The sequence below is a fragment of the Allobosea sp. 47.2.35 genome, from assembly GCF_024655635.1.
Taxonomy (GTDB): domain Bacteria; phylum Pseudomonadota; class Alphaproteobacteria; order Rhizobiales; family Beijerinckiaceae; genus Allobosea.
Genome location: NZ_JANLGI010000003.1, coordinates 221,045 through 276,173 on the forward strand (window position 1 = coordinate 221,045; position 55,129 = coordinate 276,173).

60 protein-coding genes (2 of these 60 cut by a window edge) are annotated in these 55,129 nt (G+C 66.5%); 29 read left to right on the forward strand and 31 right to left on the reverse strand.

What is annotated here, in order from left to right:
* The 4 genes from NUV79_RS06165 to NUV79_RS06180 form a co-directional block, all read right to left on the reverse strand.
* On the reverse strand, positions 1–302 hold the start of the coding sequence (locus tag NUV79_RS06165) for a methyl-accepting chemotaxis protein (RefSeq protein ID WP_257732185.1). The gene continues 1,498 nt to the left of window position 1, outside the view; the window shows 302 of its 1,800 coding nt (coding positions 1–302); its start codon is at positions 300–302; its stop codon lies off the left edge, out of view.
* 324 nt (positions 303–626) lie between these two features.
* Positions 627–1,391 (reverse strand): competence/damage-inducible protein A, encoded by a 765-nt coding sequence (locus tag NUV79_RS06170; protein ID WP_257732186.1) that lies wholly within the window; start codon positions 1,389–1,391, stop codon positions 627–629.
* Between the two features lie 95 nt (positions 1,392–1,486).
* Positions 1,487–2,338, reverse strand: coding sequence for an FkbM family methyltransferase (locus NUV79_RS06175; protein ID WP_257732187.1), 852 nt, complete (start codon positions 2,336–2,338; stop codon positions 1,487–1,489).
* A 53-nt stretch (positions 2,339–2,391) separates the two neighbouring features.
* On the reverse strand, positions 2,392–3,573 hold the full coding sequence (locus tag NUV79_RS06180; RefSeq protein ID WP_257732188.1) for an HD-GYP domain-containing protein: 1,182 nt from the start codon (positions 3,571–3,573) through the stop codon (positions 2,392–2,394).
* Positions 3,574–3,781: 208 nt separating this feature from the next.
* Here NUV79_RS06180 and map point away from each other — a divergent pair, with 208 nt between their 5' ends.
* The 8 genes from map (at position 3,782) to NUV79_RS06220 (ending at position 12,345) form a co-directional block, all read left to right on the forward strand.
* On the forward strand, positions 3,782–4,603 hold the full coding sequence (gene map, locus NUV79_RS06185) for a type I methionyl aminopeptidase (RefSeq protein WP_257732189.1): 822 nt from the start codon (positions 3,782–3,784) through the stop codon (positions 4,601–4,603).
* Positions 4,600–5,337 carry a RadC family protein gene (radC, locus tag NUV79_RS06190; protein ID WP_257732190.1) on the forward strand — a complete coding sequence of 246 codons (738 nt, stop codon included), beginning with the start codon at positions 4,600–4,602 and terminating at the stop codon, positions 5,335–5,337. Before map ends, radC begins: the two co-directional genes overlap by 4 nt.
* On the forward strand, positions 5,337–5,699 hold the full coding sequence (locus tag NUV79_RS06195) for a DUF488 domain-containing protein (RefSeq protein WP_257732191.1): 363 nt from the start codon (positions 5,337–5,339) through the stop codon (positions 5,697–5,699). Before radC ends, NUV79_RS06195 begins: the two co-directional genes overlap by 1 nt.
* Positions 5,700–5,918: 219 nt before the next feature.
* Entirely contained in the window at positions 5,919–7,334 is a 1,416-nt protein-coding gene (locus NUV79_RS06200) for a circularly permuted type 2 ATP-grasp protein (protein WP_257732192.1), read from the forward strand.
* A 73-nt stretch (positions 7,335–7,407) separates the two neighbouring features.
* On the forward strand, positions 7,408–8,349 hold the full coding sequence (locus NUV79_RS06205) for an alpha-E domain-containing protein (protein ID WP_257732193.1): 942 nt from the start codon (positions 7,408–7,410) through the stop codon (positions 8,347–8,349).
* A 54-nt stretch (positions 8,350–8,403) separates the two neighbouring features.
* Complete coding sequence (locus NUV79_RS06210; RefSeq protein WP_257732194.1) at positions 8,404–9,231, forward strand: transglutaminase family protein; 828 nt, start codon at positions 8,404–8,406, stop codon at positions 9,229–9,231.
* Positions 9,232–9,278: 47 nt separating this feature from the next.
* Positions 9,279–10,028, forward strand: coding sequence for a proteasome-type protease (locus NUV79_RS06215; RefSeq protein WP_257732195.1), 750 nt, complete (start codon positions 9,279–9,281; stop codon positions 10,026–10,028).
* A gap of 85 nt (positions 10,029–10,113) precedes the next feature.
* On the forward strand, positions 10,114–12,345 hold the full coding sequence (locus tag NUV79_RS06220) for a putative bifunctional diguanylate cyclase/phosphodiesterase (RefSeq protein ID WP_257732196.1): 2,232 nt from the start codon (positions 10,114–10,116) through the stop codon (positions 12,343–12,345).
* 28 nt (positions 12,346–12,373) lie between these two features.
* Here the strand turns inward: NUV79_RS06220 and NUV79_RS06225 are convergent, their stop codons facing one another.
* A complete protein-coding gene (locus tag NUV79_RS06225) occupies positions 12,374–12,961 on the reverse strand; it encodes an exopolysaccharide biosynthesis protein (RefSeq protein ID WP_374678902.1) in 588 nt (195 codons plus the stop codon).
* Between the two features lie 130 nt (positions 12,962–13,091).
* Complete coding sequence (locus NUV79_RS06230; protein ID WP_257732346.1) at positions 13,092–13,361, reverse strand: usg protein; 270 nt, start codon at positions 13,359–13,361, stop codon at positions 13,092–13,094.
* A 160-nt stretch (positions 13,362–13,521) separates the two neighbouring features.
* Between NUV79_RS06230 and bcsS the strand changes: the two genes are divergently transcribed.
* Complete coding sequence (gene bcsS / locus NUV79_RS06235; RefSeq protein WP_257732198.1) at positions 13,522–14,253, forward strand: cellulose biosynthesis protein BcsS; 732 nt, start codon at positions 13,522–13,524, stop codon at positions 14,251–14,253.
* A gap of 9 nt (positions 14,254–14,262) precedes the next feature.
* Here bcsS and NUV79_RS06240 read toward each other — a convergent pair whose 3' ends face one another.
* The 11 genes from NUV79_RS06240 to NUV79_RS06290 form a co-directional block, all read right to left on the reverse strand.
* Positions 14,263–15,864 carry an NTP transferase domain-containing protein gene (locus tag NUV79_RS06240; RefSeq protein ID WP_257732199.1) on the reverse strand — a complete coding sequence of 534 codons (1,602 nt, stop codon included), beginning with the start codon at positions 15,862–15,864 and terminating at the stop codon, positions 14,263–14,265.
* Between the two features lie 9 nt (positions 15,865–15,873).
* A complete protein-coding gene (locus tag NUV79_RS06245; protein WP_257732200.1) occupies positions 15,874–16,566 on the reverse strand; it encodes an XdhC family protein in 693 nt (230 codons plus the stop codon).
* A 3-nt stretch (positions 16,567–16,569) separates the two neighbouring features.
* On the reverse strand, positions 16,570–17,199 hold the full coding sequence (locus NUV79_RS06250; RefSeq protein ID WP_257732201.1) for a LysE family translocator: 630 nt from the start codon (positions 17,197–17,199) through the stop codon (positions 16,570–16,572).
* Position 17,200: 1 nt separating this feature from the next.
* Positions 17,201–17,524: an XdhC family protein gene (locus NUV79_RS06255; RefSeq protein ID WP_257732202.1), complete on the reverse strand. Its 324-nt coding sequence runs from the start codon at positions 17,522–17,524 to the stop codon at positions 17,201–17,203.
* Between the two features lie 41 nt (positions 17,525–17,565).
* A complete protein-coding gene (locus NUV79_RS06260) occupies positions 17,566–18,765 on the reverse strand; it encodes a vWA domain-containing protein (RefSeq protein ID WP_257732203.1) in 1,200 nt (399 codons plus the stop codon).
* Complete coding sequence (locus NUV79_RS06265; protein WP_257732204.1) at positions 18,762–19,142, reverse strand: nuclear transport factor 2 family protein; 381 nt, start codon at positions 19,140–19,142, stop codon at positions 18,762–18,764. The genes NUV79_RS06260 and NUV79_RS06265 overlap by 4 nt, the downstream gene beginning before the upstream one ends.
* 34 nt (positions 19,143–19,176) lie before the next feature.
* Complete coding sequence (locus NUV79_RS06270; protein WP_257732205.1) at positions 19,177–20,097, reverse strand: AAA family ATPase; 921 nt, start codon at positions 20,095–20,097, stop codon at positions 19,177–19,179.
* 83 nt (positions 20,098–20,180) lie between these two features.
* The gene (locus NUV79_RS06275; RefSeq protein WP_257732206.1) at positions 20,181–20,750 is read right to left on the reverse strand and encodes a LysE family translocator; all 570 of its coding nucleotides are present in this window, start codon (positions 20,748–20,750) and stop codon (positions 20,181–20,183) included.
* Positions 20,751–20,789: 39 nt separating this feature from the next.
* Positions 20,790–21,593, reverse strand: a complete 804-nt coding sequence (locus tag NUV79_RS06280; RefSeq protein WP_257732207.1) for an FAD binding domain-containing protein — start codon at positions 21,591–21,593, stop codon at positions 20,790–20,792.
* Positions 21,594–21,610: 17 nt separating this feature from the next.
* Entirely contained in the window at positions 21,611–23,974 is a 2,364-nt protein-coding gene (locus NUV79_RS06285; RefSeq protein ID WP_257732208.1) for a xanthine dehydrogenase family protein molybdopterin-binding subunit, read from the reverse strand.
* A gap of 95 nt (positions 23,975–24,069) precedes the next feature.
* Complete coding sequence (locus NUV79_RS06290; RefSeq protein ID WP_257732209.1) at positions 24,070–24,570, reverse strand: (2Fe-2S)-binding protein; 501 nt, start codon at positions 24,568–24,570, stop codon at positions 24,070–24,072.
* A gap of 288 nt (positions 24,571–24,858) precedes the next feature.
* Between NUV79_RS06290 and NUV79_RS06295 the strand changes: the two genes are divergently transcribed.
* A complete protein-coding gene (locus tag NUV79_RS06295; RefSeq protein ID WP_257732210.1) occupies positions 24,859–26,214 on the forward strand; it encodes a methyl-accepting chemotaxis protein in 1,356 nt (451 codons plus the stop codon).
* A 6-nt stretch (positions 26,215–26,220) separates the two neighbouring features.
* Here the strand turns inward: NUV79_RS06295 and NUV79_RS06300 are convergent, their stop codons facing one another.
* Positions 26,221–26,673, reverse strand: a complete 453-nt coding sequence (locus tag NUV79_RS06300) for an SRPBCC family protein (RefSeq protein WP_257732211.1) — start codon at positions 26,671–26,673, stop codon at positions 26,221–26,223.
* 147 nt (positions 26,674–26,820) lie between these two features.
* Here NUV79_RS06300 and NUV79_RS06305 point away from each other — a divergent pair, with 147 nt between their 5' ends.
* Both NUV79_RS06305 and NUV79_RS06310 read left to right on the forward strand, forming a co-directional pair.
* On the forward strand, positions 26,821–28,080 hold the full coding sequence (locus NUV79_RS06305) for an aconitase X (protein WP_257732212.1): 1,260 nt from the start codon (positions 26,821–26,823) through the stop codon (positions 28,078–28,080).
* Entirely contained in the window at positions 28,071–28,481 is a 411-nt protein-coding gene (locus NUV79_RS06310) for an aconitase X swivel domain-containing protein (RefSeq protein WP_257732213.1), read from the forward strand. The genes NUV79_RS06305 and NUV79_RS06310 overlap by 10 nt, the downstream gene beginning before the upstream one ends.
* Positions 28,482–28,496: 15 nt before the next feature.
* Here NUV79_RS06310 and NUV79_RS06315 read toward each other — a convergent pair whose 3' ends face one another.
* Positions 28,497–29,012, reverse strand: a complete 516-nt coding sequence (locus NUV79_RS06315; protein ID WP_257732214.1) for a flavin reductase family protein — start codon at positions 29,010–29,012, stop codon at positions 28,497–28,499.
* Between the two features lie 274 nt (positions 29,013–29,286).
* On the opposite strand from NUV79_RS06315, the gene NUV79_RS06320 reads away from it, so the two are divergent.
* From NUV79_RS06320 to NUV79_RS06350, 7 genes are all read left to right on the forward strand, one after another.
* Positions 29,287–29,613 (forward strand): cupin domain-containing protein, encoded by a 327-nt coding sequence (locus NUV79_RS06320; protein ID WP_257732215.1) that lies wholly within the window; start codon positions 29,287–29,289, stop codon positions 29,611–29,613.
* Between the two features lie 401 nt (positions 29,614–30,014).
* On the forward strand, positions 30,015–30,938 hold the full coding sequence (locus NUV79_RS06325; protein ID WP_257732216.1) for an ABC transporter permease subunit: 924 nt from the start codon (positions 30,015–30,017) through the stop codon (positions 30,936–30,938).
* 4 nt (positions 30,939–30,942) lie between these two features.
* Positions 30,943–32,328, forward strand: a complete 1,386-nt coding sequence (gene livM / locus NUV79_RS06330) for a high-affinity branched-chain amino acid ABC transporter permease LivM (RefSeq protein ID WP_257732217.1) — start codon at positions 30,943–30,945, stop codon at positions 32,326–32,328.
* 65 nt (positions 32,329–32,393) lie between these two features.
* Complete coding sequence (locus tag NUV79_RS06335) at positions 32,394–33,194, forward strand: ABC transporter ATP-binding protein (RefSeq protein ID WP_374678936.1); 801 nt, start codon at positions 32,394–32,396, stop codon at positions 33,192–33,194.
* On the forward strand, positions 33,191–33,922 hold the full coding sequence (locus NUV79_RS06340) for an ABC transporter ATP-binding protein (protein ID WP_257732219.1): 732 nt from the start codon (positions 33,191–33,193) through the stop codon (positions 33,920–33,922). Before NUV79_RS06335 ends, NUV79_RS06340 begins: the two co-directional genes overlap by 4 nt.
* Before the next feature lie 2 nt (positions 33,923–33,924).
* Positions 33,925–34,299 (forward strand): DUF6867 family protein, encoded by a 375-nt coding sequence (locus NUV79_RS06345; RefSeq protein ID WP_257732220.1) that lies wholly within the window; start codon positions 33,925–33,927, stop codon positions 34,297–34,299.
* 130 nt (positions 34,300–34,429) lie between these two features.
* Complete coding sequence (locus tag NUV79_RS06350) at positions 34,430–35,545, forward strand: branched-chain amino acid ABC transporter substrate-binding protein (RefSeq protein WP_257732221.1); 1,116 nt, start codon at positions 34,430–34,432, stop codon at positions 35,543–35,545.
* Between the two features lie 151 nt (positions 35,546–35,696).
* Here the strand turns inward: NUV79_RS06350 and NUV79_RS06355 are convergent, their stop codons facing one another.
* From NUV79_RS06355 to NUV79_RS06375, 5 genes are all read right to left on the reverse strand, one after another.
* Positions 35,697–36,275 (reverse strand): RBBP9/YdeN family alpha/beta hydrolase, encoded by a 579-nt coding sequence (locus NUV79_RS06355; RefSeq protein WP_257732222.1) that lies wholly within the window; start codon positions 36,273–36,275, stop codon positions 35,697–35,699.
* 189 nt (positions 36,276–36,464) lie between these two features.
* Positions 36,465–37,772: an adenylosuccinate lyase gene (purB, locus tag NUV79_RS06360; protein ID WP_257732223.1), complete on the reverse strand. Its 1,308-nt coding sequence runs from the start codon at positions 37,770–37,772 to the stop codon at positions 36,465–36,467.
* A gap of 132 nt (positions 37,773–37,904) precedes the next feature.
* A complete protein-coding gene (gene rpe, locus NUV79_RS06365; protein ID WP_257732224.1) occupies positions 37,905–38,588 on the reverse strand; it encodes a ribulose-phosphate 3-epimerase in 684 nt (227 codons plus the stop codon).
* Positions 38,589–38,624: 36 nt separating this feature from the next.
* A complete protein-coding gene (locus tag NUV79_RS06370) occupies positions 38,625–39,308 on the reverse strand; it encodes a glutathione S-transferase family protein (RefSeq protein WP_257732225.1) in 684 nt (227 codons plus the stop codon).
* A 44-nt stretch (positions 39,309–39,352) separates the two neighbouring features.
* A complete protein-coding gene (locus NUV79_RS06375) occupies positions 39,353–40,324 on the reverse strand; it encodes a hypothetical protein (protein WP_257732226.1) in 972 nt (323 codons plus the stop codon).
* 265 nt (positions 40,325–40,589) lie between these two features.
* Here NUV79_RS06375 and NUV79_RS06380 point away from each other — a divergent pair, with 265 nt between their 5' ends.
* Complete coding sequence (locus NUV79_RS06380; RefSeq protein WP_257732227.1) at positions 40,590–41,840, forward strand: NAD(P)/FAD-dependent oxidoreductase; 1,251 nt, start codon at positions 40,590–40,592, stop codon at positions 41,838–41,840.
* Between the two features lie 305 nt (positions 41,841–42,145).
* Complete coding sequence (locus NUV79_RS06385) at positions 42,146–43,285, forward strand: dipeptidase (protein WP_257732228.1); 1,140 nt, start codon at positions 42,146–42,148, stop codon at positions 43,283–43,285.
* A gap of 75 nt (positions 43,286–43,360) precedes the next feature.
* Here NUV79_RS06385 and NUV79_RS06390 read toward each other — a convergent pair whose 3' ends face one another.
* Positions 43,361–43,861, reverse strand: a complete 501-nt coding sequence (locus NUV79_RS06390; RefSeq protein ID WP_257732229.1) for a Clp protease N-terminal domain-containing protein — start codon at positions 43,859–43,861, stop codon at positions 43,361–43,363.
* Between the two features lie 10 nt (positions 43,862–43,871).
* Positions 43,872–44,093 carry a hypothetical protein gene (locus tag NUV79_RS06395; protein ID WP_257732230.1) on the reverse strand — a complete coding sequence of 74 codons (222 nt, stop codon included), beginning with the start codon at positions 44,091–44,093 and terminating at the stop codon, positions 43,872–43,874.
* Positions 44,094–44,286: 193 nt separating this feature from the next.
* On the opposite strand from NUV79_RS06395, the gene NUV79_RS06400 reads away from it, so the two are divergent.
* Positions 44,287–45,114, forward strand: a complete 828-nt coding sequence (locus NUV79_RS06400; protein ID WP_257732231.1) for an RNA methyltransferase — start codon at positions 44,287–44,289, stop codon at positions 45,112–45,114.
* 55 nt (positions 45,115–45,169) lie between these two features.
* On the opposite strand, the gene NUV79_RS06405 is transcribed toward NUV79_RS06400, so the two are convergent.
* Positions 45,170–47,458: a TonB-dependent hemoglobin/transferrin/lactoferrin family receptor gene (locus NUV79_RS06405; RefSeq protein ID WP_257732232.1), complete on the reverse strand. Its 2,289-nt coding sequence runs from the start codon at positions 47,456–47,458 to the stop codon at positions 45,170–45,172.
* Between the two features lie 396 nt (positions 47,459–47,854).
* On the opposite strand from NUV79_RS06405, the gene NUV79_RS06410 reads away from it, so the two are divergent.
* Positions 47,855–49,132, forward strand: coding sequence for a flavin monoamine oxidase family protein (locus NUV79_RS06410; RefSeq protein WP_257732233.1), 1,278 nt, complete (start codon positions 47,855–47,857; stop codon positions 49,130–49,132).
* A gap of 4 nt (positions 49,133–49,136) precedes the next feature.
* On the opposite strand, the gene NUV79_RS06415 is transcribed toward NUV79_RS06410, so the two are convergent.
* Entirely contained in the window at positions 49,137–50,078 is a 942-nt protein-coding gene (locus NUV79_RS06415) for a bifunctional helix-turn-helix transcriptional regulator/GNAT family N-acetyltransferase (protein ID WP_257732234.1), read from the reverse strand.
* 137 nt (positions 50,079–50,215) lie between these two features.
* On the opposite strand from NUV79_RS06415, the gene murI reads away from it, so the two are divergent.
* The 3 genes from murI (at position 50,216) to NUV79_RS06430 (ending at position 52,313) form a co-directional block, all read left to right on the forward strand.
* Positions 50,216–51,103 (forward strand): glutamate racemase, encoded by an 888-nt coding sequence (murI, locus tag NUV79_RS06420; RefSeq protein ID WP_257732235.1) that lies wholly within the window; start codon positions 50,216–50,218, stop codon positions 51,101–51,103.
* Between the two features lie 175 nt (positions 51,104–51,278).
* Positions 51,279–51,896: a 30S ribosomal protein S4 gene (rpsD, locus tag NUV79_RS06425; RefSeq protein WP_257732236.1), complete on the forward strand. Its 618-nt coding sequence runs from the start codon at positions 51,279–51,281 to the stop codon at positions 51,894–51,896.
* A gap of 132 nt (positions 51,897–52,028) precedes the next feature.
* A complete protein-coding gene (locus NUV79_RS06430) occupies positions 52,029–52,313 on the forward strand; it encodes a hypothetical protein (protein WP_257732237.1) in 285 nt (94 codons plus the stop codon).
* A gap of 31 nt (positions 52,314–52,344) precedes the next feature.
* Here NUV79_RS06430 and NUV79_RS06435 read toward each other — a convergent pair whose 3' ends face one another.
* Entirely contained in the window at positions 52,345–52,497 is a 153-nt protein-coding gene (locus tag NUV79_RS06435; protein ID WP_170843344.1) for a hypothetical protein, read from the reverse strand.
* Positions 52,498–52,697: 200 nt separating this feature from the next.
* On the opposite strand from NUV79_RS06435, the gene NUV79_RS06440 reads away from it, so the two are divergent.
* Complete coding sequence (locus NUV79_RS06440; RefSeq protein WP_257732238.1) at positions 52,698–52,940, forward strand: hypothetical protein; 243 nt, start codon at positions 52,698–52,700, stop codon at positions 52,938–52,940.
* A gap of 95 nt (positions 52,941–53,035) precedes the next feature.
* On the opposite strand, the gene NUV79_RS06445 is transcribed toward NUV79_RS06440, so the two are convergent.
* Together NUV79_RS06445 and NUV79_RS06450 are read right to left on the reverse strand one after the other, a co-directional pair.
* Entirely contained in the window at positions 53,036–53,656 is a 621-nt protein-coding gene (locus NUV79_RS06445; RefSeq protein ID WP_257732239.1) for a Spy/CpxP family protein refolding chaperone, read from the reverse strand.
* 23 nt (positions 53,657–53,679) lie between these two features.
* Positions 53,680–53,835, reverse strand: coding sequence for a hypothetical protein (locus NUV79_RS06450; RefSeq protein ID WP_257732240.1), 156 nt, complete (start codon positions 53,833–53,835; stop codon positions 53,680–53,682).
* Here NUV79_RS06450 and NUV79_RS06455 point away from each other — a divergent pair.
* Both NUV79_RS06455 and NUV79_RS06460 read left to right on the forward strand, forming a co-directional pair.
* On the forward strand, positions 53,834–54,832 hold the full coding sequence (locus tag NUV79_RS06455; RefSeq protein ID WP_257732241.1) for a P1 family peptidase: 999 nt from the start codon (positions 53,834–53,836) through the stop codon (positions 54,830–54,832). The genes NUV79_RS06450 and NUV79_RS06455 overlap by 2 nt on opposite strands.
* Before the next feature lie 117 nt (positions 54,833–54,949).
* On the forward strand, positions 54,950–55,129 hold the 5' portion of the coding sequence (locus NUV79_RS06460; RefSeq protein ID WP_257732242.1) for a hypothetical protein. 135 nt of this gene lie beyond the right edge of the window; the window shows 180 of its 315 coding nt (coding positions 1–180); it begins with the start codon at positions 54,950–54,952; its stop codon lies beyond the right edge, outside the window.

A 55,129-nucleotide genomic window follows, 5' to 3' on the forward strand; every position in this document is an offset into this window, starting at 1 on the left:
ATCCAGATTTCCTTGCCGCCCTTGCCGAGCCGCAGATACTGCCCGCGCGAATACTCGCCCCGGCCGAGATCGGCCCAGAATTGCTTGTAGGCGGGACCGGCCTTCTCCTCGGGCGTGACGAACAGGCTGTGATGCTGACCCTTCACCTCGGCGAGCGTGTAACCCACCGCCGCGAGGAAGTTTTCGTTGGCATCGAGAATCTTGCCGTTGAGGTCGAACTCGATCCGCGCCTGCGATCGGTTGATCGCGTCCAGCTGTCCCGCGGCATGCCGGTTCGAGAAAAGGCCGGAAAAGAGCGGCATTTGAGATCCCCCTCGGCGCGGCTCGAGCATGAGGCTTCGTCGGGCCGGCGTCGTCCTGAAAGCCGTTTTTGGATACCCACGACGCGGAAGCGCAGCAGGAGAAGCCGAATGCTATCCGGCCACCGCGCAAATATCGCATTGAACAGTTTACGAATGGTTGATATCTAGATTTAAGCGCAATTTTTAGTAGAAAAATATCCTAAAAACAACATCTCACCATCAGAGAATACGTTATAAAATTACACAAAGATCAAATTACGAAGCGTCAAAAGAGAAATCCTCCTATAAATTGTATAAAAATCGCAAAAGTTGCAAACTATACGATCAGACGATCGCTTTCTGCTGCTCCGCAACAACCATCGCCTTTACGTCAGACACCGCAGCGAGCAGTTTCTCTGCATCGCGCGACCTGACGACGATATTCGTGTCCGGGCCGGTCTCGGACCAGAACGGATAGGAGCCGATCGAAACCGCCGGATGAGCGTTCGCGATTGCAGCCAGCGGCCCGCCGATATCTCCTTCGCGGAGCCCGGCCCGGACCGTATCGGACAGCATCTTCGCGCCGGTCTGCAGCGTCGGCCCGACGACATCGAGCATCGCCTGCATGATCGAGGGCACGCCGGCCATCACATAGACATTGCCGATATTGAAGCCCGGCGCCTTGGAGATCGCGTTGGCGATCAGATCGGCGCCTGCCGGGATGCGCGCCATCCGCATGCGCGCCTCGTTGAGCTCCGCTGGCGAGAAGCGCTCGGACAGCATCGCGACTGCCCGGGGATCATGGTCGATCGTGACGCCGAAGGCCGCGGCCACCGCATCCGCCGTGATGTCGTCATGGGTCGGCCCGATGCCACCGGTGGTGAAAACGTAGGTATAGCGGCCGCGTAGCGCGTTGAGCGCCGCGACGATCTCCTCGGAGATATCGGGCACGACCCGGACCTCGCGCAGATCGACGCCGATATTGGTCAGGTACTCGGCGATATAGCCGATATTCTTGTCCTTGGTCCGCCCGGACAGGATCTCGTCGCCGATCACCAGGATCGCGGCCGTGACGATGGTGGCGGAGGAACTGGCTTCGTTCGCGGACATGGGCGGCGCTCCTGGCTGTCGCACAAGAGCTAGGCGTTCCGTGCGGCGCGCTCAAGCACCGGCGCGGGCGCCCCGGCCATGCCGTGGGCGCGCGCTCAACCCTGCTTGCGCTCGAAGACCAGGTTGAGCCGCGTCTGGGCGACGAGCATGTAGCCGCTGCGTTCGAGCAGGCCCGCAAGATCGCTCTGCCAGCGCTGGCGCGAATCCTCGATGATGATGAAGCCCGGCCAGAGCGTCTGCGGCGCATCGCGCAGGAACGGCTCGAGAATCAGGTCCTCGGCGCCCTCGACATCGAGCTTGATCGCGTCGATGCGCTCATAGCCCTCGCCCTCGACCAGCGAGAGCAAGGTCATGGCCGGCACCTTCACCGAGGTCCCGGCGCTCGAATTGAGGATGCGGACGCTCGACTCGCCGCGATTGGTCGGGTCGATGAACAGGGTCAATTCGCCCGGCTTGTCGGCGAGCGCACAGGCCACGGCCTTGACGGTGCCGAAAGGGTTCTGCGCGATGTTGAAGGAGAGCCTCGCGAAGATCTCCGGCTGCGGCTCGACCGCCAGGATGCGCGCCCCTCGCCCGGCGCGGGCCGCGACGAAGAGCGAGTAGGCGCCGATATTCGCGCCGATATCGATGAAGGTGAAGCCGTCGCGCAGCCGCGAGGCCAGAAGCTCGCGCTCGACCGCATCGAAATATTGCGGGGTGAACAGCACGCGCTTCTCGCAGACATTGCCGTCCGGATAGAGGCGCATCTTCGCGCCCAGCGACTCGATATCCACCGGGGCGCCGTCGAGCGCGCGCAAGCCGAGGCGCCGCAGCGCATAGGCGACCTTGCGCCCGAGGAAGCTGTCGGACGCGGCGCGCGTCCGGGCGATGATGCGGGCGAGATAGGCTTTCGGCGCGAAGGTGCCGAAAGGCCGCTCTTCCGCCGGGTTCTGTTCGATGATGGCCATTGCGCCAGCCTGATACACCTCGACAGGCCCGCGCGCCAGTCGTGGATGCAATCTCACTGCCCGTCGGCGAAGCGCGCGTGGATCTCGCCGAAGCGCGGAGCGATCTCCCGGAAGACGTCGACAAGCCGGGGGTCGAACTGCCGGCCGCGCTCGCCCATCACCACCGCGACCGCCTCGTCATGCGTCATCGCTTCCTTGTAGACCCGCTTCGTGACAAGCGCGTCGTAGACATCGGCGATCGCCATCAGGCGTCCGGACAACGGAATATCCTGACCGGCGAGCCCCCGCGGATAGCCCGTCCCGTCCCAGCGCTCGTGATGGGTATGGGCGATTTCCTTGGCCAACCGCAGGAAGGAACTGGAGCCGCCGAGATGACGCTCGGCATCGGCGATGGCGATGCGTCCGAGCTCGGCATGGGTCTGCATCGTCGCCCGCTCGTCCTCGTCGAGGCGGCCGGGCTTCAGCAGGATGCTGTCGGGAATGCCGACCTTGCCGATATCGTGCAGCGGCGCCGACTTGAACAGCAGGTCGAGTGTCGCGTCGTCGAGTTCGCCCGCGAAGAGCCCGCGCTCGCGCGCGCCTTCGGCCAGAACGCGCAGATAGTGCTGGGTGCGCCGGACATGGTTGGCCGTCTCGTTGTCGCGCGTCTCCGCGAGCGAGGCCATGGCCAGGATGACCGCGTCCTTGGCCCGCTCCGCTTCCTCCAGCGCCGCCGACAGCGAGTTCACCAGCGCGATATTGGTCATGGCGACCGCTGCGCTGTTGGCGATCCGCCTCAAGGCACGCACCACCTCAGGCGCCGGCCGATGCCGATGCGCCCAATACGCGCCGATCGCGGCGACGGGATCGTCCTGCCGAACCGGCACCATGACGAGGCTGCGCACGAAGGTCGGACGATAAGCCTCGTGCGGAATCCGCTCGTCCTCGTCGATATCCTCGATGACGACGACCTCGCCATGCTGCATCGCCCAGCCGGAAATGCAGGCATCCATCGGGAAACGCTGCCCCTTCCAGAGCGGCGCGATGGCATCCTCGTCGGCATAGTAGCAGCGGCCGTTGTCGCGCAGGATGAAGCTGATGCCATCCGCGCCGGTGAGCCCGCGCGCATTGCGGCGCACGACCTCCATGACCTCGTCGATGCCGCGCGCCATCGCGAGATCCAGCGACAGCTGGTCCAGCGCGCTGAGCGTCGGGTCGGACGGATCGGTGGGCGGCGGAGAGACAGGCGCTTTCATGTGTCCAGGGGAAGCAATCGGGCAGACGAAAGGTGCGGGCGGCAAGCTGCCCCAAAAAAGTTACAATTCCCCCAACGTCAGCACAACGATCGCCCGCGCACCCTGCCCATGCGACAGCGCGGGAATCCGACCCGCGCGCAACGCGCCAATCGGCTTGCGTGCGCCGGCAAACGCAATAGATAAGGAGGCAAGGAGTTTTCCGCGCGCAATGACCTTCGAAGACACCATCGGCCGCTCGCGTTCGCGCGAGCCCGCCATCAAGATTCACGGCCCCGAGGCCTTCGCGGCCATGCACAAGGCCGGCCGGCTGACGGCTGCCGGCCTCGACATGCTCGGGTCCTACGTCAAGCCCGGCGTCACCACGCAGCGCCTCGACGACCTCGCCTTCCAGTTCGCCATGGATAACGGCGCCTATCCGGCGACGCTGTTCTATCGCGGCTACACCAAGTCGATCTGCACCTCGATCAACCATGTCGTCTGTCACGGCATTCCCGACGACAAGCCGCTGCGCGAGGGCGATGTCGTCAATATCGACTACACGCTGATCGTCGATGGCTGGCACGGCGATTCCAGCCGCATGTACGGCGTCGGCGAAATCTCGCGGAAGGCCGAGCGCCTGATCGAGATCACCTATGAAAGCCTGCAGCGCGGCATCAAGGCGGTGCGCGCCGGCGCGACCACCGGCGATATCGGCTTCGCCATCCAGCGCTATGCCGAGGCAGAGCGCTGCTCGGTGGTGCGCGATTTCTGCGGCCACGGCATCGGCCAGCTCTTCCACGACGCCCCGAACATCCTCCATTACGGCAGCCCGGGCGAAGGCGTTCTGCTGAAGCCCGGCATGGTCTTCACCATCGAGCCGATGATCAATCTCGGCAAGGCGGGCGTGAAGGTGCTCTCGGACGGCTGGACCGCCGTGACTCGCGACCGGTCGCTCTCCGCACAGTTCGAGCATCAGATCGGCGTCACCGAGCAGGGCTGCGAGATCTTCACGCTCTCTCCCGCCGGCCTCGGCAATCCGCTCGCGAAATGAGCGCGGGCATCGGCAAGGGATCGCGAAAGGCGCCCTCGCCGGCCACCCCTGCCGACTCCGACACGCCGCATTACCACGGCCACCGCGACCGCCTGCGCACCCGCTTCCGGGAAGCCGGTGCCGAGACGCTGCCGGATTACGAATTGCTGGAGCTGCTGCTCTTTCGATCGATCCCGCGGCGCGACGTCAAGCCGCTCGCCAAGGAGCTGATCCAGCGCTTCGGCTCCTTCGCCGAAGTGCTTGGCGCCCCCGCCGCACGTCTCGCAGAGATCGACGGCGTCAGCGAAACCGTCGCACTCGACCTCAAGGTCGTCGAAGCCTCCCTGAAGCGCATGGCCAAGGGCGCGGTCGGCAAGCGGCCGGTCCTCTCCTCCTGGTCCTCGGTGCTCGATTATTGCCGGATGGCGATGGCTTTCGCCGAGCGCGAGCAGTTCCGCATCCTCTTCCTCGACAAGAAGAACATCCTGATCGCCGACGAGGTCCAGCAGACCGGCACGGTCGACCACACCCCGGTCTATCCGCGCGAGGTGATGCGCCGCGCGCTTGAACTCTCGGCCTCCGCGATCATCCTCGTCCACAACCACCCTTCCGGCGACCCGACGCCGTCCGGTGCCGACATGCGGATGACGCGCGAGCTCGTCGACATCGCCAAGCCCCTGGGCGTTGCCATCCATGACCACATCATCGTCGGCCGCGACGGCCATGCCAGCTTCCGCAGCCTCGGACTGATCTGATGACGCAACTCACGGTGAAGCGCGTCTACGATTCCCCCGCCCCCGCCCCCGGCGACGGCACGCGCATCCTCGTCGATAGGCTCTGGCCGCGCGGCGTGTCGAAGGACAAGATCGACCTCTGGCTCAAGGACCTCGCGCCGAGCGATGCGCTGCGCCACGAATTCCACGGCCATCCCGACCGCTGGGACGAGTTCCGCGCCGCCTATGCGACAGAGCTTGGCAGCCCGTCGGCGCAGTCGGCTCTCGCAGCCCTCGACGCCGAACGCAGGAAGGGCCCGGTAGCCCTGCTCTACGCCGCCAGGGACGAGAATCGGAACAATGCGCTGGCCCTGCGCCTATGGCTGGACGGCCGCCCGAATTAGGTCCAAGAATAGCGCAGGCACGGCCGCCCTACGCGGCGCCACGAAGGAACAGCCGCTCTCTGCGGGCTGGTTCAGCTTTGCCAAGATAAACTCAAGTAAACTCTACCTGATCAATACTGCCCATGAAAAAGGCGGACCTGATCAATTGCGCAGCTATTCTCCCTCTTCCCGAACGGCCGCGAATGCGCATAGGCTGGTTTCAACGGGGAAGAGGGCTGCATGGTCGCATTCGATGAAATGACCGGTTCGGGCGCCGAGCTGAGGCCTGCCTACGAGGCTCTGGATCGCTGGCTGAAGGAAGCGCCGCCCGAAATGCTGGCGCTCAGGCGCAGCCAGGCGGAGCTGTTCTTCCGCCGCATCGGCATCACCTTCGCGGTCTATGGCGACGAGGAATCGACCGAGCGCCTGATCCCCTTCGACATCATTCCGCGCGTGCTGACCAAGCCGGAATGGACCAAGCTGGAAGCGGGCCTGCGCCAGCGCGTCACCGCCCTCAACATGTTCCTGGCCGATGTCTACGGCCCCAAGGAATGCCTGAAGGCCGGCATCATCCCGCCCGACCTGGTCTATCGCAACGCCTGCTACCAGCTCGAAATGGTCGACTTCAAGGTCCCGCACGACATCTACTGCCATATCGCCGGCATCGATGTGGTGCGCGTCGACGCCGATACCTTCTACGTGCTTGAGGACAATGCCCGCACGCCCTCCGGCGTCTCCTACATGATGGAGAACCGCGAGGTAATGCTGCGGCTCTTCCCGGAGCTGTTCTCGACGCATCGCGTCGCGCCGGTCGACAACTACCCGGACCAGCTGCTGGCGACCCTGCGCTCGGTCGCGCCGCGAAGCGCCTCGTCGGACCCGACGATCTGCCTGCTCACGCCCGGCCAGTACAACTCGGCCTTCTACGAGCACTCGTTCCTGGCCGACAAGCTCGGCGTCGAGCTGGTCGAGGGCTCGGACCTGCTGGTCAAGGACGATGTCGTCTACATGCGCACGACCCAGGGGCCGAAGCGCGTCGACGTGATCTACCGGCGCATCGACGACGACTTCATCGATCCGCTCGCCTTCCGCAGCGATTCCGTGCTCGGCGTCCCCGGCATCATCGGCGCCTACAAGGCCGGCAACGTCACGCTGGCGAACGCGGTCGGCACCGGCGTCGCCGACGACAAGGCGGTCTATAGCTACATGCCTGAGATCGTGAAGTTCTTCACCGGCGAGGAGCCGATCCTGAAGAACGTCCCGACCTACAGGTGCCGCGAGCCCGAGGCCAATGCCTATGTGCTCGACAATCTGGAGAAGCTCGTCGTCAAGGAGGTCAACGGCTCCGGCGGCTACGGCATGCTCGTCGGCCCGCACGCCAACAAGGCGCAGATCGAGACCTTCCGGCGCAAGCTCAAGGCCCAACCCGAGGGCTTCATCGCGCAGCCGACCCTGGCGCTCTCGACCTGCCCGACCTTCGTCGCCTCGGGCGTTGCGCCACGCCATGTCGACCTGCGCCCCTATGTGCTCTCGGGCGCCAATGGCATCTCCTGCGTGCCCGGTGGACTGACGCGCGTCGCGCTCAAGGAAGGTTCGCTCGTCGTCAATTCCAGCCAGGGCGGCGGCACCAAGGATACCTGGGTGCTCGACGCATGAGCATCCCGGCCACCCCCTCGCCAGCCCTTCCCCCGCAACAGCCTGCCATCCCGCGGAAAGGCACACGCTGATCATGCTTTCGCGTACCGCAGATAGCCTCTACTGGGTTTCCCGCTATGTCGAGCGGGCCGAATATCTCGCCCGCATCCTCGACGCGACGACGCGCCTCACCAACCTGCCGACCACCTATGGCGGCGCCGGCACGGAATGGCAGAGCGCGGTCCTGACTGCCGGCTGCGAGGAGGCCTTCGCCAAGGCCTATGGCGAGGCCAATGAACGCAATGTCTGCGACTTCCTGACCTTCAGTCCCGACAACCCGTCCTCGATCCGCAACTGCCTCGCCCAGGCCCGCTCGAACGCCCGAGCCGTGCGCACCGCGCTGACCTCGGAGATGTGGGATGCGCTGAATGGCGCCTGGCTGGAGCTGCAGCGCTTCGAGAAGAAGCGCATGGACCGCGAGGAATTCGCGCGCTTTCTCGACTGGGTGAAGAACGTCTCGCTGGTCTTCGACGGCTCGGCCTACCGGACGATGCTGCGCGACGACAGCTACTGGTTCTCGCGGCTCGGCGTCTATCTCGAACGCGCCGACAACACCGCCCGCATCCTCGACGTGAAATACCATGTCCTGCTGCCGGCCGATGAGCAGGTCGGCGGCTCGCTCGACTATTTCCAGTGGACCACGGTGCTGCGCGAGGTCTCGGCGCTCACCGCCTATCACTGGGTCTACCGCGAGGCGGTGAAGCCGATCCTCGTCGCCGACCTCCTGGTGCTGAACCGGCGCATGCCACGCTCGCTCGCAGCCTGCTACGAGAGCATCTCGCGCTTCCTCGATTCGCTCGGCGATGCCTATGGCCGCCAGGGGCCGGCCCAGCGTCAGGCCCGCAAGACGCTTGCCAATCTCAGCAATACGCGGATCGACGACGTCTTCGTGCACGGGCTGCATGAATTCATCGAGGAGTTCATCACCGAGAACAACCGCCTCGGCAACACCATCTTCGAGCAGTATCTGCAATGAGCCGCTCGCGCATGCTCGCCGTGCGACTGCCGTAACCCTGCCCCGGACTGGATCATGCGGATCAGGATTTCCCATACGATCGGCTACGACTATGCCGAGCCGGCCCGCCATATCACGCAGATCCTGCGGCTGACGCCGCGCGACCATGACGGCCAGCACGTCATGTCCTGGCGCATCGAGCCGAATGTCGACGGCCGCCTGCGCGCCTCGCAGGATGCCCATGGCAATATCGTGCACTCATTCTATGCCGACGGGCCGATCTCCTCGCTCGCCATCCGCATCGACGGCCTGATCGAGACCATTGACCTCGCCGGCGCCGTCCGCGGCGGGCTGGAGCGCGTGCCCTGCGAGGTCTATTGCCGCGACACGCTCCTGACGGAGCAGGACGAAGCCCTGCGCAGCTTCGCCGAGGAGGTCACGGCCGGCGCCGGCACGCCGCTCTCGCGCATGCATGCTTTGATGAACGCTGTCAGTGACCGCATCGATTGCGTCGAGGCCAGCGGACGCACCGGCGTCGGCGCGGCCGCGGCCTTCGCGGCACGCGAGGCGATCGCGCAGGACGTCGCTCATGTCTTCATGGCCTGCGCCCGCCATCTCGGCCTGCCCGCACGCTATGTCTCGGGCTATGTCGCGCAGTCCGACAGCCTGCCGCATGGCAACGGCGCCCATGCCTGGGCCGAAGTCCATCTCGACGACTATGGCTGGATCGGCTTCGACTGCGCCAATGCGCTGTGCCCGATCGACACGCATGTGCGGGTTGCGATAGGGCTCGACTACGCGGATGCCGCACCTGTCCGCGGCTCGCGCCAGGGCGGCGAAGGCGAGAACCTCAACGTGCTCGTCAGCGCCCGCGAGACCGAAGGCCGCGGCGCCAACCAGTAACAGCCGCCCCTACAGCGGGCATGGCCAGGAAGACAGGGACCGAACCCGTGACTTATTGCGCCGGAATCCTCGTGCAGGACGGGCTCGTCATGATCGCCGACACCCGCACCAATGCCGGGCTCGACGACATCTCGACCTTCCGCAAGCTCCATGTCTTCAACTGGCCGGGCGACCGCAATTTCGGCCTGATGACAGCCGGGAACCTCTCGATCACCCAGTCGGTGGTGAGCTTCCTCCACGAGGGACTGCCCAATCCCGATACCGGCGAGCTCGATACGCTGCAGAACGCCAGCTCGATGTTCAGGGCAGCCCAGCTCGTCGGCCGCTGCATTCGCCATGTCCGCGACATCGACGGCCCGGCGCTGGAGGATGCCGGCGTCAAGTTCGAGATCGGCATGTTGTTCGGCGGCCAGATCAAGGGGCAGCCGATGCGCCTGTTCATGGTCTACAGCGCCGGCAACTTCATCGAATGCGGGATCGACTCACCGTTCCTGCAGATCGGCGAGCACAAATACGGCAAGCCGATCCTCGACCGCGCCGTCACCTTCAAGACCCATCTCTACGATGCACTCAAGGTCGGGCTGATCTCGATGGATTCGACCATGCGCTCGAATCTCGGCGTCGGCCTGCCGATCGATCTGGTCGTGATCCGGCGTGACGCCGACGATTTCGAGCTCAACCGCCGGATCGAGGCGGGCGAACCCTATTTCCACGACCTGCGCGAACGCTGGTCTGCCGCGCTTAGGGCGGCCCATATGGCGATACCGCGCCCGCCCTACGGGCCATCTGGGACTTGACCTGGCGGCAACCCGGATGCAGGCAACGGGATGTCAACACTTAAGGCCTTAAGTCACAGCACGAAGACCCATTTCCGGACGAATAATGCCCTTGCCCACCGCCGCGAAGATGACGAATGCGGGCTCCTCCGCTCGCATGTTCGCGAGCACGGTGGTCACGCTGGGCTGCGCCTTCCTGCTGCTCATGGCCGCCGGGATCGGCGTCGTCGTCGCGATCACCCGCGAAGCCAATCGTCTTGAGGCGCAACGTCAGGCCGAACGAATCGAAGCCGCCATCAACGGACAGATCAAGCTGAGCGAATTGAGGCTCGAGCGCCTCGTCGCGGCCGGCGACCTGCCCGAAGCCTTGCAGCAGCCCGGCGTGACCAACGCCGTGCTTCAAGCCGCCCTCAAGCGCCTGAGCGGCCAGCTGATGGATTTCGACGGCGCCTATATCGGGGGGACCGGCAGCTCCGTCCTGGCCTGGGTCGAGAACCCGGCCGTGGCGGATCACGGCAACACTGACGGCCCGCACCATATCGAGGCCTTGCAGCGCGGCGCGAAGAGCTCCTTCGTCGCGGCCGTGATCGGCGACGAGGTCACGCCCCAGTTCGGCGCGGCCCGCTCCACCGTCATCACCGATGGTGGGGAGACGCTGATCCTGACCGTGATCGACCTTACGCGCATCGCCTCGTTCAGCTCCGACAGCGGCCCGGCGCCCGTCTCCTTCGTTGCCTACCGCCATCTGTCCAGCGCCCTGATGTCGGACCTCGCCGAACGCAACCGCATCGTCGATATCCAGCTCGCCACCACACAGCCGGCAGACCCGGTGTCGAAACTCGGCCTGCGCGCCGCCGACGGCAAGATCGGCGCCTGGCTGACCTGGTCGCCGGCACGCCCCGGCGACGTCATGCTGCGCCGCTTCCTCTGGGCGCTGATCGCCGTCGCGCTGCTGTTCTCGGCGATCTTCGTCTTCGTCGTGCAGCGCCTGCGTTCATCCGCCGAGCAGATCGAGCTCCGCGAGCGCCAGATCCAGCGCCTCGCCGGGCAGGACGAACTCTCCCTGCTGCCGAACCGCCGCAGCTTCGACCTGACGCTCGACCAGACGCTCGCCCATATCCATGATGACGGCCCGAGCCTCGCCGTGCTGCTGATCGACCTCGATCGCTTCAAGGCCGTTAACGACACCTATGGCCACACCGCCGGCGACGAGCTCATCCGCCAGGTCGCGGTCCGCCTGTCCGGCGCGGTTCAGGTCGGCGACACCGTGGCACGCCTCGGCGGCGACGAGTTCGGCATCATCCAGACCCATTCCGCGACGCCGGCCGGCTGCGCCGCGCTCGGCGAGCGCATCCTCGCCAGCCTCTCCGAGCCGTTCAGCATCACCGGCGCCGAGGTCACGATCGGCTCCTCGATCGGCATCGCCATGGCGCCGCGTGACGGCATCAGCCGCGAGGCCCTGCTCAAGCTCGCCGATACCGCGCTCTATGAAGCCAAGAACAGCGGCCGTAACCGCTATGCCTTCTTCGAGTCGCAGATGAACCGCTCGATGCAGCTGAAGCGGATGGTCGAGGACGATCTGCGCCACGCCATCGATAACGACCAGCTGATGCTGCACTACCAGCCTCAGGTTTCCGTCGACGGCTCGACCATCGTCGGCGTCGAGGCACTGGTGCGCTGGCAGCACCCGGCCCATGGCATGATCCCGCCCTCGGATTTCATCGCCATCGCCGAGGAACGCGGCCTGATCGTGCCGCTCAGCGAATGGGTGCTGCGGCGCGCCTGCACCGAGGCCAAGCGCTGGAAGGGCGTCCGCCTCGCGGTCAACGTCTCGCCGATCCAGTTCCGCCACAAGGACTTCGTCGCCAACGTCATCCGCACCATCGAGGAGACGGATTTCGACCCGGCCCAGCTCGAGCTGGAACTCACCGAAGGCGTGCTGATCGAGGATGCCGATGCGGCCGAAGCCGCGATGATGGACATCCGCGCCCATGGCGTCGGCCTTGCGCTCGACGATTTCGGCACCGGCTATTCGAGCTTGATCTATCTGCGCCGCTTCGCCTTCGACAAGATCAAGATCGACCGCTCCTTCCTCGAATACATGGAAGCGACGGGCGAATCCGCGATCCTCGTCCATTCGATGGCCCATCTCGGGCGGGCGCTCGGCCTGCGGGTCTGTGCCGAGGGCGTCGAGACCGCCGAGCAGCACCGCTTCCTGCAAGCAATCGGCTGCCACGAATTGCAGGGCTTCCTGTTCTCCAAGGCGGTGCCCGCGAGCGAGATCGACCGCCTTCTCGGCCTCGACAATCCTTTCGCCGAAATCCTCGCCGCCGCCTGATACCACGAGCCGGGCGCGCGGCGGACCTTCAGAAGAACAGCTCGTGGATGCCGCTGAAGATCGCGTAGGCAAAGCCGGCGCTGAGCAGCAGGCCGGCAGCACCGACCACAGCCCCGATGATGATCAGCAACCCGTCCCGCTCGACGAGCCCGAGCCCGACGAGACAGACCGCGAGCCCGAGCGGGATCTGGCCGATAAAGGGCGCCGCCACGATCAGGCCGAGCGCCAGGACGAGGATCACCAGCCCCAGCACCGGAATGGCGTAAGCCCCGCCCAGCATGGTCAGGCGCGGCTTGGAGAAGCGTTCCAGCCAGGTCAGCGCCGGCAGCGCCCGCGCCACCGCCCGGTTGAGCTCGGGCTTGCCGATGCTGCGTGTCAGCAGCGCCTGCGGCAGCCACGGCATCCGCCGCCCCGTCAGCATCTGCACGGCGACGAAAGCGAGCACCAGCCCACAGACCAGCGGAATCGGCGGCGGCATCGGCAGGCAGTTCGGCAAGCCGAGCAGGACGACGAGCAAAGCATAGGCCCGGTCCTGCAGCGCGGCGATGATCGTGCCGACGGCGATGCGGTCTCCCGGCAGGCCCGCCAGCGCCGTCAGAAGTCCGGATGTACGCAAAGGAGATGACAAGGGAGCAGGCCGTGCCGAAGCGGAAGCGCCCGCCTAGCATGGGCACACGCCCGCCAACAAGCGAGCCGGACGCAGGCTTTCAATGCCCCAGGCTCAAGCCGGCAGATCGGCACGACGTTCAGTGCAGGGTGAACACGCCATTCACGTTGCGGATTTCCGCCGGCCTGATCAGGCGCGAATGCGCGACCGTAACCGAGTGAAGCGGCCCCTCCAGCTCGCGCTTCCAGAACGCCAGGAAGTCCTGAAGCACGGGAAAGCGCGGCGCCAGGTCGTATTGCTGCCAGATATAGGTTTGCAGGACGCTGAGATGATCCGGCATCCGGTAGAGGATCGTCGCCGTGGTCAGCCCATAGCCTTCGAGTTGCCGCATGAAATCGGTCGAAACCATCGCCACCTCCCCTCCGCAACGGACTGAAAGCTTTGCCGGATAGATCGAGCCTGCTCCCGCCTGGTTAACAAAGGCTTGCCAGCCTACTGACAAACTGCTGCAATCCTGAGGCAGGCTGCCGGACATGGCAGCATGCGCGACGACGGGCGTGGGGGCTTGCGTGGCGTATCGGGTGGGCAAGGCCGGGCTGGCCGGGCTGGCGATGAGCTTCGCCGCCGCCTCGATCTGCACCGCCAGCGCCGAGGAGGAAGAGCCTGAGCGCAGCCCACTCTCGATGGTGATCTTCGGCTCCATGGAGGCCGGGCCGACCAAGACCTTCCTCTCGGTCGGGATGAAGCGCGCGCTCGGCAGCAGCATCACCGACAGCGGCTTCCGCCTCTTCGTCAAGGCCGGCGGCGCGCAGGAAGAGACCCGCCGCAGCAAGCCGCATGGCACGACCTACAAGGCCGAGTCGCAGGCGCTGATCGGCTATGAATGGCGCATCGGCGACAGCTTTCTCGCGCTTTATGCCGGCTCAGATGTCGAAACCGAGCAGCAGATGGAGGTTTTCGGCCCCTCCGTCATCAGAACCCGCTACGGCGCCAGGGTGCAGGCCGATCTCTGGATCGTTCCGACGCCGGGGATGATCGTCCAGGCCAATGGCTATCTGTCGACGATCAACGGCCGCCTCTGGGCGCGTGTCGCGCCGGGCTGGCAGGTGCCGGCCGGCTTCTATGTCGGGCCGGAATTCGAGGCCTATCGCGAACGCGACTACCGCAAGCTGCGCCTCGGCCTGCATCTCACCGGCCTGCGCTTTCTCGGGCTGGAATGGCGCCTGTCCGGCGGCCTCCAATCGACGAGCAACAGGCCCTCCGAGTATTACGGCACGCTCGGGCTGCATTGGCTGCGCTGACCCCCGCCCTCAGCCCCGCAGCGCCCGCAGAGCCTCCGGCGTATCGACATCGATCGCGATCGCCGGATCTTCGAAGGCGACCTCGATCACGCGCTCTCCGGCCTCGTCGAGCAGTCGCCGCGCGCCGCGATCGCCGCTCAACAGCGACACGGCAGGGAAGATCGCCCGCGCGAGCAGCACCGGATTGCCGCGCTGGCCGAACAGCGTCGGCACGGCCGCCAACGCCTCGGGCTGTCCGCGATGGGCTTCCACGAGACGCTCAATCACGGACGGCGTGACATTCGGCATGTCACCGAGCGAGATCACCGCCGCCGGCACCGCGGACGGCAGCGCGGCAACGCCGGCCTTCAGCGAGCCGGCAAGGCCCGATGCATAATCGGGATTATGGACGAGCTGGACCGGCAACTCCGCCAGCGCGGCCTCGACCTCGACGCGCTGATGGCCGGTCACCACGATGACCGGGCTCAAGCCCGCTTCCAGCTGTGCCTCGACGGCGTGGCGCAGGATCGGCTTGCCCCGCAGCGGTTGCAGCAGCTTGTTTTCGGCACCCATCCGCGTCGATTGCCCGGCGGCCAACACGACGCCGGCAAGCGGCCCGCTCTCGGCTGAACCCGGAGCGCGCGGTTGCGGCCGCGAGACGATCTCCATCAGAAGGCCGCCGACGCCCATCTTCTGGACATCGCTGCGCCCGACGGGAACACCCGCGAGATAGCGCTGCAACACCCAGTCGAAGCTGTTTTCCTTGGGCGAGCGGGCGCAGCCGGGAGCACCGATCACCGGCTTGCCGGCGATGCGGCCGAGCATCAGCAGGTTGCCGGGATCGACCGGCATGCCGAGATGCTCGACCTCGCCGCCGGCTTCCACCAATGCCTGCGGAATCACGTCCCGCCTGTCGGTAATCGCCGAAGCGCCGAAGACGACGATGATGTCCGCCTTCCCCGCCGCCTGTTCGGCGATGGCGGCAGCCAATGGCTCGGCTTCGTGCGGCACGCGCTTGTCGGCGGCCAGCACCGCCTCCGCAGGCTCCAATCGGTCGCGCATGATGCGCAGGGTCTTGTCGACCACACTCGGCTTCAGCCCCGGCAGCAGCGTCGAGATCACCGCCACGTTCGACGGGCGATAGGGCGCGACGGAGACCGGCGCGGCGCTGCCGAACGCAGCGAGCGCCTGTTCCACCAGCGCCTGCGGCACCGCATAGGGAATGATCTTGACGGTCGCGACGAGCTCGCCTGCGACCACCGCCTTCAGCGCTGGCAGGGTCGCGACGGTTATCGCCTCGTCAATGGCGTTGAAGGCATCGATCGCCGCGACATCGATGCGCAGCACGCCCGCCTGCGTGGCGAACAGATTGACCCGCCCGGTGAAGGGCGCCTCCGCCATGATCGCATCGCCGACCATCCGCTCGGCCAGTCGCGCGGCCGCGGCATTCTCATCGATATCGCCCGGCTCCAGCCGGACCGCGACGATCTCGGTGACTCCGGCTGCCTTGAGCTTCGCGGCCAGATCGGCCGTTACGGTCGCGCCCTTCTTCACGATGGTCACGTCGGCACGGATGGTATGCGCCGCGATGCAGCCGACGGCGTCCGCGATGGCGACCGATCCGAATTTCATTGTCCGCCCTCAGGCCGGCTTGCGGCGCGGGCCGCGCAGCGTCTGGACGATCTCGGCCAGGATCGCGAGCGCGATCTCGGCCGGTGAGACCGCGCCGATATCGAGCCCGATCGGCGCACGGATGCGCGCCATCGCCGTCTCGTCGAAGCCGGCTTCCGCCAATCGCTCCAGCCGCCGGCCATGGGTCTTCCGGCTGCCGAGCGCGCCGACATAGAAGCAGTCCGAGCGCAAGGCCGCGACGAGGCCGGGATCGTCGATCTTCGGATCATGCGTCAGCGCGACGAAGGCGGTATAGGCATCGAGCCCGATTCGCGGAAGCGCCTCCTCCGGCCATTCGGCCAGCAAGGTCACGTCCGGAAAGCGCTCGGGCGTGGCGAAGGCGGTGCGCGGGTCGATCACCGCGAGATCGAGATCGAGCGCCCGGGCCATCGGCGCCATGGCCTGCGAGATATGGACGGCACCGGTCACGACCACGCGCGGATGCGGCGCCTGCACGGTCAGGAAATAGGATGCCCCCTCCGCCTCGACCATGCCGCTCTTGCCCGAGCGCAATTGCCGCTCCAGCAATTCCGCCAGCGGGTCGCTGGCGATCGCGGCCTGCTTCACCAACCTCTGTGAGCCCGTGGCGAGATCGCTGACCAGAACGGCCGCGCGGCGCGCCCGCCGCTCGGCGTTGAGCGCGGCGAGGGTCGAAAGCTCCACCGCTCAGCCCCTGTCCGTCGCGAGCTTCAGGCCGAGCGCGATCATCAGCGAACCGCCGATCCAGCGCCCGAAGGCGAAGCTCGCCTTGGTCTTCTTCATCGCGCCGACGACGAGCGAAGCACCAAAGACGGTGACGAGGTCGGCCGAGGAGAAGGCGAAATTGACGATCGTGCCGAGGATCAGGAACTGCACCCAGACCGGCAGCGCAGCAGCCGGATCGACGAACTGCGGCAGCAGCGCGATGAAGAACAGCGCGACCTTGGGGTTCAGGATCTCGACGATGAAGGAATCGAGCAGCGCGCGCTTCACCGTCTTGGGCGGCGCGACCGGCTGGTCGGGCGAGCCCATGCGCGAGCGGATCATGCCGATGCCGATCCAGATCAGGTAGAGCGCGCCCGCGATCTTCACGGCCATGTAGAGTTCCGGCACATGCTTGAACACCGCGGAAAGCCCGAAGGCGGCGGCGAAGACATGCAGGTAGCAGCCGAGGTGGATGCCAAGCATCGCCATCAGGCCGGCCTTGCGGCCGTGGCTGATCGTCTGGGCGGCGGTGTAGAGCAGCGCCGGCCCCGGAAAATAGGCGACGAGGACCGTCACCGTCGCGAAGGCGACGAGGGTTTCCCAGGAGGCCATCTCAGTTCACCTTCTCGACATAGACCTTGATGCGCCCGCCGCAGGACAAGCCCACCTGCCAGGCTGTCTCGTCGGCGACGCCGAATTCCAGCATCCGCGCCTTGCCGTCGGCGATCACGTCGGCGGCCTCGGCCACCACGGCACCCTCGACGCAGCCGCCCGAGACCGAGCCGAGGAAATTGCCCTCTTGGTCGATGACGAGATGCGAACCGACGGGGCGCGGCGCCGAGCCCCAGGTCTCGACCACGGTCGCGATGGCGACGCCGCGGCCGCCGCGCGCCCAGTCCTCGGCCGCGCGCAGGATGTCGGTTTCGGTGCTGATCATGATGTCACCTTACGCCTGAATCTGGCCCTTGAGATCATGCCTCAACCGGCTTTCTTCAACCACAGGCGCGGATCGCTCTCCCGCCCTGCATCCAGCGAAAGCGCGGCGCAGAGATCGGCCATCGCTGCGAGATTGTGGATCGGCCGGAACGAGTCGACATGGGGCAGCATCGCCCGGATGCCGCTCGCCCGTGCCGCGAAGGCGTCGTAGCGCAGCAAGGGATTCAGCCAGACGAGCTGCCGGCAGGAGCGGTGCAGCCGGTCCATCTCGAAACCGAGGCTGTCATCGAGATGGCGCTCCAGCCCGTCGGTGAAGAGCAGCACGATCGCGCCGCCCGCCAGCACGCGCCGCGACCAGACCCGGTTGAAATCATGCAGCGCGGTCGCGATGCGCGTGCCGCCCTCCCAGTCCGGCGCGGCCTTGCCGGCCATGGCCAGCGCATCGTCCGGGTCGCGCGCCCTGAGCATCCGCGTGACATTGGTCAGACGCGTGCCGAAGACGAAGGAATGCACGCGCCGACGCTTCTCGGTCAGCGCATGCAGGAAATGCAGGAAGATGCGCGAATACTCGGCCATTGAGCCGGAGATATCGACCAGCGCCACGATGGGCGGATGCACCTCGCGCTGCTCGCGGAAGGCGAGATCGATCGAGCCGCCGCCACCGCGCAGCGACTGCCGGAAGGTCCGGCGCGGGTCGATGCGCGTGCCGCGATGCGCCGCCCGGAAACGCCGCGTCACGATGCTGTCGTCGGGCAGCCTGAGCTCCGCGATGAGCTGCTTGGCGCGCGCGATCTCGGACGCGCTCATCTGGGCGAAATCGCGCGATTTCAGCATCTCGCGATCGGAGACGGTGAGCCGCGCCGTCAGTTCGGTCAGCTCCTTCGGCGGCTCGTCGTCGCGCGGCGGTGGCGCGAAGGCTTCCGCGACGCGGAGCGCCCCGGCCTCGGCCTTCTCCGGCTGGCTGTCGGCGCGGGGCGAAACCGGCGACATCTGCGCCATGATCTTCTCGATCAGGTTGCGCCGGCGCCAGAACAGCCGGAAGGCTTGGTCGTAGAGGGCTGTGTCCTCGTGCTTCTTCACGAAGACCGCGTGCAGCGCCCAATAGACGTCGTCGCGCCCACCGAGCGCTCCACCTTCCAGCGCCGCGATCGCCTCGACCACGGCGCCCGGCCCGACCGGCAGCCCCGCCGCGCGCAAGGCACGGGCGAAATAGGCGACGTTCTCGGCAAGCTTGCCGCTCACGCGCCCCGCGTCTCCGTCATGAACACCTTCTGGACGATCTGCCAGCGGCTCTCGATCTTCAGGAGCGAAAGCAGGTCGGTGAAATAGCGCGGCGGCATCTGGCACTTCACCTTGACCAGCGCCAGCGTCGGCCCGACGAGATCGATGGTCAGGATATGGTCGTCGCGCTGCAGGCCCGCCGCCTGCGGCGCCGGCCGGTTGCGCACGGCGCCGAGCCAGGCATCGCGCGTCACGATCTGGATCGCGCCATCGTCACGCGCCGTGGTCAGGGCGCTGGTCGGATGGAAGACATGGGCGAGCTTCTCGGCATCGCCCTCATAGAGCCCGTCGAGATAGGTCCGGACCGTCGCCTCGACGGCCTTGATGTCGGCGTTCATGGCAGCACCCTCTCGCTTCGTGATGCGGGAAGCCTTAGCGCCCCGCCTCCGCCTTGGCCCGATCCAGAAGTTCCTTCACCTGCGAGCCCTGCATCACCTGGATATCGTCCTGATACTTCAGCAGCGCCCCCAGCGTATCCGAAACGATGGCCGGATCGAGCGCCACCGCATCGAGCTCCACCAGCGCCGTCGCCCAGTCCAGCGTCTCGGCGACGCCCGGCGCCTTGAACAGCTCCTCCTTGCGGATCGCCTGCACGAAGGCGACGAGCTGCTTCGAGAGCTTGGCCGGCGCATCCGGCACCTTCGCCTTCAGGATCGCCAGCTCGCGCACCGCATCGGGATAGCCGACCCAGTGGTAGAGGCAGCGGCGCTTCAGCGCGTCATGGATCTCGCGGGTGCGGTTCGAGGTCAGAATCACGATCGGCGGCTCGGCCGCCCGGATCGTGCCGAGCTCGGGAATCGTCACCTGCGCATCGGCCAGCACCTCGAGCAGGAAGGCCTCGAAAGCCTCGTCGGTCCGGTCGAGCTCGTCGATCAGCAGGATGGGAGCCCCGCCCTCCTGCGGCTCCAGAGCCTGCAGGAGCGGCCGCTTCACCAGATATTTCTCGGAGAAGATGTCGCCTTCTAACCGCTCCCGATCTCCCGCAGCGCCGCCGGCCTCCGCCAACCGGATCGCCATCATCTGCCCGGCATAATTCCATTCGTAGACGGCGGAGGCGAGATCGAGCCCCTCGTAGCATTGCAAGCGTATCAGGCGCCTTCCAAGTCCTGCGGCCAGAACCTTCGCGATCTCGGTCTTGCCGGTACCGGCCTCGCCTTCCAGCAGCAGCGGCCGCTTCATCCGCAGCGCCAGGAACAGCACCGTCGCGAGCGCGCGGTCGGCGACATAGCCCTGCGACTGGAGCAGAGCGAGCGTGGCGTCGATGGATGCGGGGATACGGGAAGCGGTCAGCATGTTCGATCTCTATCGCTCCTGCCCGGCCGAAGGAAGGCGTGGGAGACGAAGCCACCTGGCCGGCATTGCAAAACAACCACCCGTTATCGCGTTGACCAGGCGAACCACATCGCCACCAGCGCCATACCCACTGCGGCGCCTCGCCTGATCGCCCGCTCACGCTTCGGGTGAAACAGAAATTGGCGCGCGGCATCCGCCCCCAGCACAAGCGCGGCATGGATCGTCGTCGCAATGACAACGAAGACCGCCGTCAGGAGAAGGACCTCGTCACGGGGCGCCGGCGCCGTCAGGAAGAGCGGAACGACGGCAATGTAGAAGACCGCCGCCTTGGGATTCAGCAGGTTGGTGATCAATCCGCGCCGGAACGACAAGGAGACCTCGCCACGAGCCTCGGGGAGCGGGTCACGCCATGCATCCCAGGCGAGCCAGAACAGATAACCCACACCGCTCCAGCGCAGCAGCCAGGCGACGGCGGGCATTCGTTCGCTCACCATCGCGAAGCCGAAGGCTGTGGCGAGCCCAAGCAGGGCAAGGCCGAGCGCGACGCCCGCCACGGCCGCCATTCCGCTGCGCCGGCCTCTCGCGAGGCTGAGCGCAACGAGATAGCCCATGTTCGGCCCAGGCGTGATTTCGGCCACGATCGCCGTCAGCACGAATTCCCAGAACCGCACAGAGCGAAAGCCGGACTAGCCTTACTTTCCCGTCGCCTGCGCCACGGCCTGCTTGGCCATCACGCCGATCAGATGGGCACGGTATTCGGCATCGGCATGGATGTCGCCATTGATGCCCTTGGCCGTGTGCTTCAGCCCGTCCAGCGATTTCGGCGCGAAGCGCGCCTTGAGAGCAGCCTCCGCTTCCGGCCAGCGGAAAACCCCGCCCTCGCCTGCGCCGGTCACGCTGACGCGGATATCGCTGCCGCGCTTGGCGACGAAGACGCCGACCATGGCATAGCGCGAGGCCGGGTTGCGGAACTTGGCATAGCCCGCCTTCGAGACCAGCGGGAACGAGACCTTGGTGATGATCTCGCCCTCGTCCAGCGCGGTCTCGTAGAGCCCGGTGAAGAATTCCTCGGCCGTCAGCTTGCGCTTGTTGGTGACGACCGTGGCGCCGAGCGCCAGCAGCGCCGCCGGATAATCCGCCGCCGGGTCGTTATTGGCGACCGAGCCGCCGATCGTGCCGCGATGGCGCACATGCGGGTCGCCGATGCTGCCGGCGAGAAAGGCAAGCGCGGGGATCGCCTCCTGCACCTCGGCATTGGCCGCGACCTCGGCATGGGTCGTCATCGCGCCGATGACGAGGTTGCGGCCCTTGCGATTGATGCCCTTGAGATCGGGGCAGGCACCGAGATCGACGAGCGCGGTCGGCGAGGCCAGCCGCTGCTTCATCGTCGGCAGCAGGGTATGGCCGCCGGCCAGAAGCTTGGCGTCCTCCTTCTTGGCGAGCAGCGTCGCCGCCTGCCGGGCACTGGTGGGCTTGTGATAGGTGAAAGCGTACATGGACCTGTCCTTTCAGCTCACTCGGCCGCCTGGCGGCTGATCGACTTCTGCGCCGCGCGCCACACCGCCTGCGGCGTCGCCGGCATCGCGATGTCCTCGTGGCCGAGCGCGTCGGTGATGGCGTTGATGACGGCGGGGGGCGAGGCGATGGCCCCGGCCTCGCCACAGCCCTTGATGCCCAGCGGGTTCGACGGGCATGGCGTCACGGTCATGCCGACATCGAAGGACGGCAGGTCGTCGGCGCGTGGCATGGTGTAATCCATGAAGCTCGCCGTCACGAGCTGCCCGTCGGCATTGTAGCGCGCTCCTTCCAGCAGCGCCTGTCCGACGCCCTGGGCGATGCCGCCATGGACCTGCCCCTCGACGATCATCGGGTTGATGACATTGCCGAAATCATCGACGGCGGCCCAGCGCTCGATCCGCGTCACGCCGGTATCGGGATCGATCTCGACCTCGCAGATATGGACACCGGCCGGGAAGGTGAAGTTGGTCGGGTCGTAGAACGCCCCCTCCTTCAGCCCCGGCTCGAGCTCCTGCCCGTTGAACTTGTGCGCGACATAGGCCTGCAGCGCGCAGGAACCGAAATCGAGTTTGCGGTCGGTGCCCTTCACCGAGAAATGCCCGTCCGCGAAATCGATATCGGCCTCGTCGGCCTCCAGCACATGGGCGGCGACCTTCTTGCCCTTGGCGATGACCTTGTCGAGGGCCTTGAAGATCGCGGACATGCCGACCGCGCCGGAGCGCGAGCCATAGGTCCCCATGCCCATCTGCACCTTGTCGGTATCGCCATGGATGATCGAGACATTGTCGATGGGGATGCCGAGCCGGTCCGAGACCAACTGGGCAAACGTCGTCTCATGGCCCTGGCCGTGGCTGTGCGAGCCGGTGAGCACCTCGACCGTACCGACCGGATTGACCCGGACCTCGGCCGATTCCCACAAACCCACGCCGGCGCCGAGCGAGCCGACCGCAGCGGACGGCGCGATGCCGCAAGCCTCGATATAGGAGGAGAAGCCGATGCCGCGCAGCTTGCCGGCGCGCGCCGAGTCGCGCTTGCGCTTGCCCAGTCCCTTGTAGTCGATCATCTCCAGCGCCTTCTTCAGCGAGGCGCCGTAATTGCCGGCATCGTACATCATGATGACCGGCGTCTGGTGCGGGAACTTCTTGATGTAGTTCAGCATCCGGAACTTGGCCGGGTCCTTGCCGAGCTGGCGCGCGGTGACCTCGACCAGCCGCTCGACCACGAAGGTCGCCTCCGGCCGCCCGGCGCCGCGATAGGCATCGACCGGGGCGGTGTTGGTATAGACGGCGTCGACCTCGCAATAGATCGCCGGGATGTCGTACTGGCCCGACAGCAGCGGCGCGTAGAGATAGGTCGGCACCGACGAGGAGAAGGTCGAGAGATAGGCGCCGAGATTGGCGGTGGTCTTGACCTTCATGCCGAGGATCTTGCCCTCGGCATCGGTCGCCAGTTCCGCATGGGTGACATGGTCGCGGCCATGCGCGTCGGAGAGGAAGGCTTCGGTCCGGTCCGCCGTCCATTTCACCGGCCGCCCGACCTTCTTTGCCGCCCAGACGCAGACCGTCTCCTCGGCATAGATGAAGATCTTCGAGCCGAAGCCGCCGCCGACATCAGGCGCGATCACGCGGAGCTTGTTCTCCGGCGCGATGCCGATGAAGGCCGAGAGCACGAGCCGCGCCACATGCGGGTTTTGGCTTGTCGTGTAGAGCGTGAAGATGCCCTCGCCCGAATCGTAATCGCCGACAGCCGCACGAGGCTCCATCGCGTTGGGCACGAGCCGGTTGTTGACCAGGTCGAGCCTGGTGACGTGCTTGGCCGCCTTGAAGGCCTTCTCGGTCGCGTCCTTGTCGCCGAGATGCCAGTTGAACACGCTATTGTCGGGCGCCTCGTCATGGACCACGGTCTTGGCGCCGATCGCCTTGGCGGTGTCGACCACCGCGGGCAGCTCCTGGTAATCGACCGCGATCGCCTCGGCCGCGTCGCGCGCCTGCGCCAGCGTCTCGGCCACGACGACCGCGACATGGTCGCCGACATAGCGCACCTTGCCCTGCGCCAAGGCCGGATGCGGGCCGGCGCGCATCGGCGAGCCGTCCTTGTTGTGGATCATCCAGCCGCAGATCAAACCGCCGATCTTGTCGGTGGCGAGGTCGTCCCCGGTGAAGATGCCGAGCACGCCCGGCATGCCCGCGGCAGCCTTGGTGTCGATCGATTTGATCTTCGCATGCGCATGCGGCGAGCGCAGGAAATAAGCATGGGCCTGGCCCGGCCGGTTGACGTCGTCGGTATAGCGGCCCTGGCCGGTGATGAAACGGTGATCTTCCTTGCGGCGGACTGCGGCGCCGACTCCCGTGGCGGACATGGTGTTCCTCCTCGCACGGCGCCTCTGCCGGGCGCCTCACTGCATGGAACGCGTGACGGATGGAGAACCTGCGCCCTGAGGGCGCACGGACGGCGTTATTCGGCGGCCTGCCGGACGGGCGCAGCACCCTTGCCCATGGCCTCGGCCCCGGCGGCGATCGCCTTGACGATGTTGTGGTAGCCGGTGCAGCGGCAGATATTGCCGTCGAGATCCTCGCGGATCGTCTTCTCGTCGAGGTCGTGGCCGCGGCGGTTCACCATGTCGACGGCGGACATGATCATGCCCGGCGTGCAGAAGCCGCATTGCAGGCCGTGATGCTCGCGGAACGCCTCCTGCATCGGATGCAGCTTGTCGCCGGTAGCGAGCCCCTCGATGGTCGTGACGGAAGCGCCGTCCACGGAGACGGCAAGCGTGGTGCAGGATTTCACCGCCTTGCCGTCGAGATGCACGAGGCATGCGCCGCACTGGCTGGTATCGCAGCCGACATGGGTTCCGGTCAGCCGCAGGTTCTCTCGCAGGAACTGCACCAGAAGGGTGCGCGGGTCGATAGTGGCGGTGACGGCTTTGCCGTTCACCGTCAGCGAAACAGTGGCCATGAGCATATCTCCTGTGACCCGTCTCTGACGTCGATCCGCCCTCTCCCCGGGACTGGACCGTGCTGAAGCCTAGGGAACGGCCGGCCTCATCAGGCAGGCTTTCCTTGGAACAGCTCAAAAATGAGTGTGGACCCGCGTTTTTCCGGGGTCAAGCGGGGCGAGGCGTTCGTAAAGCCCTGATTCTCGCCGAATTCCGGGAGATTTCGCCGCCCCGGCCTTCCTCTGGCGCATATTGGCGAAATCTTAATGAGCCGCTGTCAGGCTCTTCCGCGTGACAGGCCTTCCCGCATGAGCGATTTCGTGCCTCTGATCATGGACCAGATCCAGCGTCGCCTGAGGGCGATCGGCTATGGGGAGGTGCAGCGCGAGCGCTTGCAGCGCTACCGGCCGCTCGTGGACCGGTTGATCGAGGGGCTGGTCCAGGCCGATTTCGAGCGGGCCTTCATCATCCACCCGCCGCTGCGCGATACGGTCCTCCCCGTTGCCGAGGCGCTTTACCCTGCCGAGGCGGCCCATTTCCGCCTGTTGTTCGTCGGCGCCTTCGACGCGACTTACCTCAACTCGATGGATCGGCTTTGCCAGCTCGAGCGGCAGGCCAATGTCCGTACCCGCGCCCGCGCCTCGATCGCCTTCTCGCTGGTGAGGGAGATCTGCCTGGCGAACCGCAAGCGATCGCTCGTCTCACCCGCGAAATTCGCCGAGGACATCTTCATCATCGAGCGAATCCTGACCTATGACGTCAACACGGCGATGACGATCAGCCAGGAGGTCGAGGCGAGCGACGCCCGGCGCCGCGCCGCCACGCTCGACGAGGCTGCCGTCAAGCTCCGGACCCGGATCGCCGACCTCGACGGCACGATCAGCGACGCCGTCGAGCAGTTCGTCACGACAGCCGCCGAAACCGGGCGGACCACAAGCTTCATCAAGGACACCGTCGGAAAGGTCGCCAGCGCCTCGGTGGTTATCCGGGAAAAATCGCTCCAGACCGCCGCCGCGACCGAGGAAATGTCGGCCAATATCGCCGATATCGGCCAGCGCGCCCGGCAAAGCCTGTCGATCACGCATCAAGCGGTGCTCGATGCCGGCGAGATGAACGAGGCGGTCGTCCGCCTGCGCGAAGCGACCGGCAGCATCGGCAAGGTCGTCGGCATGATCGCCGACATCGCAGCACAGACCAATCTGCTGGCGCTCAACGCCACGATCGAGGCCGCCCGCGCCGGTGAAGCGGGCCGTGGCTTCGCCGTCGTCGCCGCCGAGGTCAAATCGCTGGCGACCCAGACCGCGAGCGCGACTCAGGACATCGCCGGCCAGATCGCCGAGCTTGCGGCGAGCGCCGAGGCCTGCGGCACTCACGCCGCTGCCATCGCCGCCACGGTCGATGCCATCCGCCTCGATTCCGAAGCGATCTCGGAAGCTGTCACCCAGCAGAGCGCCGTCACCGCCTCGATCGCGCGCGACGCCGCCATGGTCGCCGACTCATCGGACGAGGCGATCGAAAGCGCCAATGCCGTCAATGGCAGCCTGGACATGACCCAGACCGCGCTGGAACGGGCCAACGCCGCTGCGGCCGGCATCGCGCTTCAGGTCGGCGCGGCCGAGGCCGCCGTGACCCAGGCGTTGGCCGCGCTGCGCGAAGCCTCCTGAGGCCGCTCAGCCCTCGCTGACCGCCTTGGCGAAATTGGCGAAGAATTCGTCGGCGAGCTTCTTCGAGACCGAATCGATCAGGCGCGAGCCGAGCTGCATCAGCTTGCCGCCGACCTGCGCCTCGACATCGTAGCGCAGCAGGGTCTGGCCGCCCTCCGCGTCGCTCAAGTGAACACGCGCCCCGCCCTTGGCGAAGCCGGCAATGCCACCCTCGCCCTCGCCCGAGATGCGATAACCGTTCGGCGGGTCGAGTTCGCTGAGCTCGACCTTGCCCTTGAAGGTCGCCTTCACCGGGCCGAGCTTGACCTTCACCACCGCCGAGAGATGCGTGTCGTCGTCCTTGGTGAGCTGCTCGCAGCCGGGAATGCAGGCCTTCAGCACCTCGGGGTCATTCAGCTTGGCCCAGACCACGTCCTTGGCGGCCGGCAATGTCGCCTCGCCGTTCATCGTCATCGCCATGGCGTGTCTCCCGCATCAGGTCCCCGCGACACGGGCGATTGCGGCCGGCGCGGTTCGAAGGTTATCCAGTTCCCTATCCATGGTCGCAAAGCCCCCGCCTGCACAAGGGGCGTCCGGCATGGAGGCTCGGCAGATCCGGGAGAACCGATGCTGGAACTCACCCTAGACGAACGTGCGATCGCCGGCGGCAGCAACGGCGAAGGCGCGGCCATGGCGATGCGGATCGTCGCCGAGGCCGCCCGCCTGATGGGCGCGCCGCGTCTGATCCCGGTCGCTTCCGCCCATATCGACGGCGCGCTCTACCATGGCGATTCCGGCACGCTCTTCGCCGAGAAGCTGGTCGCGGGTGGGGCCCGCGTCGGCGTGCGCGCCAGCCTCAATGTCGGCTCGCTGGCACCGGCCGGCTGCGCCGCGATCCGTTTGCCGCCGCATGAGCGCGACATGGCCCGGCGGATGATGCGCGCCTATGAGGCGATGGGCTGCGAGCCGACCTGGACCTGCGCCCCCTATCAGGCCGGGCACAGGCCCGCGCAGGGCAGCGACGTCGCCTGGGGCGAATCCAACGCTGTGGTGTTCTGCAATTCGGTGCTGGGCGCCCGCACCAACCGCTATGGCGATTTCCTCGACATCGCCTGCGCCATCGCCGGCCGCGCCCCGGATTACGGGCTGCACCGCCCCGAGAACCGGCTGGCGACCCTGCAGATCGATGTGCGCGGCCTCTCCCGCGAACTCCGCTCCTCCGACGTATTCTATCCCGTGCTCGGTACGATCCTCGGCCGTCGGGCCGGCAGCGACGTCGCCGTGATCGAGGGCCTGCAGGGCTGCACCAGCGAGGATCGGCTCAAGGCACTCGGCGCCGCCGCCGCCTCCACCGGCGGCGTCGGTCTCTTCCACGTCGCCGGCGTGACGCCAGAGGCCCCGGACGCCACAACCGCGCTGGGCGGCATGGCGCCCCACGAGACGATCCTGCTGACGCCGGGCGACATCGCCGCCGCCCTCGCCCGCCTCTCTACGGCTGGGCCTACGGACCACGTCGATGCCGTCGCCATCGGCTCGCCGCATCTGTCGCTGGTCGAGGTCGACGAACTCGAACGCCTCATGGCCGGGCGCAGGCTGAAGGTACCGCTCTACGCCAATACCGGCCGCCATGTCGTCGGCCCGCTGGAAGCACAGGGCCGGCGCGCAGCGCTGGAAGCGGCCGGCGTCGTCTTCGTCATCGACACCTGCGTCGTCGTCACCCCGATCCTGCCGGAGCTGGAGGGCGCGGTGCTGATGACCAATTCCGGCAAGTTCGCCCATTACGCCCCGGGCAATACCGGCTACGCCGTGACCTATGGCTCGCTCTCGGAATGCGTCGAGAGCGCGGTCGCCGGCCGGCTCGTCAGGGAAACCCGCGCATGGAGCTGAAGGCGGAGATCCTCCTGCCCGGCGATGCCGTCACCGGCACCTGCCTCGCACTCACGGCCCCGATCAGCTTCTGGGGCGGCGTCGATCCTACCAGCGGCGCGATCATCGATGCCCGCCATCCCGAGCGCGGGCAGAACATCGCCGGCCGCATCCTCGCCATGCCCGGCACGATCGGCTCGTCCTCGGCTTCGGCCGTGCTGCTGGAGCTGGTCCATGCCGGCAAGGCGCCGGCCGCGCTCCTGATGGATGCGCCGGATGCCATCCTCCTGCTCGGCCTCGTCGTCGCTCGCGAGATGGGCTGGCCCACGCCGCCGGCCTTCCGCCTGGCGGCAGCCGATCAGACGCTGCTCGCCGACCGCAGGATCGCGATCTCGGCTGAGGGTCGGATCAGCGTCGGTTAAAGCTGGAGGCCGCCGCTAAACCCCGCTGAAGCGGCGGTGGCGGTAGATCAGCCCCGCCCCGCGCCCGGCGCCGCCAAGGCCGGCGACCTCGCCGATCACGATGCGGTGGCTGGCAACGTCATGCGTCGCGACCAGCCGGCAATCGAAGGCCGAGATGGCATCGAGCAGGACCGGCGCCCCGGTGGCGAGCGTCCCCCAGCGGGCCGTCCCGAAACGCGCCTCGCCTTCGATCCCGCGCCGGCTGGCGAAGATTTCGGCGAGTTCGACGAGCTGTTCCGGTAGAGTGTTGATGCAGAATGCCCCACTCGCCTCGATCGCGGCCAAGGTGCGGCTGCCCCGCGCAATGCAGGCGAGCACGGTTGGAGGCGAATCGGAAACGGAGGCGATTGCCGTCGCCGTCAGCCCAATGCGGCCGCCCGGACCGTCGGTGGTGACCACATGCACGGCGCTGGCGACCTGCGCCATCGCATCGCGGAAGACATGGGGCTCCGGATGGTCCAGCGGCGGCAGGGGGTGGACGGTCTTCGTCATCGGCTCGATCGGTTCACTGCCCCGCATCCGGCGGAACAGCTGTCCATGTAGAGATTCAACGCTGTCGGCGCCAGCCACCGCAGGCCAAGGCATGGCGCCGGCTATAGCAGCAGCCCCTCTCCTTCCACCAACAGCCCGGCGCAACCGGGGCCCGCGCCCAGCGGCTTGATCTCACGCCAGCGATCCCCCAGGCTCGACCGGTGTCGGCTGCCAGCGGCCGGGCCGGAACCTGATCGGATCACCGGCGCGCCGGCACCTGATCGAGGAGATTCCGATGGCCTTCACCTGCACGATTCCCGCCACGCCGACCGTCCAGCAGGACGACGAGACGATCCGGATCACCCGCTGGGATTTTGAGCCCGGCGCCGTGACCGGCTGGCATGAGCATGGCTGGCCCTATTTCGTGATCATGCTCGTCGCGGGCACGCTGCGCATCCATAACGGCACGGATGTCTCCGATGTGCCGCTGGCACAGGGCCAGGCCTATATGCGCCCCGCCGGCATCCGCCACGACGTCATGAACGGCTCCGACCACCCGATCGCTTTCGTCGAGATCGAGGTGAAGCAGCCCGGCGCGCTCAAGGAACTCACGTTGCCGTGACGGCGACGACCGCGCGACAGACCTCGCCGGCACTCCCGGCGCCACGCGGCGCCGGTCCATGCATTTTTCCGATCCGACTATCGGCTTTTCGTATTCGTCTTTCGGATGATCCGCCTTCGGGCGCATGGCAGGTCGCCGCCGCCGTGATGGCAGGAAATGCCGTTCGCCGAAGTTTTCCCAGCCCGCCACGCAATCATCATGCGCGGAAAGCGCGCTGATCGGCAGAGTATTCTGCACATTTTCGCGCCGTTTGGTTCGTAATTGCTTTTGACAGAAATTTGGCGCGGAGCGATTGTCCCCGGCACAAGCGGTTGGTAGCTCTGCACAGCAATCGCATCCCGCATGCGCCGGTGTCATGCCGACGACAAGAACGGGAGCTGGTTCGAGGGGTCGGCGTTTTCATGGAAGTCTTCCTACAGCAGCTCATCAACGGGCTGACACTGGGATCGATCTACGGTCTCATCGCCATCGGCTACACGATGGTGTTCGGCATCATCGGCATGGTGAACTTCGCCCATGGCGACATCTTCATGCTCTCCGCCTTTATCGCGCTGATCTTCTTCATGCTGATCACGGCGGTGGTCGGCACCGGTGCCGGCATGGTCATGCTGGCGCTGGTCGTGGTGCTGGGGCTGGCGATGTTCTTCACCTCGCTGTGGAACTGGACGATCGAGCGGGTGGCCTACCGGCCGCTGCGCGGCTCCTTCCGCCTCGCGCCTCTGATCTCGGCGATCGGCATGTCGATCTTCCTGATGAACTTCGTGCAGGTCGTGCAGGGCCCGCGCAACAAGTCGATCCCGCCGCTGCTCAACAAGTCGATCACCCTGATCGAGAGCACGACCTATTCGGTCCAGATTTCCTACAAGCAGATCGTCATCATCCTGACGACGGCGGTGCTGCTCGCGGCCTTCTGGTACATCGTGCAGAAGACGCCGCTCGGCCGCGCCCAGCGCGCCTGCGAGCAGGATCGCAAGATGGCGGCGCTGCTCGGCATCGACGTCGACCGCACGATCTCGATCACCTTCGTCATGGGCGCCGCGCTCGCGGCGGTGGCCGGCGTGATGTATCTCGTGCTCTACGGCGTCGTGAACTTCGCCGACGGCTTCACGCCCGGCGTCAAGGCCTTCACGGCCGCGGTGCTCGGCGGCATCGGCTCGCTCCCCGGCGCAGTCATCGGCGGCCTGCTGATCGGACTGATCGAGGTGATGTGGTCGGCCTATTTCACCATCGACTACAAGGACGTCGCCGCCTTCACGATCCTGGCGATCGTGCTGGTCTTCATGCCCTCCGGCCTGCTCGGGCGCCCGGAAGTCGAGAAGGTCTGACGCAATGGCGAACAACCCGACCGTAAACCCGGCCGCTCCCGGCCGCGATCTGAAGGCGGCCTTCAAGGAGGCCGGCTTCGCCGCCCTCGTCACGTTGGGCCTCTGCATCCCGATCATCGCCTGGGGCACGCGCCAGAACCTCGACAACGTCCTGGTGCTCGACCCGCGCTGGGATGCCGTCGCCTGGGCCGTCGCCATCGTCTTCGTCGGCCGCTTCCTGGTCGCGCTGCGCAAGCAGGGCCAGCAGGAGGGCAAGGCCACGGTGCGCATCCTGCCGCACGGCACCATCGCCTTCTTCCAGCGCCATTCCCGCATCTTCTCGCTGTTCGGGCTGGGCTTCCTGGTCACCTTCCCGGTGATCGCGATTGGCCTCGCCGGCTGGGGCGGCGCGCTGAAATGGATCGACAATTTCGGCGTCCAGATCCTGATCTACGTCATGCTCGGCTGGGGCCTGAACATCGTCGTCGGCCTCGCCGGCCTGCTCGATCTCGGCTACGTCGCCTTCTATGCCGTCGGCGCCTATTCCTACGCGCTGCTGGCCAAGAATTTCGGCCTGTCCTTCTGGCTGCTTCTGCCGCTCGCCGGCATCCTCGCCGCCTTCTGGGGCATGCTGCTCGGCTTCCCGGTGCTGCGCCTGCGCGGCGACTACCTCGCCATCGTGACGCTCGCCTTCGGCGAGATCATCCGCCTCGTCCTGATCAACTGGACCGAGTTCTCGAACGGCTATGCCGGCATCTCCGGCATTCCGCGCCCGACCTTCTTCGGCATCCCCTTCACCGCGGCGGATAACGGCTTCGCCGCCGTGTTCGGGCTGGAATTCTCGCCGATCTACCGAACGATCTTCCTCTACTATCTCATCCTGTGCCTGGCGCTGCTGACCGCCGTCGTCACCCTGCGCCTGCGCCGCTTACCCGTAGGGCGCGCCTGGGAGGCGCTCCGCGAGGACGAGATCGCCTGCCGCTCGCTCGGCATCAACACCACCAACACCAAGCTCACCGCCTTCTCGATCGGCGCCATGTTCGGCGGCTTCGCCGGCGCCTTTTTCTCGGCGCGGCAGGGCTTCATCTCGCCTGAATCCTTCGTCTTCATGGAATCGGCGGTCATCCTCGCCATCGTCGTGCTCGGCGGCATGGGCTCGCTCTGGGGCTGCGCCATCGCGGCGATCGCGATGATCGGCGGCACCGAGCTCCTGCGCGAGCTCGAATGGATGAAGCAAATCTTCGGCAACGACTTCGACCCGACGAAGTACCGCATGCTGATCTTCGGCTTCGCCATGGTGGTGATCATGATCTGGAAGCCGCGCGGCCTGATCTCGACCCGCGAGCCCACCGCCTTCCTCAAGGAGAAGAAGAAGATCTCTGCCGATATGGTCCAGGAGGGGCACGGCTGATGGCCACGATCGCTCCCCAATTGACGCCGCAGGGTCGCGCCCTGCTGGAGGTCGAGCAGGTCACCATGCGCTTCGGCGGCCTCACCGCCGTCAACGCCCTCTCCTTCCAGGCGCGCAAGGGCGACATCACCGCGCTGATCGGCCCCAACGGCGCCGGCAAGACCACGGTCTTCAACTGCATCACCGGCTTCTACAAGCCGACGCAGGGCATGATCTCGCTCAACCATGACGACGGCTCGAGCTACCTGCTCGAGCGCATGCCGGACTTCCGCATCTCCTGGAAGGCCAAGGTCGCCCGCACCTTCCAGAACATCCGCCTGTTCGGCGGCATGACGGTGCTGGAAAACCTGCTCGTCGCCCAGCACAACCCGCTGATGGCGGCCTCGGGCTTCACCTTCCTCGGCGTGCTCGGCATCGGCGGCTACAAGGCCCGCGAGAAGGAGGCGATCGAGAAAGCCAAGTTCTGGCTCGACAAGATCAACCTCACCCACCGCGCCGACGATCCGGCCGCCGATCTGCCCTATGGCGACCAGCGCCGGCTGGAGATCGCGCGCGCCATGTGCACCGATCCGGTCCTGCTCTGCCTCGACGAGCCGGCCGCGGGCCTCAACCCGCGCGAGAGCCTCGACCTCAACACGCTGCTGCTCTCGATCCGCAAGGATCTCGGCACGGCGCTGCTGCTGATCGAGCACGACATGTCGGTAGTCATGGAAATCTCGGACCATGTCGTGGTCCTCGACTACGGCACCAAGATCGCCGACGGCACGCCGGCCGAAGTACAGGCCGACCCGAAGGTCATCGCCGCCTATCTCGGCGTCGATGACGAGGAGGTCGAAGAGGTCGAAGCGGAGGTCGGCATCTCGTGACTCAAGCCCAGCCTCTTCTGGCCGTCCGCGGCGTCAAGACCTATTACGGCAAGATCATCGCGCTGAAGGGCGTCGACATCGACGTCAATCCCGGCGAGATCGTCACCATGATCGGCGCCAACGGCGCCGGCAAATCCACGCTGATGATGACGATCTTCGGCAATCCGCAGGCCCGCGAAGGCTCGGTCACCTATGAGGGCCGCGACATCACGCGCATGCCGAGCCACGAGATCGCCAGGCTGGGCATAGCGCAGTCGCCGGAAGGGCGTCGCATCTTCCCGCGCATGACGGTGTTCGAGAACCTGCAGATGGGCGCCGCCGTCCGCAATTTCGAGCATTTCGACGAGGATCTCGAGAAGATCTGCATGCTCTTCCCGCGCATCAAGGAACGCCTGCAGCAGCGCGGCGGCACGCTCTCGGGCGGCGAGCAACAGATGGTCGCGATCGCGCGCGCCCTGATGGCGCGCCCCAAGCTGCTGCTGCTCGACGAGCCCTCTCTGGGCCTCGCGCCCCTGATCGTGAAGCAGATCTTCGAGGCGATCCGGGAGCTCAACAGGACGCAAGGGCTCACCGTCTTCCTGGTCGAGCAGAACGCCTTCCATGCGCTGAAGCTCGCCCATCGCGGCTATGTGATGGTCAACGGCGTCATCACGATGAGCGGCACGGGCAAGGAACTGCTCGCCAACCCGCAGGTGCGAGCGGCTTACCTCGAAGGCGGGAGGCACTGACGATGCAGGGCATCCTCTACGAAGAACCGACGATCTGGCTGTTCCTTTTGGTCACGGTCGTCATGGGCGGCTGGCTCGCCTGGATGGCCGGCCGCGCGATCGCGTTGACCTGGCGGCCGAACTGGCAGCTCGTCGTCTACATGCTGGTGCTCGGCCTGTTCGTGCGCTTCATCCATTTCGCCCTGTTCGAGGCGACGTTGCTGACGCTGCACTACTACATCGTCGATACGATCCTGCTGATCGCCTTCGGCTATGCCGGCTGGCGCTACACCCGCGCCAAGCAGATGACGCGGCAATATCACTGGCTGTTCGAGCCCGCCGGCCCCTTCGGCTGGAAACCGCGGCCGGGGGTCGAGATACGGCCGGAACTACTCTGAAAGTCTCAAGAGCTTGTCGCGTGACAGACCATCGGAAAAGCGCAAGACTGCGGCTCACGGTGGCCATAACGCGCCGAGACGGGCGGCCCGTCCAGCCCGTTGATCAATCAATACAGGGGAGTTGCATCACATGAAGAAACTGCTGTTGGGCGGCATTGCGCTCGGCGCGGTCCTCGCCTTCTCCGGCGTGGCCAATGCACAGATCAAGCTCGGCGTCGGCGGCCCGATCACCGGCCCGAACGCGGCTTTCGGCGCGCAGCTCAAGAATGGCGCCGAGCAGGCCGTCGAGGACATCAACGCCGCCGGCGGCGTCCTCGGCCAGAAGATCACGGTGACCGTCGGCGACGACGTTTCCGATCCGAAGCAGGGCGTCTCCGTCGCCAACAAGTTCGTCGGCGACGGCGTGAAATGGGTGCTCGGCCACTTCAACTCCGGCGTCACCATGCCGGCGTCCGAAGTCTATGCCGAGAACGGCATCCTGATGATCTCGCCTTCGGCGACCAACCCGAAGATCACCGAGCGCGGCCTGTGGAACACCTTCCGCACCTGCGGCCGTGACGATCAGCAGGGCAGCGTGGCCTCGGCCTATCTGCTGAAGAACTTCAAGGACAAGAAGATCGCGATCGTCCACGACAAGACGACCTATGGCCAGGGCCTCGCCGACGAGACCAAGAAGGGTCTCACTGCCGGCGGCGTCAAGGAAGTGCTCTACGAAGGCATCAATGCCGGCGAGAAGGACTTCTCGGCGCTCGTCTCGAAGATCAAGGCCTCCGGCGCCGACTACCTCTACTGGGGCGGCCTGCATACCGAAGGCGGCCTGATCGTGCGCCAGATGCGCGACCAGGGCCTGAAGACGGTCCTCGTCTCGGGTGACGGCATCACCACCGACGAGTTCGCCACCATCGGCGGCCCCGGCGTCGAAGGCACGCTGATGACCTTCCCGCCGGACCCGCAGAAGCGTCCGGAGGCGGCTGCCGTCGTCCAGAAGTTCGCTGCCAAGAACTTCAAGCCGGAAGCCTACACGCTCTACAGCTACGCCGCCGTCCAGATCATGGCGGAAGGTGCCAAGCGCGCGAACTCGACCGATCCGAAGAAGATCGCGGCGGCGCTGCATGGCGGCCAGCCGGTCAAGACCGTGATCGGCGATATCGGCTTCGACAAGAAGGGCGACATCACCCGTCCGGACTACACCGTCTACACCTGGAAGAAGGGTGCGGACGGCAAGATCACCTATGTCGAGAATTGATCTCGGCGGCTGATCCAGCCTCCTGAATGAAAGAGCCCGCTTCGGATCATCCGGAGCGGGCTTTTTGTTGGATGCCTGTGCGGCGGGAGCCAATCTGGTCCGTTATTTCTCCCGGCAGCAGCTCGCAACGACGGCCAAGCCTGCGGCCCGTTTATTGACTCAATGTCTGCGGAACCACGCTCAAGCTCTTGAGAAAGCCGGCGAAACGCAGGAGTCCATCCGGCCAGGGGCCATGCCCGGATTCGCTGTTGAGATGGCCGCTGTCGCCGGCATCGACGAATTCCGAGCCCCAGGCCTCGGCGAGCGCCTTCGCCTCCTCCTGCGTGCAATAGGGATCGGTCGCGCTGCCGATCAGTACCGACGGGAACGGCAGCTTCTCGCGGCGATGTGCGATGAAGTCGGGGCCCATGCCGGGCACTGCGCCCTTCGCCTTCTCGGAAGCCGGCGCGACGAGGAAGGCCCCGGCGACCTCGCCGGGATGCAAATGCTCGGCGGCGAAGGCGACGGCGCTGCAACCGGCCGAATGGGCGACGAGCACGACGGGGCGCGTCGCGCTGCGCACGGCCTTCACGATCTCATCGGCCCAGACATGGCGGGAGGGCTTGTACCAGTCGGCCTGCTCGATGCGGCGCGCCGTCTTGAGGCGGGTTTCCCAGCGACTCTGCCAATGGTCAGGCCCGGAGCCCGACCAGCCGGGGATGATGAGGATATCGACGTCGGAAGATTTCATGATGGGTCAGTGTAGAGCTGTCTTCCCGTGCGAGCTGCAGCGTGAAACGCTGCTGCGCAGACACGGGACCGTCTTACGAAGAAGCGCCTTTCCGTCATGCGGTCCCGCATCTGCGCAGCAGCACTAGCGTGCTGCGGCGCGTGCGGGATGACGAACCGGCCTTCAAAGTAGGTCGCCCCACCAATCGCTTCAAGCGTCGCCGAACACCCGGCGGAAGATCGTGTCGACATGCTTGAAGTGATAGCCCTCGTCGAACATCGCCTTGAGCTCGGAAGCGGAGAGCTTTGCGGCGACGTCCTTGTCGGCCATCAGGTTGGTCAGGAAGTCCTCGCCATGTTCCCAGGTGCGCATCGCGTTGCGCTGGACCATGGAATAGCTGTCCTCGCGGCTGGCGCCGGCCTGGGTGAGGGCCAGCAGCACGCGCTGCGAATTATGCAGGCCACCGAGCCGGTCGAGGTTCTTGCGCATGTTCTGCGGATAGACCAACAGCTTGTCGACGACGCCGGTGAGGCGCGCCAGCGCGAAATCGAGCGTCACGGTGGCGTCGGGGCCGATCATGCGCTCAACCGACGAGTGCGAGATGTCGCGCTCGTGCCAGAGGGCGACGTTCTCCAGCGCCGGTGTGACCATGCCGCGCACGAGGCGCGACAGGCCCGTCAGGTTCTCGGTCAGGACCGGGTTACGCTTGTGCGGCATCGCCGAGGATCCCTTCTGGCCCGGCGAGAAATACTCTTCCGCCTCGTAGACCTCGGTGCGCTGGAGATGGCGGATCTCGGTCGCCAGACGCTCGATGCAGGAGGCGACGACGCCGAGCGTCGCGAAATACATCGCGTGACGGTCGCGCGGGATCACCTGGGTCGAGACCGGCTCGACGGTCAGCCCCATCTTCTCGGCGACATAGGCTTCGACCTGCGGGTCGATATTGGCGAAGGTGCCGACGGCGCCCGAGATCGCGCAGGTCGCGATCTCGGCGCGGGCCGCGACGAGGCGGGCGCGGCAGCGGTCGAACTCGGCATAGGCCTGCGCGAGCTTCAGCCCGAAGGTCACCGGCTCGGCATGGATGCCGTGCGAGCGGCCGATGGTCGGGGTCAGCTTGTGCTCGAAGGCGCGGCGCTTGATCGCGGCGAGCAGCGCATCGACATCGGCGATGAGGAGGTCGGTGGCGCGCGCGAGCTGGACCGAAAGCGTTGTGTCGAGAATGTCCGACGAGGTCATGCCCTGGTGGACGAAGCGCGCCTCAGGCCCGACGATCTCGGCCAGATGCGTCAGGAAGGCGATGACGTCATGCTTGGTGACGCGTTCGATCTCGTCGATGCGCGCGACGTCGAAGACGGCGTCCCTGGCCTTGGCCCAGATCGTCGCGGCGGCCTCCTTCGGCACGACGCCGAGCTCGGCGAGCTTGTCGGTCGCATGCGCCTCGATCTCGAACCAGATACGGAAGCGGGTCTGCGGCTCCCAGATGGCGACCATCTCGGGGCGGGAATAGCGCGGGATCATCGCAAGCCTTTCACTACATTCTCAACGTCATCCCGGGCGGAGCGAAGCGCAGACCCGGGATCCATGCCTGAACCGTTCCGGAATGGATCCCGGGTCTCCCTGCGGTCGCCCGGGATGACGGCGCGTTAGAAACTACACCCACGATCCGCGCGCGGCTTCGGCCGCCCCACGGATCGCTTCGATATTCCCGGCATAGGCCGAAGGCCCGCCCTTGAACACGGCGGAGCCGGCGACCAGCGTATCCGCGCCGGCCTTGACGACCAGCGGCGCGGTCTCGGGCGTGACCCCGCCGTCGATCTCGATGGAGATCGGCCGGTCGCCGATCAGCGCCTTCACTTGCGCAACCTTCTCGACCACCGAGCGGATGAAGCTCTGCCCGCCGAAACCGGGATTGACGGTCATGAGCAGGATGAGATCGACATCCTCGATGAGGGCCTCGGCCGCGCTCGCCGGCGTACCGGGATTGAGCACGATGCCGGCCTGCTTGCCCTGCGCCTTGATCGCCTGCAGCGTGCGGTGCGGATGGGGACCCGCCTCGACATGGAAGGAGATCAGGTCGGCGCCGGCCTTGGCGAAAGCTTCGACATAGGGGTCGACGGGCGCGATCATCAGATGCACGTCGAAGAACTTACTGGTGTGCGGGCGGATGGCCCTCAGCACATCGGGACCGAAGGTGATGTTCGGCACGAAATGCCCGTCCATCACATCGCAATGGATCCAGTCGGCGCCGGCGGCGTCGACCGCGCGCACCTCCTCGCCGAGCTTGGCGAAATCGGCCGAGAGGATCGAGGGAGCGATGCGGATGGGGCTGGTCATGGCCGGGGGTTTAGCCCCGCTGGCCCGCCGCCGCAATCAGGCGGAACGCAATTTCACCGGAAAGGACAGCCTGCGGTCCGCTTCCGCGGTCTCCGCTACCACCTGGGCGAAAGACGGACGCTGCTTGAGGCGCGCATACCACTCCGCCAGCCCGGGATAGCCGTCAAGCGACGGCCCGCCGAGGCGGCGGATGAAGAGCATGCTCATGAAGATCGCGATATCCGCCACCGAAAGCCGGCTGTCGAAGAACGGACGCCCGGCCAGCTTCTGCTCCAGCACGTCGTAATGGCGCAGCAGCCCCTCCTCGGCGATCAGCGCGTCTGCCTCCTGCGCGATGCGGCGGTCGCGGTCCGGCGAAGGCGGCTCGGTGCGATACATCAATGGCTTCAGCGCCTGGAACAGGATTTCGTCGCCATAGAGCTCATCCAGCCGGCAGCGGGCCCGCTCGACGGGCGTATCCGGCATCAGCTTCGGCTCGGGATAGGCTTCGTCGAGATATTCGTTGATCACCGTGGAATCGTAGAGGACGAGCCCGCAATCGGTCAGGATCGGCACCTGCCGCTTCGGATTGAGCGCCAGCACCTCCGGATGCCGGGGGTCGTAGCCCGTCGTCTGGTTGAACGGCACCATGATGCGCTGGAAGGCGAGCCCCTTCTCGGTCAGCGCGATCTCGACCTTGCGTGAGAACAGGCTCAACGGCCCGGAATAGAGGGTGATCATGGCGCGGCTCTCCTGCGACGGGGAAAGACTCGCAAGCCCCTGCGTCAACGCCCGTCAGCAGCATCCCGGCGCCGAATCCGCGCCGCGATGCCGCCGAGCAGCCAGGGCAGCAGGTAGATCGGGAACTGCGCCAGCGCGAAATAGAGGAAAGTCGTCGGCGAGACCCCTGCCCCCAGCGCCGCAACCAGCAGGCCCATGTTCCGCTGCCCGGTGCCATAGCCGATCATGAAGCGCTCGGAGGCCGGCAGCAGCCGCAACACCAGCCAGCTCGACACCAATCCAGCTGCAGAGACCGCGAAGACGCACCCCAGCACGAACAGCACGAGCCTGGGATTGTCGAGCGCGGCTTTCGTCACGCCGTCCATCGCCGCGATGGCGAAGATGAAATACATCAGCACGCCGAAGCCATCGAGATTGGCCTTCATCGCCTTGATGCGCGCGAGCCCCAGCCAGAGCCGGATCGCGGCCGCCACCGCCATGCCGCCGCCGATGAAGATCAGGAGGCGCAGCGTCAGCGCCCAGCGGTCGAGCGGCACCGCCGCCCCGGCAAGCAGCTCGACCAGGATCGGCGCGACGATCGGACTGACGATCGTGGTCAGGATAACGCTGGCGATGATCAGCGAGGGCTCGAAGCCGTAGAGGATCGCGACGGCCGGCGAGGACATGATCGGCGGCGCCGCACCCATGATCGCGAGCCCGAGCACGATGCCGGGGTCGAGGTTCTCGCGTCCGACCAGCAGGAGCGCCCCGCCGATCAGCAGCACCGGCCCGGCGATGAGCCAGGCGCAGCTCGCGGCGAGCTTGGCCGGGCGCCGGAGCAGGCCGAGCGTCACGCTCATGTCGAGCCGCATGAACACGACCGTGGTGAAGCAGAAGATCGTGATCGGCAGCGCCGGCCGCGCCATCGCCGAGAATTGCGGCAGCGCGAGGCCGAGGAAGATCGAGAGCGCGAAGCCTTGCGTGCCATGGCGGCCGAGCCACGCGAGCGCGGCAGCGAGGAAGGCGGCAGGATTCATCGACTTGGGCTCTGGAATCGCTCTCGAAACGGACGCAGACTGGCCCAAGGCGCGCGCAGCGTCACCTGTCGCTGGAGCAGCCCGGTCCTGCGCCGGCATAAAATTGCGCATCTATCCACCGACTACAGCTCATGACTGGCCATTTCGGCAAGTTGGCGCAGAAATTGCGAAAGATCAGCCCATTCCGCGCAAAATCCGGTCGCGCCGCTGACAAGCCCGTGCAAACCGGTATCCTTGCGGGAAAAGGGGCTGGCAGGAGCAGGTCATGAAGGTGGATACGATCGTTCTCGGCGCCGGTGTCGTCGGCATTTCGGTCGCGCTTCATCTCCAGAAGGCCGGGCGTGCCACCTTGCTGGTCGACCGTCGTGCGCCGGGCGAGGAAACCAGCTACGGCAATGCCGGCCTGATCCAGCGCGAGGGCGTCTACCCCTACGGCTTCCCGCATGATTTCGGTGCGCTCATCCGCTACGCGATGAACAACACCATCGACGCTCACTATCACTGGAGCGCGATCCCGAAACTCGCGCCCTTCCTCTACTCCTACTGGATGCATTCGCGTGCCTCGCAGCATGAGGCGATCGCGCATAAATACGCCAAGCTGATCGAGCATTGCGTGACCGAGCACGACGCGCTCGCACAGGAGGCCGGCGCCACCAACCTGCTGCGCCGCGACGGCTGGATGAAGGTGTTCCGCACCGAGAAGGAGCGCGACACCCGTCTCGCCGAGGCCGCGCGCTGGAACCGTGAGTTCGGCCTGAACTACCGCGCGCTCGACATGGCGACCCTCAAGGCCGAGGAGCCGCATCTCGACCATGGCAGCCTGATCGGCGGCCTGCACTGGACCGACCCGACCACGGTGATCGATCCGCTCGGCCTGTCCAAGGCCTATGTCGCGCTGTTCGAGAAGCTCGGCGGCAAGCTCGCCATCGGCGATGCCGGCACGCTCCAGCAGAACGGTGCGGGCTGGACCGTCACTCTCGCCGACGGCACCACGGCCGAAGCGAAGGATGTCGTCGTCGCGCTCGGTCCCTGGGCCGACGTGCTCAGCAGGAAGCTCGGTTACCGTCTGCCGCTCGCGGTCAAGCGCGGCTACCACATGCACTACAAGCCGCAGGGCAACGCCGTGCTCAACCATCCGGTGCTGGACACCGAGCGCGGCTATTTCCTCGCCCCGATGCTGCAGGGCGTGCGCCTGACCACCGGCGCCGAATTCGCCGATCGCGATGCGCCGAAGACCCCGGTCCAGCTCGCCCGGGCCGAGCCGATCGCCAAGCAGCTCTTCCCGCTCGGCGAGCGCGTCGATGCCGAGCCCTGGCTCGGCCGCCGCCCCTGCACGCCGGACATGATGCCGATCATCGGCCCGGCGCCGAAGCACAAGGGCCTGTGGTTCTCCTTCGGCCACGCCCATCACGGCCTGACGCTCGCCGCCGTCACCGGCCGCATGATCGCGGAAATGGTCACCGGCCAGAAGGTCTTCGTGGACCCGACGCCGTTTGCCCCGGCGCGGTTCGTCTGAGGCGCCCTTCATAAAGCACCTGTCATCCCGTGCGCGCTGCAGCGTGCAACGCTGCTGCGCAGACACGGGACCGTCACCCGGAAAAGGCGCCTTCTCGTCGCACGATCCCGCATCAGCGCAGCAGCACTGCGTGCCGCAGCGCGTGCGGGATGACACACTCGGCGCGTGCGGGGTGCCCCCTTTTAGTGCGGGATGACACCCGGCACCGGCGCCCCATCGTCATGGCGCCCCTGCGTCCCGCCCCCTCGCCTCCCGTCGCACTCCCTGCCACGATCCGGCTCCCGATTCCCGACCGAGACCTCGCCATGGCCCTCGCCAAACCGCCCGTCCAGGACAATGCCTACGCCGCCGCGCTCGCGCTGCTCGACCGCGTCCCGCTGATCGACGGCCATAACGACCTTCCCTATGTCATCCGCAAGGATGCCAGGGCGAAGGGCGATGTCGCCACCTACGGCCTCGACAAGGTCCATGCCGAGGGCGACACCGACATCCCGCGCATGCAAGCCGGCAAGATGGCGGCGCAGTTCTTCGCGGCCTATGTCCCGCCGAAGCAGCCCAATCCCGCCGGTTTCGCCCTCGCCCAGATCGCGCTGATGCGCGACATCCTCAAGCGCCATGCCAACGTCTTCCGTCCCGGCTTGTCCGCGGCCGATGTCGAGGCCGCCAAGGCGGAAGGGCGCATCGCCCTGTTCATGACCATCGAGAACGGCTCGGCGGTCGATGGCGAGCTCGATGCGCTCGACGCCTATTACGATCTTGGCGTGCGCCTGATGACGCTCTGCCACAACGACACCACCGACTGGTGCGATTCCGCCACCGACGCCCCGCGCCATAACGGCCTCACCGGTTTCGGCAAGGACGTGCTGCGCCGGATGAACAAGCTCGGCATGGTCATCGACCTCGCCCATGTCTCGCCCAAGGTGATGCATGACGCGCTCGACGTTTCCAGCGCTCCGCTGGTCTGGTCGCATTCCAACGCCTTCACGCTCTGCGACCACCCGCGAAACGTCCCCGACGACGTGCTCGACCGTGTTGCCGGCAATGGCGGCGTCGTGATGGCGACCTTCGTGCCCGACTTCATCAGCCAGGCCTCGCGCGACTGGCACCGCCCGGCCAAGGACCAGTACGGCAAGAGCCCCGAAGGCATCGACCACGAGAAGGCTGAGGCCGAGATCGAGCGCAAATCCGGCCCGCGCCCGAAGGCGACGCTGCCGGAGTATTGCGACCATGTCGAATATCTCGCCAAGCGCATCGGCCACGACCATGTCGGCATCGGCTCGGACTTCTTCGGCTGGATCAACCCGGACGGGCTCGAGGACACCACGACCTTCCCATCGGTGATCGCCGAGCTGATCCGCCGTGGCTGGTCGGAGGAAAACCTCGCCAAGCTCGCCGGCGGCAACATGCTGCGCGTGCTGCGTGCGGTCGAAAAGGCGGCAGCTTAGTTCGATCGGACGATCCGCCGGCACCATCGCCGGCTTGAGGCCTGCCCGCGCGGCAACGCGTGGGCAGCGACGTGTTCACGGGCTGCTCTTCCCGACGATCGCGTCAGCGCTCGATTTCAGGCTGGCAGGATCGACGCCGAGCGCGCGCAGCGCTCGCGGCACCACGCCTTGCGGCAGCCCCGCGACGATGCTGACGACGTGAGCGCCGAGCAAGGGCGCGTGATCCCTCCGGGCTTCCGCCAGTTCCTGCATCACGACCTGCCCGGACGCTGCAGCTTGATAGGCGCCGGAATGGGCTGAGACCGGTATGTCGGGCGGCGCGTCCGCTGTCAGGCCGATCGACAGAAGGGCATCCCCGTATTGTCGCTCGATCGCAGCCTTCAGCGCGCCAGGCTCAGCCCCTGCTTGCTCGAAGGCGAGACGGGCCGTGCCATCCGGAAGGTCGAGCGCTGCCAGCAGAAAATGCTCGCCCCCCGGCTCGCGCTGCTGGTCGTGCAGGGCATGGATTTCCGCCCGCTCGCAGAGACGCTTGATCGTGCCCATGTCGTCAAGCTTCGATCTGATGCGTTTGAACATCGCATTCTCCCTAGGCAGAGCTGTCATCCGCCGCCACGTCCGAAAGCCTTTTATGGGCGGCCTGCTTGGTGACCCCGAGCGCCAGGGCAACCCGCGACCACGACCAGCCTTGCTGCAGGGCGGACCGCACCGCCCCGCGCTCGATCCGGTCCGCCAGGCGACGCAAGGCGACGACGGCCGCCAGGGCTTCCTCGGGGTCGGTCGGGATGGCGATGTTGCGCAGGTCATCCATCCGTCAACATTAGTTGACGAGCAAGCAGCCGTCAACAAAAGTTGACAACCACGTCCTCCGCAGATCTCTGACGGCGTTACTTCTGGGGCTCTCGCCACCTCGTCGGGCTCGCCTTGAGAACCCGCTTGACGTATGGCCTGCCGCGGCGGCCCGTTCAGAGGCTGCACCGAAGATCAGACGAAGCGACTGTCCCATGACCGGTTCCGGCACCGACCGCACCCGCCCGGCCGTCCAGGCCCCTGCCCCGATCGTCATTCTGGTCGAGCCGCAGCTCGCCGAGAATATCGGCATGTGCGCCCGTGCCATGGCCAATTTCGGCTTGTCCGAGATGCGCCTCGTCGCCCCGCGCGACGGCTGGCCGAGCGGTGGAGGTCTCAAGAAGGGCGCGACCGCGGCCGCCTCCGGCGCGACGCATATCCTGGAGAACGCCCGGCTCTTCGACAGCGCGGCCGAGGCCATCACCGACCTCAACCACGTCCTGGCGACCACCGCCCGCGAGCGCGGCCAGATGAAGCGCGTGCTCACCCCGGCCGAGGCGATGCCGGAGGTCGCCGGCCGCATCGGCTCCGGCGAGCGCGTCGGCATCCTGTTCGGGCGCGAGCGCATCGGCCTGACCAACGAGGAGATCAGCCTCGCCGACGCGATCCTGACCTTCCCGGTCAATCCCGCCTTCGCCTCGCTGAACCTCGCCCAAGCCGTGCTGCTCAACGGCTATGAATGGTTCAAGGCGACGGGTGGCGAGCCGCCCTTCCGCGAGAACAATCCTTCGCCGCCGGCCAAGCGCGAGATGATCCTGTCGATGTTCGACTATCTCGAAGCCGAGCTCGACACCTGCGGCTTCTTCCCGGCCGGCAAGAAGCCGGTGATGACCGCGAACCTGCGCGACATCCTGCACCGGCTCGACATGACCGAGCAGGAGGCCCGCACGCTGCGCGGCGTCTTCAAGTCGCTGGTCGAGGGACCGAAGAAGGCCCGCCTGCTCGCGCGGCAAGCGGACGAGGCCGACGGCGCCGAAGAATAAAAAAGCCGGCCCCGAAGGGCCGGCTCGTCTGGTCGGGGGGTCTCGAAACGCCCGGTCAGAACTGGTACTTCAGCGTCGCCTTCACGGTACGGCCCGGCTCGCTGTAATAGTCGCGGGCCTGGGTCAGAGCGCCGGTCGGAACGTTGACCGCATCGAAATACTTGCGATCGAAGATATTGTAGACGCCCACCTGCAATTCAAGGTCGGCGATCTGCGGCGCCGGGCGCCACCAGGCCGAGGCGTTGAACACCGCATAGCCCGGCGCCTTGAAGCCGGCATTGGTGCCGGTCGTCGCGGCAACGTCGTCGCGGGCAGCGGCGAGCTTGGCCGAGACCTCGGCGCCCGAGCGATCGGTGCCATAGGCGACCGCGACGATGCCCTGCACCGGCGGGATCGAGTTCAGGAAGACGTCATCCGTCTTGTTGCGGCCACGGGTATAGGCGAAGGAGCCGCGCACCAGCCAGTTCTGCGCGAAGGCGTACTGACCGTTGATCTCGACGCCCTGGATCTCGGCCTTGGGGATGTTCCGGTAGCCGAAGATGCCGCCCTGCGGATAGAGCCCGCCCGCCGGGGCGACCTGATAGGTCTCGATGAAGTTGTCGTAGTTCGTGAAGAAATACGCGATCGAGCCGCCGAGCTGCTTGTCGCCGAAGCGGACGCCGACATCTACGCCATTGCCCTTTTCCGGACGCAGCGTCGGGTTTCCTTCACGCAGATAGGTGCCCGGCCCGCCGAAGCGGCCATAAAGCTCGTTGGCCGTCGGCGCGCGGAAGGTCTTGGCCCATTGCGCGAAGACGGTGACGTCCTTCACCCAGGGCGCATTCTTCAGGATGTCGTACTCGAGCCGCAGGCGCGGCGACCAGGCCGAGTCGCTCGAGGACGGCGGCAGGCCGACGGGCTGGGAGCCGCCCATCGAATAGGCCGGCGTCTGCTGCGGCTTCTCCTCGTACCAGTCGAAGCGCACGCCGGGCGTGATGCGCAGGCGGTTGTCGAGCAGGCCGATCTCGTCATGCAGGTAGAGGCCGAACAGCTTGCCGTCGATATCGGGCTGGTCGGCCTGGTTGGTGTGCAGGTTGTTGCAGGTCGTGAAGGCTCCCGTGAAGCGACCCGACGCAGGGCGGGCTGGGCAGTTGTCGAGGCCGGACGAATACTGCTTGAGCGACGAGGCGCGCAGCTCCGTGCCCAGCGTCACCCGGTGGGACAGCATTCCGGTCTGGAAGTTCTTCACCACATAGCCGTTGAAGCCATAGGCGTTCTCCTCATTCTCGTTGTCGCGAATATGAGGGCCGACGATGCTGGTGAAGCGATAGGCATGGACGATGTCGTTGCGGACCAGGCGCTGCCAGTAAAGCGTGGCATGCGCCTCGTCGAAGAAGCCGCCTGGCTGCTTGTAATCATAGGAGAGCGAGATGCGGTTGCGCTCGGTATCCTCGCCCGTGACATAGTTGCCGGGACGGAAATTGCCGGTCAGCGAGACGCTAGTGCCGGTGAGGGTCCGGGTTCGCTCGGCGCGCTTGAAGAGCTCACCGGTCAGGCCGAAACGGTGCACCCCGTCGATGGTGTGATAGATCTTGCCGAGCAGGTTGTACTGGTTGAAGTCGCTCGGGCTCGGCGCCGTGCGGGTGACGCCCACCGTCTTGATGTTGCCCTTGTTGTCGATCTCATGGCCATCGCGGAAGCCACCCTGCAGCAGCACGGAGGTGTTGCCCATGCGCGCCGCCACGGCCGCGCTGCCGAACCAGGCCCGATCCGTGCTGTCATAGCCGGTCTTGGCCAGCGCACCATATGAGCGCCCGGCCTTGATCAGGTCTTCCGGGTCGAGCGTGCGGACCGCGAGCGCGCCGCCGAGCGCGCCATTGCCGAGCGTGGCCCCGCCACTGCCGCCACGCAGCAGGTCCAGCGTCGAGAGCGAGTCGAAATCGAAGGCCGCGGTTCCGCCGCGATTGACGCGCGTGTCGATCAGGAAGGGCTGGCGGATGCCGTCGACCGTCGTCAGCACGCGCGCGCCGTCAAGGCCGCGGATGTTCAGCGAGTTGTTCTGCCGGTTGAAGGTGATGCCCGCCTCGACCCGGTTGGCGAGATCGGTCAGGCTCTGCACCTGCTGGCGGTCGAGTTCCGCCCGCGTCGTGCGCGTCGTCGTCGGGCCGTTGAGCAGCGCGCCGCCCGGGACACCCTCGCCCTGCACGTTGATCTGGTCGAGAACGACGGGACCTTCCGAAGCCTGCGCCGCAGGCGCGATGCGGGTCCGGCCTTGCTGCTGCGCGATCGCAGGCGAAGCCAGCAGCACCACCATCAAAGTGCCGAGCGCGACGCCTTCGCGCAATGTGCCGGAATACGTCCCCATGGCCTTGACCCGTCCTTCTGAACGCTACGGGCCGGAGCCGCCGCGCTTCACAGTTTTAAATTAATACAAACAAGATCTTATCCGCCCAGAATAAGACAATATTCGGATATTGAGCGACTCGATAACTGTCAATTGGCTGCCACACGAAGGACATCTTCCGATGCAGGAAGATCACAATAGTAGAACTTGTCTAAAGAATAATATTGGATTGCATCGTTCTAAGCTGGACCCCGCAGCCCGCCTCACCATCCCGTAAGGCTCCCGATCTCGTGATCGCGGCTTGCCTCGCGCGCGCCAGCTTCCCGTTGCAATGCGATGGCAAGGCTCCAACATGCGGGGCAGCACGGGACTTCAGAGATGCTCGACCGCCGGACGATCTTGACGGGGACAGGCGCCATGGCCGCGAGCTTTGCCGTTGCCGGCCGGGCGCGTGCCGCCACGGATGCCGATGTCGTCGTGATCGGCGCGGGAGCGGCCGGCATTGCCGCCGCCCATGCCTTGCGCGCCGCCGGGCGACAGGCCGTCGTGCTCGAAGCCCGCGGCCGCACCGGCGGGCGCGCCTTTACTGACGCCTCGCTTGGCCCCGCCTATGATGCTGGCGCGATGTTCATTCACTGGGCGGAACGCAACCCCTGGGTCCAGATCGCCCGCGATCTCGGCGTTGCAACGCCCGCCGAATCCTGGGGCAGCGGCTTCAGGGTCTTCGCCGATGGCCGCCCCATGGCCGAGCCGGAGCGCAACCGCCGCCGCAGCGCCTTCGGCCAGATCGACCGCCGGCTGGAGACGGTCGATCTCAGCCAGCGCGACATGTCGATCGCCGAATTGCTCGGCGATCTTGGCCCCGAGCTCGCGCCGGTCGCCGCGTCCGGCCTGCTGCTCTCGATCGGCGAGGAATCGAGCCGCATCTCCGCGCGCGACTACCAGCGCCTGTGGTCGGGCGAGGATCTCATTGTCCCTTCCGGCTACGGCAATCTCGTCGCGCGTTCGGCTGCGGGGCTCGATATCCGCCTGAACGAGCCGGTCGAGGCTGTCCGCTGGGATGGGCCGGGCGTCACCGTCACCACCCGCTCCGGGACGTTGCGGGCCAATGCCTGTATCGTCACGGTGCCGGTCGGCGTGCTGAAGGCCGGCGCTATCCGCTTCATCCCGGAATTGCCTGCGGCGACGCGCGATGCCCTCGGCGGCCTGCATATGGGCGCGCTGACCAAGATCGCGCTCAAGGTCGAGGGCGATCGCTTCGGTATCGCATCGGGCACGAGCTTCCTCGAAGCGGCGGCGCCGGAACGCTTGATGAACCTCGACATGTTCCCGGGCGGCCAGGACATCGTCATCGGCTATTGCGGCGGCGACTATGCCCGCAAGCTCTCCGAGGCCGGCACCGACGAGGCCCGCGCTCATCTCGTCGACCTTCTCGTGAAGATGGTCGGCGCCGATTTCCGCAAGTCGGTGAAGGAGGTCTCCTTCCCGGCCTGGTGGACCGATCCCTTCGCTCGCGGCTCCTACTCGATCTGCGATCCCGGCCACGAAGCGGCACGCGATGCCCTTGCCCAGCCGATCGGCAACCGCCTCTTCATTGCCGGCGAGGCAACTGCGGGCGGCGGGGCCATGACCGTTGGCGGCGCGACACTCGCCGGCCGTGCCGCGGCGGCCGCGGTCGCTCGATTGAAGGCCTGACGCGTCAGCCGGCGCCCGGCCGGAGCATCAACTCCCAGTTCTGGCCGACGAGGTCCTTGCCGAAGGAATGATGCTTTTCCTCGGCCACCAGCCGAAAACCCTCGCCGAGATAGATGCCGCGCGCCGCATGCAGGATGTCATTGGTCCAGAGCACCATGCGCTCGTAACCGGCGGCGCGCGCGAAGCCGATCGCCTCGCGGACGAGCCGCTTGCCAAGCCCCAACCCATGCGCCCGTTTCTCGACGATCACGAGCCTGAGCTTCGCCGTCCTCTCGTTCTCCTGCACGACGAAGGCCGAGCCCACGGGCTGGCCGTCCAGCTCGGCGATGAAGCAACGCTCGCGGCCCGGCTTGAACTCGCGCAGGAACTTCGCGGCGATCTCTGCGACGAGCGCCTCGAAGGAGATGTCCCAGCCATAATCCTCGGCATAGAGCCGGCCATGCGCACCAATCACCCAGCCCATATCGCCGGCGCGATGCTCCCGGATGATGGGAGCTGGGCGATCGGCCAGCTCGACCGAAAGAAGGCGCTCCGTATCGGCGAGAGCGGCAATGAGGCGCTCCTGCTCGAAAGGCGCCAGACGCTGCAGAATCGCTCCCGCTTGCGCGCTTGAAGCCTGGTCCAATGGCTGGAACGCCGCCCTGCCCTGTTCCGTCAAACGCAAGCGCAAGGCACGCCCATCGGCAGCCGAACGAGTCCGTTCGAGCCAGCCCTGCCCCGTGAAACGCTTGAGGATGCGCGAGAGATAGGCCGGATCGAGATCGAGCGCCCTGGCCATCTCGCCCGCCTGCCAGTCGTCGCGCTGCGCCAGTTCGTAGAGCACGCGCGCCTCAGCCAAGGCGAGGCCCGAACCATGCAGACTGCCACCAAGAGCACCCACCCAGCGGGTGTGGAAGCGGTTGAAGCGGCGGATCGCGGCGACGGCTTCGGTCTCGACGGCATGCATGGCTCACCTCCACGGCAATGCCAATCCATTTTAGTGGACGCAGTCAACTAAATTTCGAGACAGTGGATAAACGCGCCATTGACCGTCTCTTAACCGGTGTCTGGCGGAGTCGGGCTTTGAAATCCCTCGGCATCATCATGCAAGTCGATCTTCTCGCCGGCACGGGCCACCGCCCTCTTGCGATCCCCCGGCCCCGGCCAACCATTCTCGTCTTCGATTCCGGCCTCGGCGGCCTCACCGTGCTCGGACGCACCACAAGGGCCTGCCCCGGCGCCCATATCGTCTATGCCGCCGATGATGCCGGCTTTCCCTATGGCCGCCTGAGCGAGGACGAGCTCGTCATTCGCGTGCTCGCGGTGATGGAGCGTCTCGTCGCGCGATTCCATCCTGATCTCGTGGTCATCGCCTGCAACACAGCCTCGACGCTGGTGCTGCCGACTCTCAGGGCGCGCTTCGCGATTCCCTTCGTCGGCACCGTACCCGCGATCAAGCCGGCCGCGGCGGCGACCCGTAGCGGCATGATCTCGGTTCTTGCCACCCCCGGCACCGTGGCGCGCGACTACACGCGCGAACTGATCGAGACCTATGCGGCCAGCCATAACGTCACGCTTGTCGGCGCGACGCGGCTCGCCGGCCTCGCCGAGCAGGCCTTGAAGGGCGAGGCCATCGACGACACGATTCTCGCCGCCGAGATCGCACCCTGCTTCGTCGAGGCGCACGGCCGCCGCACCGATGTCGTCACCCTCTCCTGCACGCATTATCCCCTGCTGCTGGAGCGCATGAAGCGGCTCGCGCCCTGGTCCGTTGAATGGATCGACCCGGCTCCCGCGATCGCTCGGCGTGTCTCCGATCTGTTGTCCAGTGCCCGCGAACCTGACCTGGCCTGTCCGGAGGCCATCGCCGTCTTCACCAACGGCTCCGGCCTCACCGGCCCCTTGCGGATCGCGTTGGCCGGTTACGGCCTGGCACAGGTCGTCATCGAACCGATGCCGATCGAGAACGGCTTTTCGCCGACCCGGAATTGACTCGAAGCCGGCTTTCCGTCATACGCCCTCTCGTCGCGCGGCTCCTCACGGGGCCGCGTGGCTTTTTCCGCACCCGTGATCCGCTCTTCTTCGGAAGCTGGATCTGTCGCCTCGGCCCAAGTCGAGGAGCAGGAGGGCGCGGTCCTCAACTCGCGAACCTGAGAGGACACGCGATATGTCGAAGCGCCATGAGGCGAAATACAAGATTGACCGCCGCCTCGGTCAGAACATCTGGGGCCGTCCGAAGTCCCCGGTCAACCGTCGTGAATACGGCCCCGGCCAGCACGGCCAGCGCCGCAAGGGCAAGCCGTCCGACTTCGGCACGCAGCTCCGCGCCAAGCAGAAGCTGAAGGGCTACTATGGCTCGATCTCCGAGAAGCAGTTCCGCCGCTACTACGCCGAGGCGATCCGCCTGAAGGGCGACTCGGGCGAGAACCTGATCGGCCTGCTCGAGCGCCGTCTGGACGCGGTGATCTACCGCGCCAAGTTCGTGCCGACCGTCTTCGCCGCCCGCCAGTTCGTCAACCACGGCCACATCACCGTGAACGGCAAGCGCGTCAACATCGCCTCCTATCAGGTCAAGCCGGGCGACGTGATCGCGGTCAAGGAGAGCTCGCGCCAGCTCGCCATCGTCATCGAGTCGGCCGCCCTCGCCGAGCGTGACGTGCCGGACTACATCGACGCTGATCACAGCAAGTCCTCGGCCACCTACACCCGCACCCCGACCCTGTCGGACGTGCCCTACGCGGTGCAGATGGAGCCGAACCTGGTCATCGAGTTCTACTCGCGCTGATCGGCGGCAACGCCCCTGGCCTTCGAGGTCGGGACGCAGTTCAGGGGATGGCCTTCGGGCCGTCCCCTTTTTCGTTCCAGGCAGCCAGGATTGGCAGCAAGTTGCCACCGTCGATCATGATCGGGAGGTGTCATGAAAGCCCTGAGGGCCCTGTCCAGCGCGCTGGCGAGCATCGCATTCCTGCTCGCGATGACCGTGGGCCTGAGCGTTGCGCACCCGTCGGCCGCCTCGGCCGAGGTCCGCTTCGGACGCAATGTGCGCGTCGGCGGGCACGATTTCTCACATCAGAGTTTCAACCGGCAGCGGCGCGCGCAGATTTATCTCTATGACCGCACGCCGTCTCGTTCGGGCTGCGTCTGGCGCTCGGATGGCCGTGGCGGCAAGGTGAAGACCTGTCACCTGCGTCGGATCAGGTAGGGTCGGGCTGGAAAGCGGGCCGTGCGGCGGCTCAGAGATGCGAGCCGACCTCGTTACGGAAGAAGTAGCAGCCCACGCCCAGGCAGCCGATCAGGATCGACAGCGCGTAGGGCCCGAACAGGCAGACGATGAAGACGGAGCCGATGAAAGCCCGCATCGCCCAGCATGACCATGTCTGCTTCATGGTTCACCTTTCGCATCGCAATCACTGACAAAGCGTAAATGGTGAGCCGTGAATCCAAGCTGAATGGATATAGTAAACGCCTGAATTCCTAGCGAATTCCATGTGTTAGGGATTTTGGTGAAAGTGGGGCGAGACCACTTTTCGCCATATCTCCCGGCCGCGCGGTAGCGTAGCGTCATCGTCCCGGAGAGGAGATTCGCATGAAAAGACTTCTGCTGACGGCCGTCGCCTTGTGCTGCATGGCCGGCGCCGCCCAGGCACAAAGCTGCAACCTTCAGGCCTCGGACAAGAAGCTCGCCGGCGCGGCGAAGACGAGCTTCCTGACCAAATGCGAGAAGGACGCCGGCGCCGCCTGCGACAAGCAGGCCGCCGACAAGAAGCTGGCCGGCGCCGCCAAGAACAGCTTCACCAAGAAATGCGTCTCGGACGCGGTCGGCACCTGAAGCCAGACGCTCACATGCCAGATGCGAAGAGCCGCGCCCGGACCCGGACGCGGCTCTTTTCAGTCATGGGTCTGAAAACCGCTTGAGGTCAGCGCTCAATCGTCGTGCTGGTCGTCGCGATCGCGCCACTGCCTGCGCTCACCGCGATCCCGGCGCTCGCCACGATCATCGTCATGCCAGCCGCCGCGCCAGGCGCGCATCTCGCGGAAACGCTCGCGCCCTTCCGCCATCGCCTCGCGCACCGAGCGGCGCAGCACCGTCTTCTGCTCGTCGCTGAGCGTCGTCCAGAGCGGGCGCACGGCGTCGGCAAGCTCCTTGGAGCGGGCCGCGCGCTCGCCCTGCTGATTGGCGGTGGCGTCGAGCCGTTCCATCAGGTCGGCATGGCGCAACGCCTCGCGCCGCTCGCGCATCTGGTTCCAGCGCTCGCCCCGATCAGAGCTGCGCTGCTTGATCAGGCCCTCGACCTTGTCGAACAGGGCCGTCTGCTCGGGCCTGAGCTTGAGATCGGCCCGCACCTTCGAGAGGCGCTCGTCGAGCCGCGCCTTGGCACGCTCGGCCCGGCGCTCGCGCCATTCGTCGCGGCGCTGCTCGCGGGTTTCGGCACGCTCCTGCTTCTGGTCGCCACCCGCGGGCGGAACCGGTTGCGGCTGCGCCAGCGCGAAGCTGCCGGCGAGCATCGCGATCGACGATGCGGCGATGAGGGCGATGGGTTTCACGGGGGCAATCTCCCTTGAAGCAGTCAGATCGAAGCGTCGCGCAGCGGGTCTCGAAGCCGATAGGCGATGACATAAACCTGATCCTGCAGGCCTGACCCGGCAATGGCCAGCAGATGAAAAGATCGTAATGTAGCCACAACGCCTTCGGCGCGATTCGGTTCGCCATCGGGTTTCCTCATGCAAAACCTCATCACCGATGTCCGCGGCCTGCTCGTCGGCCAGGCCCATGACGCTACGGCAGCGACGGGCGTCACCGCCGCGATCTTCGAACGGCCGACCATCGCCTCGGCCGCCGTGCTCGGCGGCGCGCCCGGCACCCGCGACACCGCCCTGCTCATTCCCGAGATGACCGTCGAGCATGTCGATGCCATCGTGCTCTCGGGCGGATCGGCCTGGGGGCTGGGTGCAGCCGACGGCGTGATGCGCTGGCTGGCCAAGGAAGGGCGCGGCTTCCCGGTCGGCGCGTTCCGCGTGCCGATCGTCCCGCAGGCGATCCTGTTCGACCTGATGAATGGCGGCGAGAAGCCCTGGGCGCGCGGCGAAAGCGAGACGCCTTATGCCCGGCTCGGCGCGAACGCTGCCGCCGCCGCTTCCGCCAGCTTCGCGCTCGGAACCGCCGGCGCAGGCTATGGGGCAACGACTGCGACCCTGAAGGGCGGCCTCGGCTCGGCCAGCGCGCGGGCCGCGACCGGGCAGGTCGTCGGCGCGCTCGTCGCGGTCAATGCCGTCGGCAGCGCCACGATCGGCGACGGCCCGCATTTCTGGGCGGGCCCTTACGAGCGCGACGGAGAATTCGGCGGTCTTGGCTGGCCCGCAGCCATCACACCGGAGGACACGGCGCTGCGCTTCAAGGGCGGCACCGGCCAGAACACCACGATTGCGCTCGTCGCGACCGATGCCGTGCTGACCAAGCCACAGGCCCGCCGCCTCGCGCTCGCCGCCCATGACGGGCTCGCGCGTGCGTTGCGCCCAGCCCATGCACCACTCGACGGCGACATCGTCTTCGCTGCCGCGACGGGCTACAGCGGCGCTCCCTCGGATGCCTTCGCGATGACGGAGCTTTGCGCCACCGCGGCCGATGTGCTGGCCCGCGCCGTGGCGCGCGGCGTCCATGCCGCCACGGCCCTGCCCTTCCCCGGCGCCCGGCCCGCCTGGCGGGATCGCTTCAAAGCCTGAGCCGGGAGCAGGCGCATTCCGCAAGGTTAGCGAAGCAATTTACCAAGCATAAAGCCGGCCTCCGTAACCTGCCCGTCTAGGTTTCCGTCTGCCCAACAGGACAACCGGAGGAACCCTATGCGCGAGATCGGTTTCGGCCTGATCTGCGGCATCGCGATGGCGGTCGCCGCGCTCCTGATTGCAGCCTGGCCCGCGCCGGGGCGGCCGATGGCGGCGTTCTTCCCCGCGGGAACCGCTACGGCGGAAATCGCGCAGGCCGTCACCAGCGCGAGCGGCAGTCTCCTCCAGATCGATGCC

Coding starts and splice junctions, on each gene's coding strand:
- NUV79_RS06295 (WP_257732210.1), top strand. CDS start 24,859: ATGAGCGATTTCGTGCCTCTGATCATGGACCAGATCCAGCGTCGCCTG.
- NUV79_RS06335 (WP_374678936.1), top strand. CDS start 32,394: ATGCGCTTCGGCGGCCTCACCGCCGTCAACGCCCTCTCCTTCCAGGCG.
- NUV79_RS06400 (WP_257732231.1), top strand. CDS start 44,287: ATGACCGGTTCCGGCACCGACCGCACCCGCCCGGCCGTCCAGGCCCCT.
- NUV79_RS06440 (WP_257732238.1), top strand. CDS start 52,698: ATGAAAAGACTTCTGCTGACGGCCGTCGCCTTGTGCTGCATGGCCGGC.
- NUV79_RS06240 (WP_257732199.1), bottom strand. CDS start 15,864: ATGAAATTCGGATCGGTCGCCATCGCGGACGCCGTCGGCTGCATCGCG.
- NUV79_RS06435 (WP_170843344.1), bottom strand. CDS start 52,497: ATGAAGCAGACATGGTCATGCTGGGCGATGCGGGCTTTCATCGGCTCC.
- livM (WP_257732217.1), top strand. CDS start 30,943: ATGGCGAACAACCCGACCGTAAACCCGGCCGCTCCCGGCCGCGATCTG.
- NUV79_RS06195 (WP_257732191.1), top strand. CDS start 5,337: ATGACGCAACTCACGGTGAAGCGCGTCTACGATTCCCCCGCCCCCGCC.
- NUV79_RS06410 (WP_257732233.1), top strand. CDS start 47,855: ATGGCCGCGAGCTTTGCCGTTGCCGGCCGGGCGCGTGCCGCCACGGAT.
- NUV79_RS06370 (WP_257732225.1), bottom strand. CDS start 39,308: ATGATCACCCTCTATTCCGGGCCGTTGAGCCTGTTCTCACGCAAGGTC.
- NUV79_RS06380 (WP_257732227.1), top strand. CDS start 40,590: ATGAAGGTGGATACGATCGTTCTCGGCGCCGGTGTCGTCGGCATTTCG.
- NUV79_RS06220 (WP_257732196.1), top strand. CDS start 10,114: ATGCCCTTGCCCACCGCCGCGAAGATGACGAATGCGGGCTCCTCCGCT.
- rpsD (WP_257732236.1), top strand. CDS start 51,279: ATGTCGAAGCGCCATGAGGCGAAATACAAGATTGACCGCCGCCTCGGT.
- NUV79_RS06355 (WP_257732222.1), bottom strand. CDS start 36,275: ATGAAATCTTCCGACGTCGATATCCTCATCATCCCCGGCTGGTCGGGC.
- NUV79_RS06415 (WP_257732234.1), bottom strand. CDS start 50,078: ATGCATGCCGTCGAGACCGAAGCCGTCGCCGCGATCCGCCGCTTCAAC.
- radC (WP_257732190.1), top strand. CDS start 4,600: ATGAGCGCGGGCATCGGCAAGGGATCGCGAAAGGCGCCCTCGCCGGCC.
- NUV79_RS06320 (WP_257732215.1), top strand. CDS start 29,287: ATGGCCTTCACCTGCACGATTCCCGCCACGCCGACCGTCCAGCAGGAC.
- NUV79_RS06170 (WP_257732186.1), bottom strand. CDS start 1,391: ATGTCCGCGAACGAAGCCAGTTCCTCCGCCACCATCGTCACGGCCGCG.
- NUV79_RS06280 (WP_257732207.1), bottom strand. CDS start 21,593: ATGTACGCTTTCACCTATCACAAGCCCACCAGTGCCCGGCAGGCGGCG.
- NUV79_RS06325 (WP_257732216.1), top strand. CDS start 30,015: ATGGAAGTCTTCCTACAGCAGCTCATCAACGGGCTGACACTGGGATCG.
- NUV79_RS06310 (WP_257732213.1), top strand. CDS start 28,071: ATGGAGCTGAAGGCGGAGATCCTCCTGCCCGGCGATGCCGTCACCGGC.
- NUV79_RS06345 (WP_257732220.1), top strand. CDS start 33,925: ATGCAGGGCATCCTCTACGAAGAACCGACGATCTGGCTGTTCCTTTTG.
- NUV79_RS06395 (WP_257732230.1), bottom strand. CDS start 44,093: ATGGATGACCTGCGCAACATCGCCATCCCGACCGACCCCGAGGAAGCC.
- NUV79_RS06300 (WP_257732211.1), bottom strand. CDS start 26,673: ATGGCGATGACGATGAACGGCGAGGCGACATTGCCGGCCGCCAAGGAC.
- NUV79_RS06455 (WP_257732241.1), top strand. CDS start 53,834: ATGCAAAACCTCATCACCGATGTCCGCGGCCTGCTCGTCGGCCAGGCC.
- NUV79_RS06200 (WP_257732192.1), top strand. CDS start 5,919: ATGGTCGCATTCGATGAAATGACCGGTTCGGGCGCCGAGCTGAGGCCT.
- NUV79_RS06390 (WP_257732229.1), bottom strand. CDS start 43,861: ATGTTCAAACGCATCAGATCGAAGCTTGACGACATGGGCACGATCAAG.
- NUV79_RS06230 (WP_257732346.1), bottom strand. CDS start 13,361: ATGGTTTCGACCGATTTCATGCGGCAACTCGAAGGCTATGGGCTGACC.
- NUV79_RS06175 (WP_257732187.1), bottom strand. CDS start 2,338: ATGGCCATCATCGAACAGAACCCGGCGGAAGAGCGGCCTTTCGGCACC.
- NUV79_RS06265 (WP_257732204.1), bottom strand. CDS start 19,142: ATGAACGCCGACATCAAGGCCGTCGAGGCGACGGTCCGGACCTATCTC.
- NUV79_RS06270 (WP_257732205.1), bottom strand. CDS start 20,097: ATGCTGACCGCTTCCCGTATCCCCGCATCCATCGACGCCACGCTCGCT.
- NUV79_RS06405 (WP_257732232.1), bottom strand. CDS start 47,458: ATGGGGACGTATTCCGGCACATTGCGCGAAGGCGTCGCGCTCGGCACT.
- NUV79_RS06375 (WP_257732226.1), bottom strand. CDS start 40,324: ATGAATCCTGCCGCCTTCCTCGCTGCCGCGCTCGCGTGGCTCGGCCGC.
- NUV79_RS06285 (WP_257732208.1), bottom strand. CDS start 23,974: ATGTCCGCCACGGGAGTCGGCGCCGCAGTCCGCCGCAAGGAAGATCAC.
- NUV79_RS06385 (WP_257732228.1), top strand. CDS start 42,146: ATGGCCCTCGCCAAACCGCCCGTCCAGGACAATGCCTACGCCGCCGCG.
- rpe (WP_257732224.1), bottom strand. CDS start 38,588: ATGACCAGCCCCATCCGCATCGCTCCCTCGATCCTCTCGGCCGATTTC.
- NUV79_RS06205 (WP_257732193.1), top strand. CDS start 7,408: ATGCTTTCGCGTACCGCAGATAGCCTCTACTGGGTTTCCCGCTATGTC.
- map (WP_257732189.1), top strand. CDS start 3,782: ATGACCTTCGAAGACACCATCGGCCGCTCGCGTTCGCGCGAGCCCGCC.
- NUV79_RS06350 (WP_257732221.1), top strand. CDS start 34,430: ATGAAGAAACTGCTGTTGGGCGGCATTGCGCTCGGCGCGGTCCTCGCC.
- murI (WP_257732235.1), top strand. CDS start 50,216: ATGCAAGTCGATCTTCTCGCCGGCACGGGCCACCGCCCTCTTGCGATC.
- NUV79_RS06430 (WP_257732237.1), top strand. CDS start 52,029: ATGAAAGCCCTGAGGGCCCTGTCCAGCGCGCTGGCGAGCATCGCATTC.
- NUV79_RS06180 (WP_257732188.1), bottom strand. CDS start 3,573: ATGAAAGCGCCTGTCTCTCCGCCGCCCACCGATCCGTCCGACCCGACG.
- NUV79_RS06315 (WP_257732214.1), bottom strand. CDS start 29,012: ATGACGAAGACCGTCCACCCCCTGCCGCCGCTGGACCATCCGGAGCCC.
- purB (WP_257732223.1), bottom strand. CDS start 37,772: ATGATCCCGCGCTATTCCCGCCCCGAGATGGTCGCCATCTGGGAGCCG.
- NUV79_RS06450 (WP_257732240.1), bottom strand. CDS start 53,835: ATGAGGAAACCCGATGGCGAACCGAATCGCGCCGAAGGCGTTGTGGCT.
- NUV79_RS06290 (WP_257732209.1), bottom strand. CDS start 24,570: ATGGCCACTGTTTCGCTGACGGTGAACGGCAAAGCCGTCACCGCCACT.
- NUV79_RS06255 (WP_257732202.1), bottom strand. CDS start 17,524: ATGATCAGCACCGAAACCGACATCCTGCGCGCGGCCGAGGACTGGGCG.
- NUV79_RS06210 (WP_257732194.1), top strand. CDS start 8,404: ATGCGGATCAGGATTTCCCATACGATCGGCTACGACTATGCCGAGCCG.
- NUV79_RS06250 (WP_257732201.1), bottom strand. CDS start 17,199: ATGGCCTCCTGGGAAACCCTCGTCGCCTTCGCGACGGTGACGGTCCTC.
- NUV79_RS06305 (WP_257732212.1), top strand. CDS start 26,821: ATGCTGGAACTCACCCTAGACGAACGTGCGATCGCCGGCGGCAGCAAC.